Genomic DNA, 57671 nt, shown 5'->3' with positions numbered 1-57671 from the left:
CCGAGCTCGGACCGGCCGGAGTTGCTGGTCGATGTGCGGCTGCCCGAAGGCGCGTCGTTCGATGCAACGCTGCGCCAGGCGCAGCGCCTCGAACAGGTTCTCAAAGGCCGGCCTGAAATCGATCACTCGGTCAGCTTCGTCGGCACCGGCGCGCCGCGCTTCTATCTGCCGCTCGATCAGCAATTGCAGCAGCCGAACTTCGCACAGTTCGTGATCACCGCGAAGTCGGTCAAGGATCGCGAGAAGCTCGCGCAGTGGCTCGAACCGGAGTTGCTCAACAACTTTCCGGCGATCCGCACGCGCCTGTCGCGCCTCGAGAACGGGCCGCCGGTCGGCTATCCGGTGCAGTTCCGCGTGAGCGGCGACGACATCGCGACCGTGCGCTCGATCGCCGAACGCGTCGCCGCGACGATGCGCGCCAATCGCGGCACGCGCAACGTGCAGTTCGACTGGGACGAACCCGCCGAGCGCTCGGTGCGCTTCGAGATCGACCAGAAACGCGCGCGCGAGCTCGGCGTGACGTCCGAAGACATCGCCAGCTTCCTCGCGATGACGATGTCCGGCTACACGGTCACGCAGTATCGCGAGCGCGACAAGCTGATCAGCGTCGATCTGCGCGCGCCGCGCGCCGAACGCGTCGACCCGTCGCGGCTGACCGCGCTCGCGATGCCGACGCCCAACGGCCCGGTGCCGCTCGGCACGCTCGGACATCTGCGCAACGACCTCGAATTCGGCGTGATCTGGGAACGCAACCGTCAGCCGACCATCACCGTGCAGTCGGACGTGTCGGCCGGCGCGCAAGGCATCGACGTCACGCACGCGGTGGACCGCGCGCTCGCGCCGATCCGCGCGACGCTGCCGGTCGGCTACCGGATCGAGATCGGTGGCTCCGTCGAGGAAAGCGCCAAGGGTCAAACCTCGATCAACGCGCAGATTCCGATCATGGTGATCGCGGTGCTCACGCTGCTGATGATCCAGCTGCAAAGCCTCGCGCGCGTGCTGATGGTCCTGCTGACCGCGCCGCTCGGCCTGATCGGCGTCGTGCTCACCTTGCTGCTGTTCGGCCAGCCGTTCGGCTTCGTCGCGATGCTCGGCGTGATCGCGATGTTCGGCATCATCATGCGCAACTCGGTGATTCTCGTCGATCAGATCGAGCAGGACATTGCGTCGGGGCACAAGCGCTTCGATGCGATTGTCGGCGCGACCGTGCGGCGGTTCCGGCCGATCACGCTGACCGCCGCGGCCGCCGTGCTCGCGCTGATCCCGCTGCTGCGCTCGAACTTCTTCGGGCCGATGGCGACCGCGCTGATGGGCGGCATCACGAGCGCGACGATCCTCACGCTGTTCTATCTGCCCGCGTTGTACGCCGCGTCGTTCCGCGTACGCGCCGACGAGCGCGAGCCGCAGACGCCGTCCGGTGCCGGCGCCACGCACACGGGTAACTGAGCATGAGCACGATGAGCATGAGCACGAGCACGACTATTCCTGCCCTCTCCCGCCACCGCCGCGCGCGCTTCGACGCGCTGGCCCGTACCACGCTTGCCGCGAGCATCACCAGCATCACCTGCATGCTCGGCGCCTGCTCGTTCGGACCGAACGGCGACGCGCCCGCGATGCCGCAGCCCGCGCACTACGGTGCCGAGCCGCTACCGACGCAAACCGTGCCCGCGCAGGGCGTCACGCAGCAGTTCGTGACCGGCGCGCAGCCGGTGCCCGAATGGTGGAAGCTGTACCGCTCGGATGCGCTGAACGCGCTCGTCGACGAAGGCCTGCGCAATAGTCCGACGCTCGACGCGACCGACCGCAGCCTCGCCGCCGCGCGCGAGCAATTGCGCGCGCAGGTCGGCAGCTCGCTGCTGCCGACCATCGACGCCGGCGGCCAGGTCACCCGCAATCGCGCGCTCGCGATCCCCGAGATCGGACCGAACACGTTTCTGTACAACGTGTTCGTCGGTCAGTTGCAGGCGCACTACACGTTCGATCTGTTCGGCGCCGCGCGTCTCGCGAACGCGGCGCTCGCCGCGCGCGTGAACGTGCAGGTCTTCCAGCTCGAGGCGGCGCGGCGCGCGCTCGCCGCGAACATCGTGACCGCGACGATCACGAGCGCCGCGCTGCATGCTCAGATCGATACGACCGAGCGGCTCGTGGTCCTCGCCAACGATCAGGCACGCGATACCGAGCGGCGCTTCGCGCTCGGTGCGGTATCGCATGCCGATCTGCTGAACGCGCAGCAGAGCGCGGCGAGCGTGTCGGCAAGTCTGCCGGCGCTGAAGCAGCAGTGGCTCACCACACGTCACGCGCTCGCGGTGCTGCTCGGCCGCACGCCCGATGCCGCGCCGGACGACATCGATCTCGCGCAGTTGCATGTGCCGGAGAAGGTCCCGGTCGTCGTGCCGTCGGAATTGCTGCGCACGCGGCCTGACATCGAGGCCGCCGACGCCGCGCTGAAGGCCGCTGCGACCGATGTCGGCGTCGCCACCGCGCAGATGTTCCCGAGTCTGTCGCTGTCGGCATCGATGGGACAAGGCGGGTTTAGCTGGCCGGTCGCGATGTCCGGTGCGGGGGCCATCTGGAGCATCGGCGCGTCGCTGTCGCAACCGCTGTTTCATGGCGGCGCGCTGCTCGCGCAGCGCCGCGCGGCGCAGCACACGTACGAAGCGAGCGTGTCGCAGTACAAACAGACTGTGCTGGCCGCGTTTCAGAACGTCGCCGACACGCTCGCCTCACTCGAGCACGACGCGCAGTCGCTCGACGCCGCGAACGTCGCCGCGCGTTCGGCACAGGGTGTGTTCAACGAGACCTCGGCGCGCTATCGGCTCGGCGCGCTGCCCGTCGCCGCGACGCGTTCGAGCGAGCAGCAATGGCGCAACGCGCAGCTCGATGAGATCCGCTATATGAGCGCGCGGCTGACGGATACGGCCGCGCTGTTTCAGGCGATGGGGAATCCGCCGGTTGATCAGGCAGGCGCATCATCGGCTGCGGCGACTTCGGCTTTTGCGCCTGCATCGGTTGGGACGACGAACACGGTGACATCCAACTAAATCTCGGATTCCGTACGGATCGCGGCGCACTTATCCCCAGTTCGTGTTGATGAGCCTGTTGAAAACTGTCTGAACAACGGGCTAACGCATTGAACCTAATACGATTTGTTTGTACGGTGCGAAACGAATCAGAAGCAAGCCGCAGTACACGTGCTCTGCAGCGCCTCAACGGTGTTTATCGATCACTGAATCGTGCTATCAGATCGATGCAGCCTGGCATGATCTGACCATGAAGTTATCGGAACATCTTGCCGGCGCGAAACGCTACGACGAGTGGGCACTTCAGTCCGCTTTTTCCGACGATGTGCCTCGCGTCGAGGTGTTTCGCCGCTGACATGACGGTATGCGGCGAGAGCGGGCCGGTGCCCGTATCGCTTAAGAATCCGTGGCCCCCCGCGCACCCGCCATCCGAGACATCAAGGCTTGTTCGACTCGAACAGATCCATGATCTGCTTCTTCTCGGTCGTCGACACGCTCGGCGGCGGCACCACCGGCGGCGTCATGCCCGCCGGGCCGACCCCGCCCACCGCATCGGTCGCGCCGGCCATCGGATTGCCCGAATCGAGACCGATGCTCGCGACGAAGCCTTGCCCCGGCAACTTGTCGGTAAAGAACAGCTCGCCGTTCATCACCGTCACACCGTCGGGTTGCTGCGGCTCGGCCTGTGGCACACCGCGCAGCGCGCGCTGCATGTACTCGACCCAGATCGGTAGCGCGAGCTGCGCGCCGAATTCGCGGCTGCCGAGACTCTTCGGCTGGTCGTAGCCCATCCACGCGACCGCCACCAGCGACTGCTGATAGCCGGCGAACCAGCCGTCCTTCGCGTCGTTGGTCGTGCCGGTCTTGCCCTGCAGGTCCGAGCGCTTCAACACGTTGGTGCCCGCGCCCGTACCCGCGGTCGCGACCGAGTGCAACAGGCTGTTCATGATGTATGCGTTACGCGGCTCGAGCGTGCGCGGCGCGTCGTGCCCAGCGACGAGCGGCTGCGCGCGCGAGATCGCCACGCCACGCGCGTCGGTCACTTCGTTGATCAGATACGGATTGATCCGGTAGCCGCCGTTCGCGAACACCGAGTACGCGCCCGCCGACTGCAGCGGCGTGACGAGGCCCGCGCCCAGCGCCATCGGCAGATACGGCGGGGTCTTGTCGGCGTCGAAGCCGAAGCGCTGCGTGACGAAGTCCTGCGCGTACCTGGTGCCGATGAACGACAGGATGCGGATCGACACGAGGTTCTTCGACTTCTGCAGCGCGAGGCGCATCGACATCGGACCATCAGGCTGGTCGTCGTCCTTCGGCTCCCACGCGTCGCCGCCCGGCGTGCTCGGCGGGAAGTACAGCGGCGCGTCGTTGATGATCGTCGCCGGTGCGAGCCCCTTGTCGAGCGCCGCCGAATAGATGAACGGCTTGAAGCTCGAACCCGGCTGCCGCCACGCTTGCGTTACATGGTTGAACTTGTTCTTGTTGAAGTCGAAACCACCGATCAGCGCGCGGATCGCGCCGTCCTGCGGCGTCAGCGACACGAGCGCGCCCTCGACCTGCGGCAACTGCGTGATCTGCCAGTTGCCCTTGTCGTCGGCGACGAGGCGCACGATCGAACCCGGCTTGATGCGCAGCGTCGCGTTCGCGCGCGGGCTCAGCGCCGCGGCGACGAAGCGCAGGCCGTCGCCCGACACCGTCACCTGGGTGCCGTCGACCAGTTGCGCGGCCACCTGCTTCGCGCTCGCGTCCGTCACCACGCCGGCGATGATCTCGCCGTTGTCCGGGTGATCGGTCAGCGCGTCGTCGATCGTCTGGTCGCGGTCGTCGCCCGCCTCGGGCAACTGCACGAAGCCTTCCGGTCCGCGATAGCCGTGGCGCCGCTCGTAGTCCATCACGCCCTTGCGCACCGCGCGATACGCGGCGTCCTGATCGGCGGAATCGATCGTGGTGGTCACGTTCAGGCCGCGCGTATAGGTTTCGTCCTTGTACTGCGCGTACATCATCTGCCGCACCATTTCGGCGACGTACTCGGCGTGCACGCTGTACTCGTTGCCCGGATTCTTCGTGTGAATCTCTTCCTTCACGGCCTGGTCGTACTGCTGCTGCGTGATGTAGTTCAGCTCGAGCATGCGTCGCAGGATGTACTCCTGACGGATCTTCGCGCGCTTCGGATTGACGACCGGGTTATACGCGGACGGCGCCTTCGGCAGGCCCGCGAGCATCGCGGCCTGGGCCAGCGTGAGGTCCTTCAGGTCCTTGCCGAAGTACACGCGCGCGGCCGCGGCGAAGCCGTACGCGCGCTCGCCCAGATAGATCTGGTTCATGTACAGCTCGAGGATCTGGTCTTTGGTCAGCGCGCGCTCGATCTTGTACGCGAGCAGCATCTCGTAGATCTTGCGCGTGTACGTCTTCTCACTGGAGAGGAAGAAGTTGCGCGCGACCTGCATCGTGATCGTGCTCGCGCCCTGCGACGCGCCGCCATGCGCAAGGTCGGCGAAACCGGCGCGCAGGATGCCGACGAAGTCGACGCCGCCGTGTTCGTAAAAGCGGTAGTCCTCGATCGCGAGCACCGCTTTTTTCATCTGGTCGGGGATGTCCTGGAAGCGCACGAGGCTGCGCCGCTCCTCGCCGAATTCGCCGATCAGCACGTGATCGGCGGTGTAGACGCGCAGCGGAACTTTCGGGCGATAGTCGGTCAGCGCGTCGAGCGACGGCAATTGCGGCCCCATCACGACGAGCGCATAGCCGACAATCAGCGCCCCGACCACGGCGACGGTCGCGATCAGGCCGAAGCACCACAGCACGAGCGACGCGCCGATCGAACGACGGCCGCGCTCGGGCTCGCGCGAGGCGGCATTGCGTCCAGGGGTGCGTTGGTGGGAGTCCCGGTCTTCACCGGCCGGAGAGTTCGAGGAATGCGGTCGTTTGATGATTGGCATGACTGGAATAATGGGCCCGCAACTGCGCGCCTGTCTGCACGCGCTCGCGGCGCGCGCATGGGTCGTGTTCGACATCCTGGCCGGGACGTACGCCGCCCTGCGGACCTTGCCCCCGGCCGGCCGCACGGCACGCCTCGGACCATGTCCGGCGCAACGTAACAGCGCATTTTAAAGAAATCGGCGGCGGTCCAACGCAGTTTTTTTGTAAGAATTCCCTTTGCCGGCCGCCTTTTCCTGGTAAGGGTCTGTAATTTCGCGCAGCGCGCATTGCAGCGTGCGCGCGACGCGCAGCTTATGCGGGGTTATCAACATTTTCTGTTGAAAGGGCTGTGGACAAACCGGCCGCAAACACTACAACTCATTGATGCCACGGGATTTTCGCACCGCGCTTGTTCCGTGGCGGCGCAACTCGTCATATGATGAACCCCGCGCGCGTCCCTCGATGCGCGTGACGGGGACCCCAGCGGCGGGATCCAACGGCAGTTCCGATGACGGGTTCCGACACCGTATCCGAAGGCACGCGCCGATCCGCCCATGCTAACAAGACTGCGAGTCGATCATGTCCAAGCCCAGTGAGCGCATCGTCGTATTCGTCACGACCGCGCAGAAACGTGCGATCACCGCGACTGCCGAGGATCTGGGCATCAGCGTGAGTGAACTGATGCGGCGCGCGGTGCTGAGCTTCGGCGCGACCAGCGAACAGGTCAAGGCCGCGAGCATCGTCGACCGGCTGCGCGCGCCGCGCGCGCCCGATCCGCTGAACGCGGCGCTGCAGCGCGTCGCGCGCGGTACGCGCTATGCGCGCGCCGCGCTGCCGGTAGCGCTGCAAGCGGATGAGAAAGACGCGGCGGCTCCGGCGGCTGCCGGCGCGGCCGAGGCCGTGGATTCGCCCTCGATGCAGCAAGCCGGTCGCCCCGCTCCCGTGACCGACGCTGTGGATGCCCCCGCCCCGCTGCTTCCCGCGGGCGTCGCCGCCGCGCTCGCCGCCGAGCAGGACGAACAGGCCGCGGCCACCGCCGAAGCCGTCGCGCGTCTGACGGCAGCACGAGCCGCCGAAAACGCGGAAAACGCCGAAGCGGACGCAATCGACAACGCCGCGTCGAAACGGCTGCCCGGCCCGTCGGCGCGTCTGCGCAACTCACTCAAGCGCCGCCCCAACGACCAGGACTCCGACGACGACGAACCGCACAGCGACCCGAGCGCCGAAGGCGGCCGTTTCGCGTGACGCAAAGCGTGACGGAAAATTACTGCGCATCGAGCCGCAATCACTGCATCCGAGCGAGCAGGCGAGCGTACGCAACGAGTCCCCGTTGCATATCGTTACATCAGTGACACCTGCGTGAAACGCCGCTCGGTAACGCCCGCCCACACCCGCAAACAGCGGCTTTTCGCGCATCCTTCGAGCCTTCGGGAAGCCGCATCGATTAAGCCATCTTTAAGACAGCCGGTGGTGTAATATCCGCCGTCAAGTCCATGATCCGCCGTCAAGTCCATGCCCATCGCGGCTTTCCATCATCGAGGCAATCCTCAACCGGCATTGCGCCTCAACAAAAACGGACCGCGCCATTGCAATTGGCAAGTGCGCCCCGAACTCCGGTCCGAACGTTGCGCAGCATGGCGCACGGCGGCGTAAAGTAGCAGTAGTTCAAGGCAGTCAGGCGCGCACGCATCGTCGGCGCCGCTCACATTCTCTGGAGGTTTTCATGTCGCTTTTTGACAGCATTTCGCGCACGCTCAAAGGTCTTTTGAACGATGCGGCCGATTCGGTGCAGGATCCGTCGCGCGACTCGCGCCAGATCGTGCGCGAACTCGACGACAGCATCGGCAAGGCCGAAAACTCGCTGATCGAGATTCAGGCGCAGGTCGCCACCCAGCAAAGCAAGCGCGATGTTGCCGCGGACAAGGCGAAGAAGTATGAAGACGGTGCTCGCCGTGCGCTGCAGTCCGGCGACGAAGCGCTCGCGCGTGAAGCGCTCGGCGCGCAGGCCACGGCCGAAGCCGAACGCGATGCGCTGACCAAAGAACTGACTTCGCTGGAGCCGTCGGTCGCGCAACTGAAGAGCCAGATCGAGGACATGCGCACGCGCCGCAACGACCTGAACGCGCGCTCGAACATCCTGCAAGCCAAGCAGCAGATCGCGCAGGCGAAAGATACCGCGGCCACCGCACTCGGCGGCATCGGCGGCACGAACCTGTCCGAGGATTTCCAGAAGCTCGAAGATAAAGTCGCGCTGTCGAACGCGCGTTCCGACGCACGTCTGAACTCCGCCGACGAGAAAAGCGGCAAGGCGCTCGACGACAAGCTCGCGGATCTGAACCGCGGCCCGTCCGTCGATGATCGGCTCGAAGCGCTGAAGAAGCAGCTCAATACGCCGGCGCAGTAAATGCCGGATGCGTGTACTTCCTCGCAGCAAGTACACGCAGCAATAACAGCAGTAGCAGTACATGCCGGTGCGCTCGCTTCTGAACGCACCGGCATACCGGCCGCCACAGGCGGCCACCGCAATCGACTGATGGAGACGGGCGCGCCCCGCCCGGTCCGCAAATGAAAAAACTTTTCGCAACCGCCTTCGCTTCGCTGCTGCTCGTGTCGGCCGCGGCGTTCGCGGTGCCGACCGCCCAGCAAATCGAATCGGCGATGTCGCAGGGCAACTGGCAGCAGGCCGACGCCGGCCTCACCGAAGTGTTGCAAGCGCATCCGAACAACGCACACGCGCACTATCTGTACGCCCAGGTGCTCGATCGCGAAGGCCGTTCCGCCGAGGCGCTCGCGCAGCTCCAACAGGCAAAGACGCTCGATCCGCAGATCCGCTTCACCGACCCGAGCCGCTTCGCGCAAACCGAAGCGCGCCTGCGCCGCGACGCGGAACGCGCGGGCGGCAACGTCACCCGTCACGCCGCGAATCCGTTCGCGCAGCAGAATGCGCCTGCTGTGCAGCAACAGTCGGCGATGATGTCGCAAGCGCAACAACGGCATGGTCCGGGGGTGGGTATGTGGATCGGTATCATTGTTCTGATCGCGGTGATCGCGCTCGTGCTGCGCTGGACCTTGCGCCGCGCGCGCAGCCAGGAAGACACGCGCGCCGACGAGGACCGCCGCGCGCAATTGAAGCGCGCCACCGACATGCTCAACGCGGTGCGTTCGATCAAGCTCGACGTGAAGCTATCCACCGCGCCGGGTCACGAGTTGCTCGAGAAAGACGTCGAAGCGACCGAAGAGCAGTTGCGCGGCGCCGTCGAAACGCTGTCGAACGGCAAGAATCCGCTGCCGCCCTATGCACTCGACGAGTTCGAGCAGCGCATCGCGAGCCTGCGCGCGCGCGCCGACGGCCGGCCCGATCCGACCGCCGCGTCCGTGGGCAGCGCTCAGCAATCGACGTACGCGCAGGAGGCCGAGCGCTTCGGCAACCCGCAACCGCCTTATCCGCAACAGGGTCCCTATCAGCAGCAGCCGCAGGTCATCGTGCAGCAAGGCGGTGGCATGGGTGGCGGCATGGGCGGCCTGCTGACCGGCGTGCTGCTTGGCGAGGCGCTCAGTCATGGGCGTGACCGCGTAGTCGAGCGCGACGTGATCGTCGACCCCGACGAACTGCGCCGGGGCGGCAACGACGGCGGAAACGGCGGCGGCCTCGACTTGGGTCAGGGTTCGAACGACTGGAACGATGACGGCAGCGGCGGCGGCATCGACACGGGCAGCAACGACGATTCCGGCGGCTGGACCGATACCTGATCGAACCCGATCGATCCGCGTCGAATGAAAAGACAGGCTCCTTCGCGGAGCCTGTTTTTTGCCTGCCGGATTTGTGTACCGCCTTCGTTCAAGTCAGGCCCGCGCCGACTCCGCGTGGCTACCCTCGTGCTGCGCGAGCACGACCGCCCCCGCAAACAGCCGCACGATGAAACGTTCCGCGTAATCGATCAATGCGTCGCGGCGCGCGGCGTTCGCATCGATGTATTCAGCGGATAGATGAAACAGTTGCAGCACGATCTGCGTGCAGACTTCGTCGACGGTCTCGCGCGCGAGTCGCGGCATCAATTCGAGCTGCACGACGTCGTCCGCCATCTCCGCCGACACCTCGTGCAGGTTCGCGCGCACCGCTTCGCGCAAAGCCGGCGACGTGCCGTGGTATTCGGCCAGCGCGCTCAGGAACGCCTCGCGGTTCGCGAGCGCGAACGCGAAAAACGCGACGCACGCGCGCCGCGGCACGCTGTGCGGTTCGTCGTGCGCGGCGAGCCAGCGCTCGCGCCGCAGCATCGGCCGAAGCCGTCGGCTCACCGAGGCGACGGCTTCATGCGCAAGCTCGTCGAGCGCGCTGAAATGGCGGTAGAACGTGTTCGGATTGAGCCCCGCCTCGCGTGCGAGCTCGCGCAAGCCGAGGCTCGCGAAACTGCGGCCGCCGGCGGTCAACCGCAGCGCGGCCTCGATCAGCTTGCGCTTGCCGGGCGGCAACTGCGGGCCGGCGACGGACGCTGCTTCGGGGACGGTCGTCATCGTGACGTTCAATCGTCGCGCGGTATGCGCGTTTAATAGCTGCACTCTAAACGATCTTGACGCGATGTGTACAGTTGTCTACCCTGCGCGTTAAGCCGTGTGTAGACAGCTGTAGACGCGCGATTTCGCCCCTGCCCGTCGCGCCGCGCGAGTCCAGCGCGCCGTAGCCGCTATCGTTTCACCCGCCGCTTTCGCCCCGTGCCGGAGACCGCCGTGACGCCCGCCCCTTCCGCTTCATCCACCGCGCTGCGCATTGCGATCGTCGGCAGTGGCTTTGCCGGCATCGGCATGGCCATCCGTCTGCAGCAAATGGGCATCACGTCGTTTACGGTCTATGAGGCCGCGAGCGGCATCGGCGGCACGTGGCGTGACAATACCTACCCCGGCGCGGCCTGCGATGTCCCCTCGCATCTCTATTCGTTCTCGTTCGAGGCGAATCCGGCGTGGTCGCGCTCGTTCAGCAGCCAGGCCGAAATTCTCGCGTATCTGCAGCACTGCGCGCACAAGTACGGCGTCGATCGCTACGTGCGTTGCAATGCGAAAGTGAGCGCCGCGCGCTTCGACGAAGCGCGGCAGATCTGGCTCGTCGAACTTGACACGAACGGCGCGCGCGAAATCGTCGAGGCCGACGTGCTGATCGCCGCGAACGGTCCGCTGTCGCGTCCCGCGCTGCCGCGCATCGCCGGCATCGAACGTTTCGAGGGCAAGCTGTTCCATTCGGCGCGCTGGGATCATGCCTATCCGCTCGACGGCAAACGCGTCGCGGTAATCGGCACCGGAGCGAGCGCGATCCAGTTCGTGCCGAAAATCCAGCCGCGCGTCGCGCATCTTGCTCTGTTCCAGCGCACCGCGCCGTGGGTGATGCCGAAGCGCGACAAGCCGATCGGCCTGCGCGCGCAATGGCTGTTCCGTACGCTGCCGTTCACGCAGCGCTTCGTTCGCAGCGCGATCTATTGGCAGCTCGAGTCGCGTGGGATCGCGTTCGTCGTCAATCCGAAGCTGATGAAGATGCCGATGAAGTTCGGTCTCAGCTATCTGCAGCGACGCGTCAAGGACCCGGCGCTGCGCGCGAAGCTCACGCCGAACTACCGGCTCGGCTGCAAGCGCGTGCTGCTGTCGAGCGACTATTACCCGGCCGTCTGTCAGCCGAACGTCGACGTCGTGACGAGCGGTATCCGCGAGATCGTCGCGGATGGCATCGTGACCGACGACGGCGTGCACCACCACGCGGACGCGATCATCTGCGGCACCGGCTTCCAGGTCAACGACGTGCCCGCGCCGTTCGAAGTGACCGGCCTCGACGGCACCGACCTCAGCACGCTATGGCTGCGCGATGGCCCCGAGGCCTATCTCGGCACGAGCATCGCGAACTTCCCGAACTTCTTCATGATCGTCGGCCCGAACACGGGGCTCGGCCATAACTCGATGATCTACATGATCGAGTCGCAACTGCGGTATATCGGCGATTGCCTGCGCGTGCTGCGCAAACAGAATGCGCGCACGATGACCTTGCGCGCCGACGTGCAGCGCGATTTCAACACGCGTTTGCAACAGGAGATGCGGCACGCGGTGTGGACGAGCGGCTGCCACAGCTGGTATCAGACGCAGAGCGGCAAAGTCACCGCGATCTGGCCCGGCTTCACGTTCAGCTTTCGCAAGCGTACGCGCCGCGTGCGGCCGCAGGATTACCGCTTCGCGCGTTGAGTCCGCACAATGGCAATCCGGCGCCGCGGGCATGGGCCGGCGCATTCGTTACCCGCCGCCGCTCAGCAACTGCAACAGCTCCCACAGAAACTTCACGATGATCACGATCAGTTCCCACAGCCGATAGAGCGGCTGCCAGTCCAGCACGCGCAGAAGGGACTCGATCATCGCTATCGTCAGAAGAAGTGAGGGCCGCGATTTCCAGTTCGATCACGCGTGGCGCGCGATGCCCGCGCGTCGCGCAAGCTCAAACCGCCATCACGGCCCGCCTGCGCTCCGCGCGCTGCATGAAGAAGTTCGCCGCGACGACGCCGACCGTGACGACCGCGATGAACAGCGTCGCGAGCGCATTCATCTCCGGGTTCAGACCAAGTCGCACGCGCGAGAACACGACGAGCGGCAAGGTCGTCGAGCCGGGACCCGACAGGAACGCGGACAGCACCACGTCGTCGATCGACAGCGTGAACGACAGCAGCCAGCCCGCCACCAGCGCCTGTGAAATCAGCGGCAGCGTGACGAAGAAGAACACGCGCAGCGGTGTCGCGCCGAGGTCGAGCGCGGCTTCCTCGAGCGACGGATGCAGTTCGCGCACGCGCGATTGCACGATGATCGCGACGTACGAAATACACAGCATCACGTGACCGATCCAGATCGTGAAGATGCCGCGTTCGGCCGGCCAGCCGATCCAGCGCGCCATTTCGATGAACAGCAGCAACAGCGAGATGCCCTGAATCACTTCGGGGATCACCAGCGGCGCGTTGATCATGCCGGTGTACAGCGTGAAGCCGCGAAAGCGCCCCATGCGCGCGAGCACGAAGCCGGCCCACGTGCCGATGATCACCGACGCGAACGCCGTGAGCAGGCCGATACGCAGCGACAGCCACGCCGCCGTGATCAGCTCGCCGTCCTGCAACAGCGCCGCGTACCAGCGCGTCGAGAAGCGCGTCCACACCGTCACCAGTTGCGATTCGTTGAACGAATACACGACGAGGCTGACGATCGGGATATACAGAAACAGAAAGCCGATGCCCAGAGCGATCAGCTGCAGCATGCGATTCGGCTTCATTGGCGGCCCTCCTCCAATGCCTTCGCCTGGGCATGCTGGAACAGCGCCATCGGCACCAGCAGCAGCAACACCATCGCGCATGTGACGGCGGACGCCATCGGCCAGTCGGCGTTGTCGAAGAACTCATTCCACATCACGCGGCCGATCATCAGCGTGTTCGCGCCGCCGAGCAACTCGGGAATCACGTACTCGCCGACCGCCGGAATGAACACCAGCAGACAGCCCGCGATGATGCCGTTCTTCGACAGCGGCAGCGTGATCTGCCAGAACGCCTTCCACGGCTTCGCCCCGAGGTCGTAGGCGGCTTCGAGCAAGGTCAGGTCCATTTTCACGAGATGCGCGTACAGCGGCATCACGAGAAACGGCAGGTACGAATAGACCATGCCGATATAGACCGCCGTGTTCGTGTGATACAGCTCGATCGGCGAATGGATCAGGCCGACCGACATCAGGAAGTTATTCAGCAGCCCGTTGTTCTTCAGAATGCCGATCCATGCGTACACGCGGATCAGGAACGAGGTCCAGAATGGCAGCATCACGGCCATCATCAGCAGATTGCGGGTGGCCGGATTGGAGCGCGCGATGTAGTACGCCATCGGATAGCCGATCAGCAGACACAGCACGGTCGAAATCGCCGCGACCACGACCGAATTCACATAGGTCGCGAAGTACAGGCTGTCGGTCAACAGAAACGCGTAGTGCGACAGATCCAGCGTGATGTGCAGCGCGCCTTCCGCGAAGGTGACGAGCTGCGTGTACGGCGGAATGCCGAGCTGCGAATCGGCGAAGCTGATCTTCACGACCAGCAGGAACGGCACGAGGAAAAACAGCAGCAGCCAGATGAACGGCCCCGCCACCACCGCGGTGCGTCCCCTGAACTTCAGACGCCGCACGGGCCACGCGAAAAACGACGAAAGCGCCTCTTTCATGACGTCAGCACCACGCCGGCCGATGCGCTCCAGCGCACGTAGACTTCGTCGCCCCAGGATGGCGGATCGATTTCGGTGAGCGCCAGGCTCGTCACGTTCGCGATCACGGTCTTGCCGCCGTCGAGCTTCACGTGATACAGCGAATAGCCGCCCATGTACGCGATATTCGTGACGACGCCCCTGCCCCAGTTGTAGGCGCCCTCCGGCGGCTTACGCGTGAGGGCGATGCGTTCGGGGCGCACCGAGATCGTCACCGGCATGCCGAGCGGACCGGTGATGCCGTGATTGACGTGCAAATGGCACGTCAGATCCGGCGTTTCGATGAACACGTGATCGGGCTCGTCCTCGACCGTGCGGCCTTCGAACAGATTGGTCGAGCCGATGAATTCCGCCGAGAAACGGCTGTTCGGGTACTCGTAGACTTCATGCGGCGTGCCGAGCTGCACGATCTGGCCTTCGCTCATCACGGCGAGGCGGTTGGCCATCGTCATCGCTTCCTCCTGATCGTGCGTGACCATCATGCAGGTGACGCCGACCTGGTCGAGAATGTTGACGAGCTCGATCTGCGTGCGTTGGCGGATCTGCTTGTCGAGCGCCGACATCGGCTCGTCGAGCAGCAGCAGCTTCGGCCGCTTGACGAGCGAGCGCGCGAGCGCAACGCGCTGCTGCTGCCCGCCCGACAGCTGATGCGGCTTGCGCTTCGCGAAGCGGCCCATCTGCACGAGTTCGAGCGCGTTGTGCAGGCGGTCTTTCAGCTCGGCCTTCGGCACGCCTTCCTGCTTGAGGCCGAACGCCACGTTCGCCTCGACCGTCATGTGCGGAAAGAGCGCGTACGACTGGAACATCATGTTGACCGGCCGGCGATACGGCGGCAGTTGCGCGAGATCTTCGCCATCGATCAGGATCTTGCCCGACGTCACGGTTTCGAGCCCGGCCATCATGCGCAGGAGGGTCGACTTGCCGCAGCCCGAGCTGCCGAGCAGCGCGAACAGCTCGCCCTTCTTCACCGTCAGATTGACCCCTTTGACCGCGACGGTCTCGCCGAACTTCTTCACGACATCGACGATCTGGATGAACTGCTCCGCTGCGTCGCCCGTCACGGCGTTCGAGCCCGTCGACGGCACGGCCGTCCCGGCCAGCGCGCCCGGCTGGTCACTACTCATCATAATGCTGCTTCACTCCGGCGTTTGACGAACAAAGCCCCCGGTGAACACCGAGGGCTTCATAGGCTGCTTATCTGTTTGTTGTCGCGCTTAGCGGCCGGACTTGAACTCGGTCCACAGCCGCGTTTGCAGCCGCTGGATTTCCTGCGGCAGCGGTTTCAACAGGAACAGCGTCTTGATGGTTTCCGGCGACGGGTACACGGCCGGATCGTTCGCGACGTCCTTGTCCACGTACTTGCGCGCTTCCATATTGACGCTCGGGTAGTACACGGCGTTGGTGATCGCGGCGTGCACCTGCGGCGTCTCGATGTAGTTGATCCACTCGAGCGCGGCTTCCTTGTGCTTCGCATCCTTCGGAATCGCCATCACGTCGAACCACACCGGCGCGCCGCCCTTCGGCACGAAGTACTCGATCTTGTACGGCTTGTTCGCCTCGATCGCGCGATGCTTGGCGATCACGACGTCGCCCGACCAGCCGTACGCGAAGCAGATGTCGCCGCCGACGAGGTCGTTGATGTAGCCCGACGAGTTGAACTGCGTGATGTACGGGCGGATCTTTTTCAGCATCGCGAGCGCGGCGCGGTAGTCGGCCGGGTTCGTGCTCATCGGGTCTTTGCCTATGTAGTGCAGCGCGGCTGCGAACATCTGGTCCGGCGCGTCGAGCACCGACACGCCGCAGGCCTTGAGCTTCGAGATGTTTTCCGGCTTGAACAGGATGTCCCAGCTATCGAGCGGCGCGTCCTTGCCGAGGATCTGCTGGACCTTCGTCACGTTGTAGCCGAGGCCGGTCGTGCCGTACGCCCAGGGCACCACGTACTTGTTGCCCGGATCGGCGCCGGCGACGAGCGCCATCAGCGACGGGTCGAGGTACTTCAGGTTCGGCAGCTTCGATTTGTCGAGCGGCTCGAAGATGCCCGCGGCGATCTGCTTGCCCGCGTAGTTGCTGGTCGGCACGACGATGTCGTAGCCCGAGTGACCGGTGAGCAGCTTCGCCTGCAGCGTGTCGTCGCTGTCGTAGTTGTCGTACTTGACCTGGATGCCGGTCTGTTTGGTGAAGTTCGGTATCGTGTCCTTCGCGATGTAGTCGGACCAGTTATACACGTTGAGCTGCGTATCCTTCGCAGCGGCCGTCAACCACGGCGCCGCGCACAAGATCAGCGCCGCCATATGCCCCACTATCCGCTTGTTCATCCCGTTCTCCGATCTCTCGTCACTCAAGCCGCGCCGTCGCCCGCACGGTCCCCTGAAAACCCCGAAAACTACCACCAATTATTGCCCGCACAAAAAAAAACCCGGAGCTGTCGCGCAAACGGTACAGGCTCTGGCCGCACCCTTGCAAAATGGCCGAAATTTTAACGGGTTATCGGCCCGTGTCTACCGAAAAATACGCGGTCGTCGGCCGCGCTTTATCCGCGCTGGGCACAGGCTGCGAGAGTTTCATCGCGTCGCTGTTATCTGGTTGTCAGCTCGGCGTTGGCTCGCACCTGGGCGGTGCGCCGCTCCGGCGCGCGCGAGTGCCGGACGGTGCTTGCCGGTGCAGAGCCGCGTCGGCGTCCAGCGCGCCTTTCATGCGCCGCGGCGCCGCCACGAATGCTCCTATCATGATCTTTTGATGCGTATTGCGCGACGTCGTCGCGCGACGGCCGGCCAGCCGCTGCGCGCGTGCGATGGGCATGTGACTTGCAACAGGATGCGTTTCCCGGAAGCTCTGGCACGATGAACACCAATCCTTTCGCGATGCGTCCCGACCGGCGCCGGCGCCTGCCGGAGCAGAAAGGCGGCCGCAGGCTGGAGGCGGTGATCGCCTCGCTGATCGGCTTCGTCGGCCTGTGCTTCGTCGTGCAGCTCGCGCGGCCCGACTGGCACGCGGCGCTGGCCGGCACCGCGCCGAGCCTGGAGCTGATCAGAAGCGCGGGCATGCTGTGGCTAGCGGCCGGCATCGTCGGCGCGACGGTCATGCCGCACAACCTGTATCTGCATTCGGCGCTGGTCAAGCATCACGCGCCCGACAGCAGCGACGCGCAGATCAAAGCCGCGCTGCACGTCGTCAATCTCGATACTTTCGGCTCGCTTGCGTTCGCGTTCGTGATCAACGCGGCGCTGCTGATCGTCGCGGCGGCCGTGTTCTATGCGAGCGGTCATCGCGACGTGACCGATCTGGCCGATGCGCATCGGCTGATCGCGCCGCTCGTCGGCAGCCGCTGGGCCGGCATCCTGTTCGCGACGGCGCTGCTCGCGTGCGGACTCAGCGCGACCGTCACGGGCACGCTGGCCGGTCAGACGGTGATGGAGGGCTTCCTGCGGCTGCGGTTACCGCGCTGGAAACGCGCGCTGCTCACGCGTGCGCTCGCGATCGGGCCGGCCCTGCTCGCGGTGGGCGTGTTCGGCCAGCATGGCTCGAATCAGTTGCTGGTCGCGAGCCAGGTCGTGCTGAGCTTGCAATTGCCGCTTGCGGTCGTGCCGCTGATCCGCTGCGCGTCCGATGCGGCGCTGATGCGCGGCTGGCGCGTGCACGGCGTGCCGCTCGTGCTGTCATGGCTGTCGGCGGCGTTCATCATTGCGCTCAATGGCGCGCTGATGTGGCAACTGGCGACTTCGGCGTGATCGCAGACGCAAAGGTCAGCGCAATTGACATGAAGTTCGCACGACGCTGAGCGACGCATGCAAGGCGCGCGGCGCGCATCGGTTAACATAGCGGGACTTCGCCTCCCCGCCTCAAGGTTTCCGATGACTTCGAATCTCCACGATCTTCCCGACAGCCCGTGCATCGGCGTCTGCTCCACGCTCTTCGACGAGGTCTGTAAAGGCTGCGGCCGCACCGCCACCGAAGTGTCGAACTGGGTGTTTCTGAGCGACGAGGAAAAGCGCGCGATCTGGACTCGGATCGAACGGGAAGGCACGGCGATGCGGTTTCAGAACGACAAGGTGTGAGGGTGTTCGTTGCGCGCATCGCACGTTGACGCGACCATAAAAAAGCCCGCTTCGACGAAGCGGGCTTTTTGCTGTGACGCGATTCGATCAGCGTGAACCGAAGCGCTTATTGCACGCCCTGACTCGTCAGGAAGTCCTCATAGTTGCCACCGAAGTCGTTCAGCGTGCCATTGGTCTTCACTTCGATGATCCGGTTCGCGAGGCCGCTCACGAACTCGCGGTCGTGGGACACGAAAATCAGCGTGCCGTCGAACTTGTCGAGCGCGATCTGCAGCGACTCGATCGACTCCATATCCATGTGGTTGGTCGGCTCGTCCATCAGCAGCACGTTGTGGCGGCCCAGCATCAGCTTGCCCCAGATCATGCGGCCCTTCTCGCCGCCCGACAGCACCTTGACCGACTTGCGGATGTCGTCCGCATTGAACAGCAGCCGGCCGAGCGTGCCGCGCACCATCTGCTCGTCGTCGCCTTCCTTGCGGTACTGGTCGATCCAGTCCATCAGCGTGACGTCGCCCGGAAACTCTTCGTACGTGTCTTGCGGCATGTAGCCGACGTTGGCGTTTTCCGCCCACTTCACCGTGCCGTGGTCGAGTTGCAGATTGCCGAGCAACGAGCGCAGCAGCGTGGTCTTGCCCGCGCCGTTCTCGCCGATGATCGCGATGCGCTCGCCCGGCTGCACGCTGATGCTGAAGTTATTGAAGATCGAGCGCTCGTATTTCTTGGAGATGCTGTCGGCGACCACCGCGATGTTGTGCAGCTTCTTCTCGAACTCGAAGCGGATGAACGGGTTCTGCCGCGACGACGGCTTGAATTCCTCGATCTTGATCTTGTCGATCATCTTCAGACGGCTGGTGGCCTGGCGCGCCTTCGACTTGTTCGCCGAGAAGCGGCGCACGAAGTCCTGCAGATCGGCCACGCGCTCCTTCGCCTTCGCGTTGGCGGCCTGCTGACGCTCGCGCGCCTGCGTGCTGGCGAGCATGTAGTCGTCGTAGTTGCCCGGATAGACCTTCAGCGTGCCGTAGTCCATGTCGGCCATGTGGGTGCAGACCTGGTTCAGGAAGTGCCGGTCGTGCGAGATGATGATCATCGTCGAGTTGTACTGGTTGAGAACATCTTCCAGCCAACGGATCGAGTTGATATCGAGGTTGTTGGTCGGCTCATCCAGCAGCAGCACGTCCGGCTTCGAGAACAGCGCCTGCGCGAGCAGCACGCGCAGCTTCCAGCCGGGCGCCACGTTGCTCATCGGGCCGTTGTGGTCTTCGATCGCAATGCCGATGCCGAGCAGCAGCTCGCCCGCGCGCGCTTCGGCCGTGTAGCCGTCGTACTCGGCGAACTTCGCTTCGAGCTCGGCCGCGTGCATGTAGTCGTCGTCGGTCGCGTCGGGGTTCGCGTAGATCGCGTCGCGCTCGGTCATCGCGGCCCACATTTCGGCGTGGCCCATCATCACGACGTCGAGCACGCGCACGTCTTCGTACGCGAACTGGTCCTGGCGCAGCTTGCCCAGACGCACGTTCGGCTCGAGCATCACGTTGCCCGAGCTGGGCTCGAGATCCGAACCGAGAATCTTCATGAAGGTGGATTTACCGCAGCCGTTCGCACCGATCAGGCCATAGCGATTCCCTCCCCCAAATTTGACCGAAATGTTCTCGAAGAGGGGCTTCGGCCCGAATTGCATGGTGATATTGGCAGTAGACAGCACAGCGCGTCCCTTTGAATGTGATATCGGCGAAAAACCCAATATTTTAGCAGGTTTGGAGTTTTCAACCGGACAGTTGTTCCGGCGCGGCCCGCGTCACCCGCTCGAGCCGCCGCGCGGCGTCTGCAGAATGTCGATGAAGGCCGAGAAATCCGCGTCGGCGAGCCCCATTGCCGCACCCAGTCGCAGCAATTGCTGGACCGTCGACGCGACCGGCATCGGCGTGCCGGTCTCGTAGGCGCTCCCCCGCCGGGCCGAACACGATCTGCTCGACCGCGCGCGTGCGGTTCCACACATGCACGCTATGACCCGCGCGCAGCAGGTGCCGGATCATCGGCGCGCCCATCAGGCCGGGGCCGCAAAAACCAGTTTCCACGTTCGAACCTCGTCGGTTATCAGATTGAATGGCTTATGTTGCGTACGGATGATAGCGACCGCGCCAGGCGCTTAAGTCGCGCGATACCGGGCATGCGATGTGCGGTATCGATGGTTCGAGCGGCGACGTCTGGTCCGCCGCGCAGGCGATTGCGCTGGCGAGGACGCATATGTCCGTCGGACTGCGCGAACCGTTGCCTATACTTTTTTCCATGCACGTTTCCGAGCAGCGTTTTACTGACCAGCGGCGCACACCAAGGAGGAACTCATGTCAGAACACGTTTACAAGAAGATCGAACTGACCGGTTCGTCGAAGAAATCGATCGACGACGCGATCACCACCGCGATTGCCAAAGCGTCGGAAACGCTGCGCAATCTGCACTGGTTCGAGGTCACGGAAACGCGCGGCCAGATCGAGAACGGCAAGGTCGCGTACTGGCAGGTAACGCTGAAGGTCGGCCTGCGCATCGAGGACTGAGCGGCGACCGCACGACACGCTTGCCCGCTGCCACGCGCAAGCCGCAAACAGAAAAGCTGCGTCCAGGCGGGGCTGGACGCAGCTTTTTTTCAACAACGGACCGCCCGATTTACTTCGGCAGCGACCCGTCGACACCCTCCACGTACCAGTTCAGGCGCTGCAGTTCCGCATCGGTCAGCGTCTTGCCTTCAGGCACCTTCACCGTGCCCGACTGATCCTTGATCGGGCCCGTGAACACGTCGCGCTTGCCGCTCGCGAGTTCGTCGCGCTTCGCGGCAACCTGCTTCTGCCCATCGGCCGGAATCGCCGAGGTGTTCAGGTCCTCGAGGTTGACAGCCTTCTGCGGAATGCCCCACCACACCGGATCGTTCTTCCACTTGCCGTCGAGCACCTGCTGGATCACCGCGCTGTAGTACACGCCCCAGTGCGCGACGACCGAGCCGAGATGCGCATCGGGACCGAACTTCTTCATGTCCGAATCCCAGCCGAACGCGTGCACGTGCTTCTCCGACGCGGTCGCGAGCGTCGCGCTCGAATCGGTGTTCTGCAGCAGCACGTCGGCGCCCTGGCCGATCAGCGTTTCGGCGGCCTGCTTTTCCTTGCCCGGATCGAACCAGCTGTTGATCCAGATCACCTTCGTATGCACCTTCGGATTCACCGAGCGCGCGCCGAGCGTGAACGCGTTGATGTTGCGCACCACTTCCGGAATCGGCACCGACGCGACGAAGCCGAGCGTGTTGCTCTTCGTCACGTAGCCCGCGGCGACGCCGGCCAGATACGCGCCCTGATACATGCGCACGTCGTAGGTGCCGAAGTTCGGCGCCTTCTTGTAGCCGGTCGCGTGCAGGAAGATGGTGTCCGGGAAGTCCTTCGCGACCTTCAGCTCGAAGTCCTGGTAGCCAAAGCTCGTGCCGAAGATGATCTTGTTGCCCTTGTTCGCGAGATCGCGGAACACGCGCTCGGAGTCGGCCGATTCCGGCACGTTCTCGACGCGCGTGATCTTGATCCTGTTGCCGAACTTCGCTTCGGCTTCCCGCGAGCCCTGATCGTGCGCGTAGGTCCAGCCGGCATCGCCCGGATTGCCGAGATAGACGAACGCGACGCCCGGCACGTCAGCGGCCTGCGCGGTTTGCGCGAGCGGCGCCGCAAGTGCCAGCGACGCCGCACCCCAAGCGAAAGCGGTCAGCAGATTTCTTCTCTTCATGTTTTTTTCCTGTCGTAATGAGCGAATAGTTTGAGCGGAGCGATCAAGAACCTGTGTCGCCGTCAGCCCGCCGAGAAAAACGGCTTGCCGAGCGACGCGGGTGCATTCAGGCGAATCGTGTTCGGATTGCGCGAGATCAGCGCGAGCACGACGATCGTCGCAACGTACGGCAGCATCGCGAGAAACTGCGTCGGCACCGGCACACCGATCGCCTGCGCATAGAACTGCAGCCCCGTCACCGCGCCGAACAGCAGCGAGCCGATCAGCAGTCGCCCAGGGCGCCACGTCGCGAACACCACGAGCGCGAGCGCGATCCAGCCGCGGCCCGAGGTCAGGTTCTCCTGCCACAGGTGCAGATTGACGATCGAATAGTAGCCGCCCGCGAGCCCCGCCATGCCGCCGCCGAACGCGACCGCCCCATAGCGCACGCCGACCACCGGAAAGCCGACCGAATGCGCGACCTGCGGCGATTCGCCGACCGAGCGCAGCACGAGTCCCGCGCGCGTGCGATAGAGGAACCAGCCGATCGCGGCGAACATCAGGAACGCGAGGTAATCGAGCGGCGTGAGGGTAAACAGCGCCGGGCCGAGCACCGGGATGTTCGACAGGCCGGGGATCGTCCACGTATCGATCGTCGCGCGCACCGCCGCCGACGTGTACGGCTTGCCGACGTACGCGGACAGCCCGATGCCGAAGATCGTCAGCGACAGGCCGGTCGCGACCTGGTTGGCGAGCATCGTCAGCGTGAGGAACGCGAACAGCAGCGACATCGCGAGACCGGCGCCGATCGCGGCGAGCACGCCGAGCCACGGGCTGCCCGTGATCGACGTGACCGCGTAGCCGCTGACGGCGCCCATCAGCATCATCCCTTCCACGCCAAGATTGAGTACGCCCGATTTTTCGGCGACGAGTTCGCCGGCGCCCGCGAACATCAACGGGATCGACGCGGTGATCGCGCTCGACGTGAGCGCGCTGGCTTGCTGGATATCCATATCGAGTCTGAAAGCGGATTAGCGAGCTGATTGGCAAACTTAACGAGCCACTGCTGCGGCCGAGCGGCGCCGCACGCGGTAGTTCACGAACAGGTCGGCGCCGAGCAGGCAGAACAGCAGCAGCCCCTGGAACACGCCCGAGAGCGCCTGCGGCAATTGCATCGAGGTCTGCACCGCTTCGCCGCCGAGATACAGCAACGCCATCAGCAGACTGGCGAGCACGATGCCGAGCGGATGCAGCCTGCCGACGAACACGACGATGATCGCGGTGAAGCCGTAGCCCGGCGACCACGTCGCCTGCAACTGGCCGATCGGACCGGCAATTTCGCCCATACCGGCGAGGCCCGCGAGGCCGCCGCTAATCAGCAGCGACGTCCAGATCGTCTTCTTGTCGGAGAAACCGGCGTAACGCGCGGCGAGCGGCGCAAGTCCGCCGACGTTCATCCGGTAGCCCGCGAAGCTCTTGCGCATGAACAGCCAGACGAGCGGAATCGCGATCAGCGTGAGGAACACGGACGCGTTCAGGCGCGTGCCACGCAGAAATTTCCAGTGCCAGTCGCCATACAGCGTCGGAAACAGCGCGTCGCCGCTGAACATCTCCGACAGCGGGAAGTTCATGCCCTGCGGATCGCGCCACGGGCCGCTCACGAGATAGATCAGCAGTTGCGTCGCGACGTACGTGAGCATCAGGCTCACGAGAATCTCGTTGGTATTGAAGCGGCTCTTCAGAAACGCGGGAATCGCGGCCCACGCCATGCCGCCGAGGATGCCGGCCGCCATCATGGTCGGCAGGATCCACCAGCCGCTCGCCTGATCGAAATAGATCGCGACGCCGCTCGCCGCGATGCCGCCGAGCAGCATCTGCCCTTCGGCGCCGATGTTCCACACGTTCGCGCGATAGCCGATCGCGAGACCGAGGCCGATCAGGCACAACGGCGACGCCTTCAGCAGCAGCTCCGACCAGCCGTTGATGCTCGACAGCGGCTCGATGAAAAACCCGTGCATCGCCTGCAACGGGTCGCGGCCGACGAGGCCGAAGATCAGGAAGCCGATCGCGAGCGTCAGCAACGCGGCGATCAGCGGCACGGCGAGCTGCATCGTGCGCGACGGCGACGTGCGGGCTTCGAGTCGATAGGGAAGCATCATGGGTAGCGTGTATTTGTTCGGGTTCTGTTCTTCAGGGTCCGCATTCGCGTGCGTGGTTAGCGTGTTGGCGTGGCCGGCGGGCAACGCCTCGCCTCATGCATGCGCCGGCTGATCCGCCGCGGGCGCCGCGCCCTCGCGGTCGCCGAACAGCCCCGCCATCCAGCGGCCGATTTCCTCGGCGTTGGTCGCACCGGTCGCACGCACCGGCGAAAGCCGCCCACCCGCGAGCACCGCGATGCGATCGCAGATATCGAACAGCTCTTCCAGTTCCTCCGAGATCACCAGAATCGCAACGCCGCGCGCCGACAGATCGAGCAGTTGCTGACGGATGAACGCCGACGCGCCGACATCGACGCCCCACGTCGGCTGCGCGACCACGAGCACCTTCGGCGCCTGCAAAATTTCGCGGCCCATGATGTATTTCTGCAGATTGCCGCCCGAGAGACTTTGCGCGAGCGCGTCGGGGCCGCCGCAGCGCACGTCGAACGCGTCGATGCAGCGCTTCGCGAATGCGCGCATCACACCCGTTTTGATCCAGCCCGAGTTGACCATGCTCTGCCGATGCGCGGTGAGCAGCGCGTTGTCGGCGAGGCTCATCGCCGGCACCGCGCCGCGGCCGAGCCGCTCTTCGGGCACGAAGCCGAAGCCGAGCGCGCGCCGCCCGCCCGCGCCGAGGCGCGCGGCCGGTTTGCCGCAGATCGTGATCGCGTCGGCCGGCAGGCTGCGTTTTTCAGCGCGCTTCTCTCCGGACAACGCCGCGAGCAGTTCCGCCTGCCCGTTGCCCGACACACCGGCAATGCCGAAGATCTCGCCCGCATGCACGCTGAACGACACGTCGCGCAACGAGGTGCCGAACGGATCGTCGCTCGCGACCGACAACTGCCTGACATCGAGCAGCACCGCGCCCGGCTTGTGCTCGCGCCGCGTGTAGTCCGGCAGCGAGTGGCCGACCATCAACTGCGCGAGCGACGCATGCGTCTCGTTCTTCGGCGTCACATGGCCGGTCACGCGACCGCCGCGCATCACCGTCGCGGTGTCGCACAACTCCTGGATTTCGTCGAGCTTGTGGCTGATGTAGAGGATGCTGCAGCCCTCGGCCGCGAGCCGGCGCAGCGTCGTGAAGAGCTTGCGGACCGCCTGCGGCGTCAGTACCGAGGTCGGTTCGTCCATGATCAACAGACGCGGATTCTGCAGCAGGCAGCGCACGATTTCGACACGCTGCCGCTCGCCGACGGTGAGGCTGTGGACATGCCGCTGCGGATCGATGTCGAGCCCGTAGTCGGCCGACACCTCGCGAATGCGTTTGGCCAACGTCTTCAGATCGAACGGTTCGTCGAGCGCGAGCGCGATGTTTTCGCCGACCGTCAGCGTCTCGAACAGCGAGAAGTGCTGGAACACCATGCCGACGCCGAGCTTGCGGGCGGCCGCCGGACTCGCGATGTCGACCGTCTCGCCTTCCCAACGGATCTCGCCGGCGTCGGGTCGCACGGCGCCGTAGATGATCTTCATCAGCGTGCTCTTGCCCGCGCCGTTCTCGCCGAGCACCGCGTGGATTTCGCCGGGCGCGACGACGAGCGTGACGTCGTCGTTGGCGCGCACGGCCGGGTACTGCTTCGTGATGCCCGTCATTGCGAGCCGAGGCACCGCCTGGCCGGTGAGTTGCGCGCCGTCGCTAAGTGGAGTGTCGCTCATGAGATTCCGTAGTGCGTTCGTGACGCTGCTTGCCGCCTGCATGCCGCCTGCATGCCGCCGGCGGGCGATCCGTCACCACAACCGGATGACAATACCTAATTCGCCCCACTCAGTCGAGTTGACAAAATTCCCGCAAACCCCCGCCGCTACAAGCTCTGCGGGTATGTCGCCCTTGACGCCGTTTTTCGTCCATATTAAAACGCATATACCCCCACGTTCGTTCGATCAGCCAGCACATATATTCGGAGAATCCATGAGCCAGCAACGCGAGGCGATCGACACGTACCTGCTGCGCGTGTTGCACACGCTGCTGATGGAGCGCAGCGTCACCCGCGCCGCCGTCAAACTGAACCAGTCCCAACCCGCCATCAGCGCGGCGCTGCGCCGTCTGCGCGACATCACCGGCGACCCGCTGCTGGTGCGCGGCAAGTCCGGCATGGTGCCGACCGAGTACGGTCTGCGCCTGCTCGAACCGGTGCAGAACGCGCTGCGCGAAATCGAGCGCATCAAGTTCCAGCAGCACAACTTCGATCCGGCCACGTCGATCCGCTGCTACCGGATCGGCTGTCCCGACTACCTGAACGTGCTGTTCGTGCCGACGGTCGTCGAACGTTTCCGCAAGGCCGCGCCGAACGCGACGCTCGAATTCCATTCGCTCGGCCCCGCGTTCGACTACGAACTCGCGCTCGAGGACGGCAAGCTCGACATCGTGGTCGGCAACTGGCCGGAGCCGCCCGAGCAGTTGCATCTGTCGAACCTGTTCGTCGATCAGATCGTGTGCCTGATGAGCAACACGCATCCGTTCGCCAAACGCGGCGGGCTCACGCTCGACCAGTACCTGAACGCGCCACATCTCGCGCCGACGCCGTATTCGGTCGGCCAGCGCGGCGCGATCGACGTGCATCTCGCGCGCGAGCGGCTCAAGCGCCATGTGGTCGTCACGTTGCCCTACTTCAATCTCGCGCCGTACGTGCTGATCAAATCCGATCTGATCTTCACGACGACGCGCCTCTTTGCCGACTACTACGCGAAGTTCCTGCCGCTGACCGTGGTGGCCGCGCCACTCGACTTTCCGCCGATGCAGTACTACCAGCTGTGGCACGAGCGCGTGCATTACTCCGACGAAGTGCGCTGGCTGCGCGGCGTGGTTGGCGAGGCGACCCGGACGTTGATCGACAAGCCCTGACGCCGCATGCGGCGCCGATCGCACTGGCGCCGCTGCTCACGGATCAGCGACTCGCGGCTTGCGCGCGGCGCGGCGCGAGTGCCGCCCGTTCCGCTCGAGCTCAAGCGGCCGCCTCGTAAAGCTGCCGCGCGAGCGCGTTATGCCGCTCGATCACCGGCCCGAGTTCGAGCGTCGCCAACTGCCCATTGTTCACCACCACCTTGCCGTCGATCACGCTATAGCTGACCTGCGACGGCGCGCAGAATACCAGAGCCGCCACCGGATCGTGCAGCGCGCCGGCGAAGTGCGGCTGACGCAGATCGAACGCGACGAAATCCGCGGCCATGCCGGGCGCGAGCGCGCCGATGTCGTCGCGATTGAGCACGCGCGCACCACCCAGGGTCGCGATTTCGAGCGCCTCGCGCGCGGTCATTGCATCGGGCCCAAAACCGACACGCTGCAGCAGCAGCGCCTGGCGCACTTCGGCGACCATCTGCGCACCGTCGTTCGACGCCGAGCCGTCGACGCCGAGCCCGACCGGCACGCCCGCGAGCCGCATGCGCTTGACCGGCGCGATGCCCGACGCGAGCCGCATGTTCGAGCACGGACAGTGCGCGACGCCGGTGCCGGTGCGCGCGAACAGCGCGATGCCCGCGTCGTCGAGTTGCACGCAGTGCGCATGCCATACGTCATGGCCGACCCAGCCGAGATCGTGCGCATACTCGGCCGGCGTCATGCCGAACTTCTCGCGGCTGTACTCGACGTCGTTGAGGTTCTCCGCCAGATGCGTATGCAGCGACACGCCGTACTGGCGCGCGAGCGCCGCCGATTCGCGCATCAGGTCGCGGCTCACCGAAAACGGCGAGCACGGCGCCACGACGACGCGCAGCATGGAGTAGCGCCCATCGTCGTGATACGTCTCGATCAGACGCTGCGTGTCCTTCATGATGTCCGCTTCGCGCTCGACCACCGAATCGGGCGGCAGGCCGCCGTCCTTGCGTCCCACGCTCATGCTGCCGCGCGCCGCATGAAAGCGCATGCCGATTCGGCGCGCGGCCGCGATGCTGTCGTCGAGACGGCTGCCGTTCGGATAGATATACAAATGGTCGCTCGACGTCGTGCAGCCCGACAGCAGCAGCTCGGCCATAGCGGTCAGCGTCGATACTTCGATCATGTCAGGCGTGAGGTTCGCCCACACCTTGTACAGGTTCGTGAGCCAGCCGAACAACTCGGCGTTCTGCGCGGCGGGAATCGCGCGCGTGAGGCTCTGGTACATGTGGTGATGCGTGTTGACGAGGCCCGGAATCACGAGATGGCCGTGCAGGTCGAGTACCTGGTCGGCCGATTGCGGCAGTTGCGCGGTCGGTCCGACCGCGACGATCCGGTTGTCCTCGATATACAGCCCGGCGTCGCGCAGTTCGCGCCGCTCGTCATCCATCGTGACCAGCACGTCCGCGTGCTTCACGAGCATCGTTTTACCGGGTTGTTTCAGTGCTTCATTCATCGTCATTCGTCTGTCCGCCTGATTGCCTGCATGCAAAGCCATTCGAACGCGATGCGGCGGCACGCCACCGTGCCGTCGCGTTCCGTTGAACGCCGTTGGCCCGGCTACCCAGCGTGAGTCGCCGTCTTCGGGGTTGTCCGTGCCAAAGGCCTGCCTTTGCACGGGTGTGTCGCGCCGCACAGCGCTTACCTTCGGTAGCCAAAATCCCGCTGACAACCCGCGCGGTTGCGATACCCAACTTCACACCGCCAATATAGTGGTGCATTTTTGGCGCCGGTACGATCGGCCGATGAGCCGGCGCGGCTTTCGTCTGGCTGTCCATCATGCGCGAACTATTATCTTTCCTATCGCTCGCGCTCGGGACAGAGCATCCTTTCTACAATGGCTGCCACGGCGCTTGCTTCGATTCGCCGACGGGTATGTAGCCACTGACGTGGAGCCTCGATCCGCCGCAAACGTAATGGATCGGGCCGCCGCCGACACCTCGCATTCACACAAGGACAATTGCGAATGGGCAAGCTCACTACCCACGTGCTCGACACCGCGAACGGCCGTCCCGGCGCAGGCATCAAGGTCGAACTCTTCGCGCTCGCGGGCGACTCGCGCCGCGCGCTCAAAACCACTGTCACCAATCACGACGGCCGCTGCGACGAGCCGCTGCTCGAAGGCGACGCGCTCGTCGCGGGCGAGTACGAACTCGTGTTCGGCGCGGGCGACTACTTCGCGTCGCTCGGCACGAAGGTGCCGGAACCACGCTTCGTCGATCGCGTCGTGCTGCGCTTCGGCGTCGCCGATGCCGACGCGCACTATCACGTGCCGCTGCTGGTGTCGCCATTTTCGTACAGCACGTATCGGGGCAGCTAGCCCTGCTGGATACGAGCCGCGTCCGAACCGGCACGAACAGACCTGGACAGGCACAACGCCCCGCGATACCCATAACAACCCGCGCTGCGTCTTCTATCCGCAGTCGGCGCGATGACCGACGACGTCGAACGTCATCGCGCACGCAACGAATCAGAAGTGGAGGAGTTTCATGGAAGGCTTTATCACCGACTGGTTGAACCTCGCGATTCGCTGGTTCCACGTCGTCGCCGCCATTGCATGGATCGGCGAATCGTTTTATTTCGTCGCGCTCGACAATAGCCTGAAGCCGCCGACCGATCCGAACCAGCGCCGTCGCGGCGTGTTCGGCGAGCTGTGGCATGTGCACGGCGGCGGCTTCTACAACATGCAGAAGTACACGGTCGCGCCGCCCGAAATGCCCGAAGACCTGCACTGGTCGAAATGGCCGTCGTACACGACGTGGCTGTCGGGCTTCGGTCTCTTTACCGTGCTGTATCTGTTCTCGCCGAGCACCTACCTGATCGACAGGAACGTGCTCGACATGGGGCCGGTGGTCGCCGTCGCCTCGGCGATCGGCTTCCTCGCGGCCGGCTGGATCGTCTACGACTCGCTGTGCCGCATTCTCGGCACACGCGACAAACTTCTCGGCATCTGCGTCGGCGTTTATGTGCTGATCGCGGCGTATCTCGCCTGCCATATCTTCGCGGGCCGCGCAGCGTATCTGATCGTGGGCGCGATGCTCGCGACGATCATGTCGGCCAACGTGTTCTTCGTGATCATTCCGGGCCAGCGCAAGATGGTCGACGCGATGCTGAAGGGCGACACGCCGAACCCGATCTACGGTAAGCGCGGCAAGCAGCGCTCGGTGCACAACACGTATTTCACGCTGCCGGTCGTGTTCGCGATGCTGTCGAACCACTACGCGATGACCTACACGCATCCGTACAACTGGGCGGTGCTCGTCGTCATCATGCTGGCCGGCGCGCTGATCCGTCAGTTCTTCGTGATGCGCCATCGCGGCCAGGTGTTGTGGTATCTGCCGCTCGTCGGCGTCGCGCTGATGTGCACGGCACTCGTGTGGACCATGCCGCGTCCGGTGGTGCCGCAGGCGCAGGCCGCCAACGCGCCGACGCTGAAGGTCGCCGACATCGCGCCGGTGCTGCAGCAGCGCTGCGTGGCCTGCCACTCCGCGCATCCGACGATGATGGGCAGCGCGCCCGCCGGCGTGCTGATGGATACGCCCGACGAAATTTCGCAGAACGCGCAGCGCATTTACCAGCAGGCGGTCACGTTGAAGGCGATGCCGCTCGGCAACGTCACGCATATGACCGACGACGAGCGGATGAAGATCGCCGCGTGGTTCGAAGGCGGCGCGGCGAAGTAAGGACGTCTGTCCGGATCACGGAGCCGGTGCCGAGGCAGAGGCTGGCGTGCGAAGCGGGCTTGTCGCGAGAGCGGCAAGCCCGTTGTTGTTTGTGAGGGTGACGTGCGCGGTCAGCGAGATCGATAATCGGATTTTGTCGCCCCTGGGCTACAAAAATCGGCAAAGATAGATAAAATGTAGCCCTAGAGACACAAATGCGAATAACCTTGTTGTGTCTCTTGGGCTACAATAAACGTCAAATACGTTGAATTTGACGCCCTGAGGCTACAAATGACCAACCTCGCCGATGTCTCGGACATGCTGAAAGCCGTGCGACGGGACAGCAAACTATCGCAGGAAGAACTTGGGCGCCGCGCGGGCGTGGCCCGCACGACCGTCGCGCGGATGGAAACGCTCGCCAGGAACGATATGAGCGTGTCCGTGCTCGTGCGCCTGCTTGAGGCTGCCGGTTACGACCTCAAGTTCGTCGCGCATGGACATGGCCGCACGCTGGAAGACATCCTCGCTGAACAGCGCAGCCCGGACGCGCAGCCATGAAGCTCGACGTTCAGGTGCTAGGCAAGAACGTTGCCACGCTGTTTCGCGAGCGCGACGACTATGTCCTCAAATATAACGGCGATGCGAGCGCGGCCGACTTCGTCAGCCTGACGATGCCGGTGCGCGAAGAGCCTTGGCGCTGGCCACGCGACCTGCATCCGTTTTTCCGGCAGAACCTGCCCGAAGGCTATCTGCTGAATCTGATCCGCGAGCAATTCGGGCCCTTGCTCGACGGAACCGATCTGTCACTGCTCGCCGTCGTCGGCTCGATGGGGATCGGCCGGGTCACCGTGACGCCCGAAGGCGTGGCACCGGGCACCGAACTCCAGGCGCTCGACGTCCAGCACATCCTGCACGGCGACAACACCGCCGAACATTTCGCGCAACTCGTACGTGAATACGCGCGAGCGGCCATTTCGGGCGTCGTGCCGAAGTTCATCGCGCCGGAAGCGCAGTCTGCCGCATCGACACCGTTGCAGCTCGGTAAGCCGACGATTCGAACGAGCCGTCACATCGTCAAAGGTTCGGACGACAACACGCCCTTTCTCGGTTTCAACGAGTTCCATTCGATGCGGGTGCTGGAGCGGCTGGGGGTGGCGCACGTTGCGCGCACGCGGATGTCGGACGATGGCAGGGCGCTCGTCGTCGAGCGCTTCGATGTCGACGCGCAGGGACTGCCGGCGTATGGCGTCGAAGACTTGTGCGGTCTGCTCGGCTTGCCACCGCACGAAAAATACAATTCGACGAGCGAGAAAATGCTCAACGCGGCAAGAGCGTATCTGCTCGATCGCGACACCATGCGGATGCAACTCCAGCAGCTCGGCTGGCATTTGCTGACGAACTACGTCGTGCGCAATGCGGACTGCCACACCAAGAACGTCGCACTGTTCTATACCTCGGTCGACGATGTCGCGTTCACGCCCGTCTACGATGTCGTGACGACCCAGGCTTATCCGCGCTTCGCAGCCAATCCGCCCGGGCTGCCTGTCGACGGCCGCAAAACCTGGGCAGCCGGTAAAACGCTGGAACGATTTTTCAACACGCGCATGGGCATCGCCCCGCGGCAATATGCGCAGATGGTTGAAGCGCTGTGCGACTCCGCTGTCGACGTCGGCCACGAGTTGATCGAAGCAGCGCGCAACGAACCGCAGTGGCGTGCGGTCGCCAAGCAGATGCTGCATGCATGGGACGACGGCATGACATCGCTGCGCTCGCCGAAGAAAAGCCTGCAATTCAGGGGGCTCAAGCCGGCCATCGAAGCAGCGGGATTTTCGGCGCCGGAGCCGCCCGAACGGTCAAGGGAAGTCATCGGGCATTCGCCGCTGCTTGGCAGGCGCAAGTGACGCCATCCATGCAAAAAAGCCCACGACGTAACGCACGTCGCGGGCCTGTTCTTCGAACCGCAACGCTGCCGGCGACCCGGCAGCTGCATCGCCATCAAACCGCCACCGCGCTCAGCGCATCTTCCGTGAGCCACAGCGACTCCGCCAGATCCTGCTCGTTCAGATTGAGCCCCTCGCCGCCACGATCGACGACGATAAAGTCGCTCGTCTCGCCCAATGCGATCAGCGGATGGTGCCACACGCCTTTCGCGTAGTTGACGCCCTGCCAACCAGTGGTGACGAACGCGCGGATCTTCGTCGCGTCGAGTTCGCCCGCGGGCGCGACGACGACCAGATACGGCTTGTCGTTGAGCGGCACGAACGCCTGGCTGCCGAGCGGATGACGCTCGAGCATCTTCACTTCGAACGGCAACGTGCGCGGCTGGCCACGAAACAGATTGACGAGCGTGCGGCCGTGCTCGTCGGTCACGTCGACCTTCGCGAGGTCGTGATAGCGGATCGTCGTGCCGAGGTTGATCGGAATCTGCTTCGCGCCTTCGAGTTCGATCACGTCGCCGAAGGCGGCGAACGCCGCTTTCGTCAGCGGTTCGATGGCGAGCGTTTTCATTCGAGCGTACCCCACAGACGCAGACGCGACACGCCGCCGTCCGGATAGATGTTGAAGCGCACATGCGTAACGGGACCGAGCGCCGCGATCTCGCTCTCGAAGAAATGCTGCTTGTCCATCTGCAGTTTCTGTTCGCCGAGCAGCACCGGCCAGAACATCGCCTGCGTGACGAGCGAGCTGTCGGTCCCGCCCTTCACGTACGCGGCCTGGATCGAGCAGCGATCGGGATAATTGCCCTTGAAGTGCGCGGTGTCGACTTCGATCTTGCGGATCACGCCCGGCTGCGCGAGCGCGATGATCGCCCAGTCGTTGCCCGGCTCGCGACGACGACGCGTTTCCCAGCCGTCGCCCATATTCACGCCGCGACCCGGCATCAGCAGCGTCGAGGCCGCGCCGAAGTGCTGGTTGTTCGCGCCGACCAGATACGCGCCGTTTTCCATCGCGGCGAGATCGAACTGCTCGGTGCGGCTCGCGCCGGCCCAGTCGACCTGCGGCTGACCGTAAACACGCAGACGCGCGATGCCGCCGTCCGGATAGATGTTCACGCGCAGATGCGTGTACGCGCTCGCGTCGCCGACTTCGAGGTAGTGGTGGCTATTGCCCTGCAACGTGGTCGACGGCACGATCTCGGTCCATTGCGTCGCCTGATTCGGCTCGCCATCCGCAACGCGCGCCGCTTCCACCGACGCCGCCGGCGGGAAATTGCCGGTGAAGTGGCTCGTGTCGAGGTCGAGTCCCTTGATCACGCCGGGCCGCGCGAGCTTGACGATGCACCAGTCGTAGCCGGTCGTGCGCTTGCGGCGCGTTTCCCAGCCGTCCATCCACTTGCCGTTGTCGTCGTACTTGCCCGGAATGAAGACGGCCGGTTCCGGATTCAGCATGCGGTCCTTCGGCGCGAAGAATTCGTCGCTGGCCTCGAGCGCCTGCGCGCCCAGACGCGGGTCCGCCAGGTTCACGTAACGGCGCGTGAATTCCGGTGCGTTGGGGTCGAGAATCGGAAGTGCCATCTTTGTCGTCCTTGAGATCGATTGGTGCGGGAAAAACGTTACGGCTCGCTGCGTGACGCAGTGCGCGTCACGCGCCGATCAGGTCGTCGAGCCGCAAACGTGCAATGCGATAGATCTGATCGAGGCTCGCGCGCAGTTCGTCGGCGCGGCTGTTGTTCACGCGCGATTCGAAGTCCGCGATGATGCCGTGGCGGTCGTAGCCGCGTACCGCGAGAACGAACGGAAAGCCGAATTTCTCGCGATACGCTTGATTGAGCGCATGCAGCTTGTCGAACTCTTCCTGCGTGCATTGCGCGAGACCCGCGCCGCTTTGCTCGCGCGTCGACTCGGCGGTCAGCTCGCCGCGCACCGCGGCCTTGCCGGCCAGTTCCGGGTGCGCGTTGATCAGCGCGAGCTGCTTGTCCTCGCCAGACGTTTCGACGATCTGCGACATCCTGCGATGCAGCTCGTCGATGCTCGCGAACGGCCGCTCCCGCGCCGCAATCTCCGCGACCCACGGCGAGTGCTCGAAGATGCCCGACAGCGCCGCGACGAACGCGTCGGTCGAGATCCTGTTGAGTTGGTCCAGGGTGTATTGCATCGCCTTCATGCCGCAGCCTCGCGGCTGTCTTGCTGGTAAGGATGAGTTTCATGCCAGTGCCGCGCGATATCGACGCGCCGCGACACCCATACGCGATCGTGTTGTTCGATGTGATCGAGAAAGCGCTGCAGCGCCCGGAAACGCCCCGGCCGCCCGAGCAACCGGCAATGCATGCCGACCGACAGCATCTTCGGCACTTCGTCGCCCTCTTCGTACAGCACGTCGAATGCGTCGCGCAGGTAGGTGAAGAAGTGGTCCGCGGTGTTGAAGCCTTGCGGGGTGGCGAAGCGCATGTCGTTAGTGTCGAGCGTGTACGGCACGATCAGTTGCGGCACGGTCTTGCCGCCCGCCACCTCGACGTCCATCCAGAACGGCAGGTCGTCGCCGTAGTAATCGGAGTCGTACAGGAAGCCGCCGTATTCGGCGACCAGCCGATGGGTATTCGGACTGTCGCGGCCGGTGTACCAGCCGAGCGGCCGCACGCCGGTCACGCGCTCGATCGCCTCCATGCCGAGGCGCATGTGCTGCGCTTCCTGCTCCGGCGACATGTCCTGATAGTGAATCCAGCGATAGCCGTGGCACGCGATCTCATGTCCGAGTTCGACGAACGCCCGCGCAACTTCTGGATGCCGTTCGATCGCCATGCCGACGCCGAACACCGTCAGCGGCAGGTCGCGCCTTTCGAATTCGCGCAGAATGCGCCACACGCCCGCGCGCGAGCCGTATTCGTAGATCGACTCCATGCTCATGTGCCGCGCCGGATATGCCGCCGCGCCCACGATCTCCGACAGGAACTGCTCGGAACCGGGATCGCCGTGCAGCACGCAGTTTTCGCCGCCCTCTTCGTAATTGAGGACGAATTGCACCGCAACGCGCGCTCGCCCCGGCCAGTTCGGATGCACCGGGTGGCGGCCGTAGCCGATCAGATCGCGCGGGTAGTTCGGGTCGAATGGCATGGTTTGACGGATGCGTAGTGACGGGACCAGGAATGCGCGTGAACGCGGTTCGAAACCCCTCGGCAAGGATGCGGGGTTCACACGTGTAGCCACGCAACAGGCGGCTTCAGCGGCTGCGGAAACCGCAGCGCCGAGTTGACCCAGTGTAGCGAAAACACCCCGGTGCGCCCATACAGCCGGGCAGATAGTGCGTGTTACAGCGAGTGTATGTGCGAGTCCGCCGACTCGGCGTTTACCCGCAGCGGACCGGGGCTGAACGACGCGAGCGCGCCGTCGTAGCGCTTCGCGAGCGGCCGCGCGTAGTCGCCGCGCTTGGCCGTCGCGAGACGCAGCGTCACCAGCGCCTCGGTCCATTTGACGGCCGCCGTCACGCCTTCGATCACCGGCGCGCCAAGCGCATCCTCGATCTCCGCGCACAGTTCGGCCATGCCCGCGCAGCCGAGCACGATCGCGTCCGAGCCGTCCTCGGCGAGCGCGCGCCGGCATTCGTCGAGGATGATGCGGCGCGCCGCCGAGCCCGGCTTGTCGAGATCGAGCACGGCGACGTCGGTCGCACGCACGTTGCGGCAGAAGCGCTTCATGCCGTAGCGCTCGGCCAGATGCCAGGCCATGCCGCAGGTGCGCGCGAGCGTCGTCACGACCGAAAAGCCCGGCGCGAGCACGCTCGCCGCGTGCATCGCCGCCTCGGCGATGCCGATTACCGGGCCGCGCGCCAACTCGCGGGCCGCATAGAGACCGGGGTCGCCGAAGCACGCGATCACGTAGCCGTCGCAGCCGTCCCGTTCGCCTGCCGCGACTTCGGCGAGCAGACCGGGCGTGGCGAGCGCTTCGTCGTAATAGCCCTCGATCGACGGCGGCCCCATCGTCGGATTGACGGCGATCACTTCGGTGCCGGGCGCGGCGACGTCGCGCGCGCAGCGCCCCATCGCCTCGGTCATGCGGCGCGTCGTGTTCGGATTGATCAGTTTGATACGCATGGCGACTCCTGTTCGACTCGTTATTGCAGCGACGAAAGCCCGTGAAACTCAGCGTGCGAGCATCCGGTAAAACAGCGCGCCGAGTCCCGCGCCGATGAACCACGAGAAATTCGCGCAGCCGTCCAGCCCCGGCACCATCACGCAGATCACCGCGATCAGCGCGGCCGGCAGCAACGCGGCCACCGCGCGATAGTTGACGCCGTTGCGATACCAGTACGAGCCGCTCGGCGCGACCGTGTACAGATCGTGGAGCACGATCTTCTGACGTTTCACGAGGTAGAAGTCGACGATCAGGACGCCGTACAAAGGTCCGATGAAGCTGCCGAGCACGTCGAGCGTGTAGTGGATCACGGCCGGATTGTTGAACAGGTTCCACGGCGTGATGAACACCGACGCGACCGCCGCGAGCATGCCGCCCGCGCGCCAGCTGATCAGACGCGGTGCAACGTTCGAGAAGTCGAAGGCCGGCGACACGAAGTTCGCGACGATGTTGATGCCGATCGTCGCGATCGTGAAGGTCAGCGCGCCGAGAATCACGGCCATCGGATAGTCGATGCGGCCCACCGTCTCGACCGGGTCCGTGATCAGTTCGCCGAACACCGGCAGCGTGGCCGCGGTCGTGATCACCGTGACGAGCGAGAACGCGAGGAAGTTGACCGGCAGGCCCCAGAAGTTGCCGCGCTTGACGCTGCGAAAGCTCCTGCCGTAGCGCGAGAAGTCACCGAAATTGAGCATCGGTCCGGAGAAGTACGACACCACCAGCGAGATCGCCGTGATCATCACCGGTACCACTTCCATGCCGTGATATTTGACGCCGCCGAGGTTGATGCCGATGTTGCGCCAACCCGCGCGATACACCATGTAGCCGGCGAGAATGAACATCACGACGTAGACGGCTGGCCCGGCGAAGTCGATGAACTTCTTGATGGTCTCCATGCCGTGCCAGAACACCAGCGCCTGCAGTACCCACAGCAGCATGAAGCCCGCCCAGCCGAGCGTCGACAGACCGAGCAGACCATGCCGATGCACATCCGCATACGGCAGCAGTTGCGGCACGAACTTCAGCACGACGATCACGAGCGCGCTCGACGCGAGATAGGTCTGGATGCCGTACCACGCGACCGCGATCAGGCCGCGGATCACTGCGGGGACATTCGCGCCGAGCACGCCGAAGGTCGCGCGGCACGCGACCGGATACGGCACGCCGTTCAGCTGGCTCGGCTTCGCGATCAGGTTGCACAGCACGTTCACGAGCGTGATGCCGATCAGCAGCGACACCAGCACCTGCCAGCTCGTCAGGCCGAGCGCGAACAGACTCCCCGCGAATACATAGCCACCCACGCTATGCACGTCCGACATCCAGAACGCGAAGATGTTGTACGCGCTCCAGTTCTGCGCGCGCAGCGGCGCGAGGTCCTCGTTGTAGAGCCGCTCGCTGTAGCCGGCCGGCATCGACGGCTCGGTTTGAGCCGTGCCGTCCGGATAGTTGGAGATGGGGTGACTGCCTGGCGCTGCACTGAACTGAGCCATGATTCCTCCTTTGGATAGGGACCGTCGAAAGAGCATCGACGGACATTGCATCGGCCATGCCAGTTGCTCGCTTCTCGTCCCGCGTGGGTCGAAGAAGTCGGCGTCGTGGTTCCGGACCGTGCCGCGCGTGTCTCCGTACTGACGTACTTGTGGTTGTCGCATCGCCAGCCGCCGCGGCTTTCCGGCGATGCGTCGCTACCCGAGCTCCGTCGTCTCGCGACGGACGTGCGTGTTCAGGCCGGCGGCGCTCACGCGAGGCCGCCTGGCCGTGCATCTATCGGTTCAGTTCAATTCAGTGCGGCGCGCACCACGAACGGGCGCTCGCCTGCTGCTTGCCTCAGCCTGGGGTGGAGTCGGCTTCGGCTGTCTAGGTGGATGCTTCTTTCGACGCAAGCGCGCCGAATACTTCATGCAGATCCGCTGCCCCGCGCGCGGGGCGATCCAGCATCTTCAACTCGACGCTTTGCAGATGGCGCGACATCAGCGCGGCCGCCTGCTTCGCATCGCCGGCGTCGAGCGCGGCGAGAATCGCTTCGTGGTCCTCGAACGAGCACGGGCTGCGTCCGAGCGATTCGTACAGCGCGGAAATCAGCGTGGAACGCGCGACCAGCCCGTTCAGGCAATCGCACAGCACTGAGTTGCCGGTCAGGTTCGCGAGCTCCGTATGAAACTCGCCCGACAAGCGGATCCATGCCGGAAAATCCCGCGTTTCGAATGCCTTGCGTTCCCGGCCGATCATGCCGCCGATGTTCTTCAGACGCCGCATGCCGTGTCCGCTACAGATCTTTTCGACGACGGCCAGCTCGATGATGCGGCGCATTTCGAACACCTCGTGCACCTCCTGCAACGACGGACTCGCGACGAACGCGCCACGATTCGGCTCGAGATCGACGAGGCGCTCACTCGCCAGCTGCGACAGCGCCTGGCGGATGGGGCCGCGCTTCACACCGAATACTTCGCATAGCTGAGCTTCGGTGAGTTTCGCGCCGGGTGCCAGCCGGTGCTCGAGGATCGCCGCGCGGATGCGCTCGGCGATTGCTTCGGGCTTCGAACTGTTCGCGACGGATTCGGTGTCGGACATGATTGGCGTCTCGGTATGTTGGTCATCATAGGACGGACACAAATATTGTCAACAATTTTTGCGTCGATTTTCGACAGTTTTTGTGCTGCGTTGCGTCAACATAAGCCCTGTGACCCAAGCTGCGCGGCTGTATGGCGGGAATCTTACCCGGTTTTGACGATGCCAAGACGAGTACTGGCAGCCAGTTTTTGTCAACAAAAACTGCCAACATTGGCGATGGGTGTGGGAGGTGGTGAGTGTGGAAATACTGACAGTTAGTTGCGTTACTGATGCAATAAAAAGCGGGCGATCCGCCCGCCTCCGCCCCGCCCACGACGGCTTCAGCCAATGCTCGGATAGCCCGACGCCGTCAGCCTGAAGCCATGCGCATTGGCGACCAGATGCGCGGCCGCGCCGACCGGCAGCGTCACCATGTTATGAACGTGCCCGAACTGCAGCCCTGTCACGACAGGAATGCCGATCAGCGAGCGCACTTGCTCGATCATCGCGTGCAGGTCGTAGCCGTTGTCGTAGTCGTACGGCTTGCCGCCCGAGAAATCACCGAGCACGAGCGCCTTCTGCTGCGCGAGGATGCCGGCCAGATGCAGTTGATAGATCATCCGCTCGATGCGGAACGGCTGCTCGTTGACGTCCTCGACGAACAGGATGCCGCCCTGCACCGGCGGCATGTACGGCGTGCCGACAAGCGACGCCACCACCGCCAGATTGCCGCCCCACAGCGTGCCCGTTACGTCGACGCTCTGCGCTTGCGGCGTGTCGCTCGCGACCGTGATGGTCGGCTGCGTCAACGCCGACCAGAAATGCCGCATCGTGAATTCGCTGAGCTGCTCGGCGCCGAAATCACTCATCAGCATCGGGCCGCCGAAGGTCTTCAAGCCGGCGCGCGCGAGCAGCGCCAGTTGGATCGCGGTGAAGTCGCTGTGACCGACCAGCGCTATCGGCTGATCGGCGAGCCGCCGCTGCAGCCCCTCGTAGTCGAGACCGTGCAGAATCCGCACCGCGCCGTAGCCGCCGCGCACGGCCAACACGACATCGGGCAGCTCACGCGATGGATCGGCGAGCCGGTTCAGATCGGCCGCGCGCTCGCCGTCGGTGCCCGCGAAGCGCTGGTAGCGGCGCTTCGCGGCCTCCTCGCCGTCGACTCGATGCCCCTGCGCACGCAGCCGATGCAGCGCGCGATGCAGCACCTCCGGATCATGCGGATAGCCGGATGGCGCAATCAGTTCGATGGTGCGAGATGCGGTCATGGCGAGACCCGTTGGGCGTTGTTGTTTTAGAGCGGCGTGGTTGGGGGCGGTTCGCTGCTGGAGGGTGTGGCGGTGTCAACGGCCGCTTCGGCCGCTTCAGCCGTTTCGCCGCGCGCCGCCGCGCGGGCTGCGCGACTCGTCCGACGCCGCTCGGCAAAAAACGACCTGAGCGCGGCACCGCATTCGGCTTCGAGGACGCCGCCGCTGACCGTCGTGTGATGGTTCAGTTGAGGATTCGCGAACGCATCGACCACGCTGCCGCACGCGCCGGTTTTCGGATCGCGCGCGCCGAACACGACACGGGCGATGCGCGCGTGCATGATCGCGCCGGCGCACATCAGGCAAGGCTCGAGCGTCACATAGAGTTCGCAACCCGGCAGACGGTAGTTTTGGAGCGACTGCGCGGCTGCGCGCAGCGCGACCATTTCGGCGTGCGCGGACGGGTCATGCGCGCCGATCGGATGATTGAAGCCCGTGGCGATGACTTCGTCGCCGCGCACGAGCACCGCGCCGACCGGTACTTCGCCGGCTGCGCGCGCTTCTTCGGCGGCGGCCTGAGCGAGCGCCATGAAGCGCAGGTCGCGTTCGGAGATGATGGGAGCGTCGGAATTTCCGGGAGGGATGGCGGCAGCGGCCATCGGGTGATCAGCCGCCGGTGCGAAGACCGCGCCGATGCAAGCGCCAACGGATTTCTCACCGGCCTCGGCTTGCGCAGAAGAGCCGATCGAGGCGGCACACGGGAGCGGCTCGTTCACTGCGAACCCGCGGCGGCTACATCGACATTGCCCACGCGCTCAGAGAGACGCTCCGCGATGCGGCGGCAATATTCGCGCGGCAGGATCATCGGGCCGCCGCGCAGCGATTCGAGCGCCATATCGAGCGCGAGCATGCGCGCCTGGAGACGGCAACGGGTCGGCTGATCGCTCACGGCATTCAGCTCCGTTTGCAGATCGCGCAACGCGCGAAGCTGCTCGACGGCGGGCGGCACGAAGCCCGCATTTTTCAGAATCCGGTTGGCGACGCGCACCTCTTCCGGCACCAAAGCATCGTCGTCGAGGGCCAGCGGCGCGCCCGCACCCGGCAAGTCGTCGAACTCTCCGCGCGCGGCGGCGGCGGCAATACGCTGTTCGACAAGCGCATCAAGCAATTTCATCTGCAATCCACAACGTTGCGGCCCGAGCATTCTATCAGGGAGCGCACGGGCGCTCCGTGCTCACTTGACGGCATAAAGGCGCCGATTTGCCGGCAACCCGGCATTTGACGGTGCTTCAGCGTGGACTTGGAGTAAGTCATCAAGTCGCACAACGCGCGCGGCGCTTAACCGGCGCGGCACGCAGAGGTTCCCTCTCGTCGAATTTGACGCCGCCATGCCATTCAAACCGATCGGCCGTCCCAGTGCTCTTCCCGTCGCGGAACCGCATCCGATCTGCGCCGCGCAGCCAGTGCGAGGGGGCCAGCAAGCGTCTCGGCGAATCGGCGTGCGTAGCGCGCTGGCGGCGATTACCGCGGCCGTGCTGCTTTCCGGCTGCGGCGTTTTTTGCGGTGGCGCCGCGGCGAGCGGCGGCGCCTATGCCGGGGGCTGCGGGACGAGCGTGCGGTTCTAGCCGGCGCCTCGCGAAACAGCCGCGAATTCGTTACCGAGGTGGCCTACGCCTCCTCCCTCAGCTCGGCCCCACCAACGGCCAACGCCCGAGGACCATATGTCTGGTCCGTCCCAGCAGGCTGTGCATCAGCGCAAACTCGCGCACATTCCAGCACGCCGCCTCGGCCGTATGGCGCTCGATCCACTGCATCCCGTACGCCAGCGTCACGTGCGGCGTAAAACGTGCGTCGGGCTCGATGCCGTCGTCGCGCAAGCCCGCTTCGAGCGCATCGTGAAGCGCCTGCAGTCCGTGCACACCGTGCTCGCCCACCAGCACCGCCGGCCCGAGCCGCGGCCTTTTCGCGAAGCTGGCGACCGCGTCGAATTCGACCGTAAACGGCGCCATGCTGACCGCCGCGGCCGCCCGTTTCGCCGCCTCGAGCACATCCGCCGGCAAGCCGCCCGCGAAATTGCCGAGATGCCTGAGCGTGACGTGCAAGCGGTTCGCCGCGAGCGGTTTGCCGCGCACGCCGCTGCGCACGCGTGCCTCCACACAAAGCTGCTGCGCGAACTTAGCGATACCGGCCGCGGTATTGGCATCGGGATAGACCGCGAAAAAGAGCCCGTCGGTGGGCGGGGGCGGCGCCTCGAGCCCGGGCAACCACAGTTGTTCAGCCATCGCGCCTCGTTCCTTCGCTGATTCTTTCCGTCGATCCGCACACCGCCGCACAAGCGGCCCATTGCAGCGATGATACTGTATATTCATACAGTATGACAGGCCGTGTGCAACTGCGACGCGCTACAGATCGGCCGGCTTGCCGATGCGTTTGTACCAAAGCTCGATAAACGACTCGGCCGCCGGCGACAGCGAATGCTCGGCGCGTCGGATCAGATTCACGTCGCGTGTGACGAGCGGCGCTTCGAGCCTGCGCGCGACCAGATCGCGATGTGGAAACGACCCGAGCAGAATGCCCGGAAAAATCGCGATGCCGAGACCGGCCTGCACCATCGAAAGCCCGGTCGTCATATAGGACACTTCGTACTCGACCGCCTTGCGCATGCCGAGCGTGAACAACGTTTCGTCGATCAACTTGCGGATGCCGCTCGTCGACTTGATGCCGAGCCACGGATACTGCAGCGCATCCTTCCAGCTCACACGCCGCTTTTTCGCGAGTGCCGAATCCTTGCGGCAGATCGCGCACAAGTTGTCGCGCGCGAGGCATTGCAGCGTGATGCCCTCGGGGCGCTCGCTGATCGTGCCGATGCCGAACTCGACGTCGCCCATCAGCGTCGACGCGGTCAGGCGATCGGGCGCGGCGTCGTCGACCGAGACCTCGATATTCGGGTACAGCGCGCGATATTCGGCGAGCAGTTTCGGCACGATCGCCGCCGCGATCGACGGCGTCGCCGCGAAGCGCAGCCGACCGCGCTCGCGCCCGGCCAGCTCCTTCACGCTCGACTGGATCGACTCGAGATCACGCAGCATCCGCTCGACGGTCGGCAGGATTTCATGCGCGGCCGCGGTCGGCCGCAACGAGCGCGACGTGCGGTCGAACAGCCGCAGGCCGAGCGCCTCCTCCATTTGCCGGATCAATACGCTGACCGCGGGCTGGGTGATGAACATCTCGTCGGCCGCGCGCGTCAGCACGCCGAAACGGCAGACGAGCGCGAATGCGCGCAACTGTTTGATGGTTGGGGTCATGGAAGCGCAATCATAAAGTTACTTTATGGGACCATGGATTTTGTTCGATTGTTTTCATTCGGACAGTACCCTACATTGCTCTCCTACGCAGCGCGCAGCCGTTCAAAAAACGACAGGAGACAGTCGTGACAGCAATCGATTCGCGCAAACGCTTGATCGGCGCAATGGCGTCGACGCTCGGCAATGTGCTCGAGTGGTACGACTTCGTCGTGTTCGGGTTTCTGTCGATCATCATCGCGAAGCAGTTCTTCCCCAGCCACAGCGAGTACGCCGCGCTGATGCTCACCACGGCGACGTTCGGCGCGGGCTTCGTCGTGCGGCCGCTCGGCGGGATTCTGCTGGGCATGTACGCGGACCGCAAAGGCCGCAAGGCAGGCCTCACGCTCGTCATCGCGATGATGACGGTGGCCGCCGCGATGATCGCGCTCACCCCCGGCTTCCAGCAGATCGGCCTGATCGCGCCGGCGATCGTGCTGTGCGCGCGTCTGTTGCAGGGCATTTCGGCCGGCGGCGAATTCGGCACCGCGACCGCGATGTTGATCGAATATGCACCGACAGCGCGCCGCAATCTGTATGGCAGCTGGCAGATGTTCGCGCAGGCCCTGGGCGCGTTGCTCGCGGTCGCGATGGGCAGCGCGCTCACGCATCTGTTCACGCATGAGGCGCTCGAGTCGTGGGCATGGCGCATTCCGTTCCTGCTTGGTCTGCTGATCGGCCCGGTCGGCTTCCATATCCGCCGCAACCTGCCCGAAACCGAGGCGTTCCAGAAGCTCGGCGCGCGCGTGAAGGTGCCGTTCTCGCGCGTCGTGATGCACTATCCGCGCGAGTTGTTCGTCGCGACCGCGCTGTCGGCCGCGCTCAACGTGATGGCCTACGTGATCATCACGTATCTGCCGATTTACGCGGTGCAGAACCTGCATATGCCGGTGACGCTGCCGTTTTCCGTGCTGCTCGCGAGCGTGCTGCTGCGCGTGGTGACGATTCCTCTATTCGGTCATCTCGCGGATCGCATCGGCGGCGAACGCATGATTCGCGTCGCGCTCACACTGTTTCTCGTCGTGCTGTACCCCGCTTACTACTGGATCGCCAACGCGCCGTCGTTCGCGTCGATCATGTCCGTCGAACTCGGCTTCGCGCTGCTGATCAGCGCCTCGAACGCGCCGATTCCGACCGCGCTCGCCGGCCTGTTCCCGACCGAAGTCCGCTCGACCGGCCTCGCGATCTCGTACAACATCGGCGCGGCCGTTTTCGGCGGCTTCTCGCCGATGGTGCTGACGTGGCTGCTGCACGTGACTGGCAACAACATGATGCCTGCGCATTTCTGCGCGGCGTTCTTCGCGCTCGGCCTGATCGGCGCGTTCATGCTGAAACGCCGCGCCGCGCCGGTGAACGAGTTCGCCACCCAGTAGCCCGCTCATCCCCGTTTTCCTCTCACCCGCACTTTCTCCGGGAGATCCCGCATGCCTGTCATTGACGTTCATACGCATATCTTCACGCACAAATGGCTCGAACTGCTGCGGCAGCGCGGCGGTGCGTACAACATTCAGACGCGCCCCGACGGTCAGCAGGAAGTGTTTCGCGGCAACACGCCGGTCGTGATTCCGCAAAAAGGCCACTTCGATTTCGACATGCGGATCCGCCAGATGGATGAATCGGGCATCGATATTTCGGTCGTGTCGCTGACCTGCCCGAACGTGTACTGGGGCGATCAGGCAACCAGTTGCCTCGTCGCGCGCGAATCGAACGACACGATCGCCGAAGCACAGGCCAAATATCCCGGCCGCATCCGCTGGTTCACGTCGCTGCCGTGGGAATATCCGGAAGCGGCACTCGAAGAACTGCGCCGCACCTGCGAGAACGGCGCGAGCGGCGTGATGGTGCTCGCGAACATCGCGGGACGCAGCCTCACCGATCCGATGTTCGCGCCGATCTGGGCCGAGATCGACCGTCGCGCGTTGCCGGTGCTCGTGCATCCGACCGATCCGCCCGGCGTCGATCTGATGGACATGACGAAGTTCGATCTGAGCTGGGCGGTCGGTTTCATGTTCGACACGACGCTCGCCATCACGCGGATGATCTTCGAAGGCTTCTTCGATCAGTATCCGGATCTGAAGCTCATCGCGTCACATGCGGGCGGCGCGTTGCCTTATCTGGCGGGCCGCTTCGAGAAAGGCAACGAGGTCGAGATCCCGCAACGTCGCAAGATGAAGCGCAAGCCGATCGATTATCTGCGCCATATCTACTACGACTGCATCGCGTATAGCCCGGCGTCGTTCGAATTTCTCGTCTCGGTGGTCGGCGCGGATCGCGTGATGTTCGGGACCGACTGGCCGCATCAGGTGTACGACATTCGCGGCGCGTTCGCCAACACCGCGCGTCTGCCGAAGGAGCAATGCGACGCGATCCGCGGCAACAACGCGCTGCGGGTCTTCGGGTTCTGACGCGAGTCGCGGCGGCAGCGAGGACCTGATGCGCCGGGATACGCTGGCAGTTCTGTTCTCGCAACGACACCTCGCCCTTGCGCCGCGCGCGACGACTACCGCGGCGCTCGCGCGATCAGATCGTCGAGCAGCGCCGCGTAGGTGGCCACCAGCTGACGGTTATCCGGCAGATAGCGGGCGATCTCTGTGCGCTGCTTCTCGCGATACCACGACGTATGCGCGTCGTGGCAATCTGTCGCTTCGATAGCCCTACGCGCCCCCTCTTCAACGTCGTTGTCCCGATAGTAGTAACCGAGGTCCGCGCACAGATGCGCGTTGTGCACCAGCGGATAGCCCTGCCAGCGCACTTCCAGGTAGAAGTAATTGAGCGGTTTTCCAGTTGATGCGAAATCACGATGTCCGTGTTCTGAGCCAGAAACACGGGCGTTTCGTGTCGTCCGAGAACCGGATGCTCGGTCTTGCTGGCTTTTTAAACGGGCGCCCACGTACACCGCCAGAAACACCGTGAGATTCATTCCAGAGCGGAGCCTTGCAAAATTGGGATGACAATCGGAGTAGGATACTGGCCTTTTGAGCCAAAGATCGGCGATCTCCTCAGGGGTGCCGAACCCGTCATCTCGCACCGATGCCCCTCGACTACCCTACCCTCGATGCGCTGCGCACGCGCCATCCCGCTTGGCGCCTGTTACGCTCCGACCACGCGCCGCTCGCTGTCAGCTTCCTGCACCGCGTGTTCGTCGCGCCAAACGTGCGCGTGGTGGCGGCTCCGCTTCTTGCCGAAGCACTCGAAGATGAGCTTTACGCGTTGCGCGAACAACTCGGCGATGACGCCTTCCCGAAGCCGGCGCTCGAGTATCTGAACGACTGGGCCAGCCCTGAAAAGGGATGGTTGCGCAAGTACTATCGCCAAGGATCCGATGAACCGCAGTTCGACCTGACACCCGCCACGGAGAAAGCGATCGCGTGGCTCGGCACGCTGACGGAACGCAGCTTTGTCGGCACGGAATCGAGGCTCTTGACACTTTTCGAGCTGCTGCGGCAGATGGGCGAAGGCAGCGAGGCGGACCCCGAAAAGCGTCTTGCCGAGCTCCACACGCGGCGCGGCCAGATCGACGAAGAAATCGCCCGCGTGGAGGCCGGTGACGTTCGGCTGCTCGACGATGCCGCGCTCAAGGACCGTTTTCAGCAATTCATGCAGATGGCGCGCGACCTGCTCACGGATTTCCGTGAAGTCGAACAAAACTTTCGGCTGCTGGACCGACATGTGCGCGAGCGAATCGCGCTCTGGGAAGGATCGAAGGGTGCGCTCATCGAGCAAATCATGGGCGAGCGCGACGCGATCGCCGATTCGGACCAAGGCAGCAGCTTCCGGGCGTTTTGGGACTTCCTGATGTCGAGCCGCCGTCAAGAGGAACTCTCGAAACGGCTCGAGCGTGTGCTGGCGCTGCCGGCGGTCATGGAAATGAGGCCCGACGCGCGCACGCGGCGCGTCCACCATGACTGGCTGGAAGCCGGCGAGCATACGCAGCGCACGGTAGCTCAGCTCTCGCAGCAGCTTCGACGCTTCCTCGACGATCAAGCGTGGCTCGAAAACCGCCGCATCATGGACATTCTGCGCGGTATCGAAACGAAAGCGCTTGCGCTGCGCGAAGCGCCCCCACCAGGCTCCGTCATGGAGATCGAGACCGCATCCACTGACATCGAGCTGCCGATGGAACGCCCGCTTTACGCGCCGGCGCTGCGCCCTATCATTGCCAACGTCTCTATCGAAACCGGTGAGGCGAACCTCGATGCCTCGGCACTCTACACGCAGATCGTCGTCGATCGCGCGCGCCTCGCAGGCCATATCCGCCGATGCCTGCAAGATCGGTCGCAAGTGACGCTTGCCGAACTGACCGCTTCGCAGCCTCTCGAGCATGGGCTCGCCGAGCTCGTCGCCTATTTGCAACTGAGCGCCGAAGCTGGATCATTTCGCGCGACCGTCGATGAGACCATTTCCGATACGATCGAGTGGCAGGCGAACGACGCCAACGGAACACCAATCATTAAGCGCACGACGATGCCGCGTGTGATTTTCACAAGGTAGAGATGACGGAAGAACAGCAAGCCTCGTCGCCTGGTCGAGGTGATTTGTCGACAGTTGCCATCGCGCTGCTCAAGGGCGTGGTTTATCGTGATGGAAACGAGCGCCTCTGGGCCGCACTGCTCGAATTGCAGACGCACGCGCGCGACTACGTCGCCGTGCTTGGCCTCGAACTCGTCGTGGACGAGGCGGAAGGCTACGCCTTCGTAAAAAGCCGCGCCGCGCATGACGCTGAAGTCGATGGGGAACAGGCCAAGCTACCCCGGCTCGTTGCCCGGCGTCCACTCTCGTTCCCCGTGAGCCTGCTGCTCGCGTTGCTGCGAAAGAAGCTGGCGGAATGGGATGCTGGCGGCGGCGACACGCGGCTCGTCCTTGCGCGCGAGGACATCGTCGAGCTCGTACGCGTATTCCTTCCCGCGAGCACCAACGAGGCGCGCCTGGTCGATCAGATCGATACACACGTGAACAAGATCGTCGAGCTCGGCTTCCTACGCCGGATGAAGACCACGAGCGGACCGCCCACATTCGAGGTGCGGCGCATTCTCAAGGCGTTCGTCGATGCGCAATGGCTGCTCGATTTCGACGCGCGGCTCGCGAGCTATAGGGCGCACCACCTTCAAGATTCGACGGTTTCTGACCAACAGGAGAGTCGCGATGAATGAGCCGCGCACGCTCGGCCTCGATTTTGCCGTCGACGACGCCCTGACGGGCTTTCGCCTCGAGCGGCTCGAGGTTTTCAATTGGGGAACCTTCGACCAACGAGTCTGGGTGCTGCGGGTCGATGGCCGCAACGGCCTGCTGACAGGAGACATCGGCTCCGGCAAGTCGACGCTCGTCGACGCCATCACCACCCTCCTCGTGCCCGCGCAGCGCATCGCCTACAACAAGGCGGCAGGCGCGGACAGCAAGGAACGTACGTTACGCTCGTATGTGCTTGGCTACTACAAGTCGGAGCGCAACGAGGTCACGGGGACGGCCAAGCCCGTGAGCCTGCGCGACCATAACAGCTATTCGGTGGTTTTGGGCGTGTTTCGTAACGCCGGGTACGATGCCACAGTCACACTCGCGCAGGTGTTCTGGATGAAAGACGCACACGCTCAACCCGCGCGATTCTTCGTCTGTGCCGAACGCGATCTCTCGATCGCCGCTGACTTCTCGCGCTTCGGCACCGAGATCGCACAGCTGCGCAAAAAGCTGCGCGGGCTGGGTGCCGAAATCGAGGACACATTTCCGAAATACAGCGCCTGGTTCCGGCGGCGCTTCGGAATCGAAAACGAGCAAGCGCTCGAGCTCTTCCATCAAACGGTATCGATGAAATCGGTGGGCAATCTCACCGACTTCGTACGCAGCCACATGCTTGAGCCGTTCGACGTTGCACCGCGCGTCGACGCACTGATCACTCACTTCGACGATCTGAATCGCGCGCACGAGGCGGTACTGAAAGCCAAGCGCCAGGTGGAACTGCTGACACCGCTCGTCGACGACTGCGATCGCCACAGCGAGCAAGGACACGTTCTCGACGGCTGGCGAGCGTGCCGTGAAGCACTGAAACCCTACTTCGCCGGGCTCAAGCTCGGCCTCATCGAGCGCCGCCTCCAATTGCTCGACGAGGATCACGCGCGGGCAATATCACGCAAGGCGCGGCACGAAGAAGCGCGCGACCAGGCGCGCCAGCGCGTGGACGATTTGCGCCGCGCCGTGGCCGAACAAGGCGGCGATCGCATCGCGCAGCTCGAGGTCGAAATCCGCCAGCACGAGCGAGAAAGCGCGCGTCGCCGCGAACGCGCGCAACGCTATGCCACCATCGTTACGCTGCTCGGCGAAACCGAGGCCACGGATGAGGCCGCATTCGCTTCCCAACGCCAACGTCTGGCCGAGCGGCGCAGCTCGCTCGTCGACGACGAAGCGCAAGAGCAAAATGCGATTACCGAATGGAGCGTGGCCTTTCGCGAAGGGAAAGCGCAGCGTGATCTGCTAGAGGACGAAATCGCGAGCCTGAAAGCTCGACGTAACAACATCCCGAAGGAACAAGTCGCGATGCGGGCGAGCCTATGCTCGGCGCTCGGTCTGGAGGAAGACGCCCTGCCGTTCGCCGGCGAACTCATTCAGGTGCAAGAGGATGCGCGCGATTGGGAGGGCGCCGCCGAGCGCGTCCTGCGCAACTTCGGCCTGTCGCTGCTCGTGCCCGACGAGCACTATGCGAACGTCGCGGCGTGGGTCGATCGCACTCATCTCCGGGGGCGGCTCGTCTACTTTCGCGTGCGCTCTGAACGCGCCGCGCGTGCAGCCGAGGCCATCGAGCTACACCGCCACTCGCTCGCGCACAAGCTCGCGATCAAGCCCGATTCGCTGTTCTATGGCTGGCTCGAGCGCGAAATCGGCCGCCGGTTCGACTATGCATGCTGCGATACGCAGGAGCAGTTTCGGCGCGAGACGCGCGCGATCACGCGTGCGGGCCAGGCGAAAGCGCTTGGCGAGCGCCACGAAAAAGACGACCGTCGCGCGCTTGACGATCGCAGCCGCTACGTGCTGGGTTGGAGCAACACGGCCAAAATTGCCGCCCTCGAAGCACAACGGCGAGCGCTCGAGGTTCGGCTTGGCGAGATCGGACAGAAGCTTGGAGAAGCTCAAAGCGAGCACGCGAAGGTGCGCGAGCAGCTCGAAGCGCTTGCGCGCATCGGCGAGTTCGTCGACTTCCGCGACATCGACTGGGCAAGCTGCGCGACCGCGATCGCACGTCTGGCAGACGAAAAAGCCCGCCTCGAAGCGGCAAGCGACGCCCTCGCGGAGCTAACGGCCCAATTGGACTCGGCGCAAGCGTCGTTGACAGAGAGTGAAGCGGCGATCTCGGAAACCGACTCGGAACTGGGCGGTATCCTGGCCAGGCGGGAGGCAGCGCAAACGTTGCGCGACGAGACGCACGCGCTCGTTGCGGAAGTGAATGCCGAACTTGCCGAGCGAATCGAGGCGCTGCGAGCGGAGATTCTCGGCGAACACCAGCTTTCCGTCGAGTCATGCGACAACCGCGAGCGGGACGTGCGAGAGGCGTTGACAACCCGTATCGACAACGAAACGAAGTCGCTCGGCCGCCTTGCCGAAAAAATCGTCAAGGCCATGGCGGCCTTCAAGGATGCCTACAAGCTCGAAACGGCCGACTTCGATGCGAGCCTCGACGCGACCTCAGAGTACCGTGACATGCTCGCGCAGCTGCAAGCGGACGATCTGCCGCGCTTCGAAGCGCGTTTCAAAGAGCTGCTCAACGTCAATACGATCAACGAGATCGCCAACTTCCACGCCCAGCTCGCCCGCGAACGGCAAACGATCAAGGAACGTATCGAACGCATCAACGAATCGTTGCGACAAATCGACTACAACGCGGGCCGATACATCGTCCTCGAGAGTCAGTCCAGCCCCGACGCGGAGATCCGCGAATTCCAGAGCGACCTGCGTGCTTGCACCGAGGGCGAACTCACCGGCTCGGACGATAGCCAATACTCGGAGACCAAGTTCCTGCAAGTCAAACGGATCATTGACCGCTTCCGCGGCCGCGAAGGGTTGACCGAGCAGGACCGGCGCTGGCGCGCCAAAGTGACCGACGTGCGCAACTGGTTTCTGTTCGCCGCCAGCGAGCGTTGGCGTGAGGACGACAGCGAATACGAGCACTATTCGGACTCGGGCGGTAAATCGGGCGGCCAGAAGGAAAAGCTCGCCTATACGATCCTTGCCGCGAGTCTCGCCTATCAGTTCGGCCTCGAATGGGGCGCCGTGCGTTCTCGATCGTTCCGCTTCGTCGTCATCGACGAGGCGTTTGGACGAGGCTCCGACGAATCGGCGCAATACGGTCTCACATTGTTTCAAAAACTGAACCTGCAACTGCTGATCGTCACGCCGCTGCAGAAGATTCACATCATCGAGCCGTTCGTTTCGAGCGTCGGATTCGTTCAGAACGAGGGCGGACGCGCCTCGAAGCTGCGCAACCTGTCGATCGAGGAGTACCGCGCGCGCAAGGCGGAGTTCGAGCAATGAATTGGACGACGACCGCCGAACTGCGCGTTCGCCTCCAGCGCCTATGGGAGCGTGGCGAATGGCTGCGGAGCCTCGTAGACGGCACCGACGGGCTGTTCCCGCTACGTCTGACGATAAAAGGCCCGAGCTCGTCCGAATTGGCCGAACGCTTCGACGCGGTACGCGCATGGATCGCGGAGATTGCCGCGACACCGCGCGTACGCATCGAATGGCGAGAAATCAATCATCGAATTCTCGGCCTGCAGCGTTTGCCACAAGCAGCTTGGGTGGACAGTCTGGACGATGCGCTCGCGGTCGCCGGCAAGCGCCGCGACGCAGCCCAGTTCGAGCGGCTGCTCGAAATCACACGCTCCCGCCAGCCGAAGCTCACCACGTGGCTTGCGCAGCGCCCGTTGCAAGCACTCGAATTCGCAGGCGATTGGGAACGACTGCTGGCAGTCGTCGATTGGCTGCAAGCACATCCGCAGCCGGGCGTATATCTTCGCCAAGCCGAAATCGCCAACGTCGACACGAAATTCATCGAGGCGCGGCGCGGCGTCCTCGCCCAATGGCTCGATCTCGTGCTGCCGTCGGAGTCAATCGACAGCAGCCGGACAGCCGCCGCCCAATTCGCTGCTCGCTACGGGTTCCGCGAGAAGCCGCCTCGGATTCGATTTCGCGCGCTCGATGACAGGCTCGCCGTTCTGCCCGGCATGGGCCGGCCCGACATCGCACTCGACGCTGACAGCTTCGCGCGCCTCACACTGCCATGCCGCCACGTGTTCATTACGGAAAACGAGATAAATTTTTTGGCGTTTCCCGACGTTCCGCAGTCGATCGTGCTCTTCGGGGCGGGCTACGGTTGGGAAGCTCTCGAGCCGGCGCGATGGCTCACGGACTGTGCGCTCCACTACTGGGGCGACATCGACACGCACGGCTTCGCCATTCTCGATCAATTGCGCAGTCGGTTCCCGCATGTTGGATCGTTCTTGATGGACCGCGCGACGCTGGTGGCGCATGAAGCGTTCTGGGGAGAAGAAGGCGATCAGGTCACGCGCGATCTGCCGCGGCTCACTGCCAAAGAGCGGGAACTCTTCGATGACCTCCGCGACAACCGGATTCGCCATGGATTGCGGCTCGAGCAAGAGCGCGTGGGATTCGGGTGGGTCAGGGCGGCGCTCGAAGAGCGGGCTTGCGCTTAGAACTTCCCCATCTCACCGCCACGTACAACTCGAATACGACTCGAAGCAGGCCGCCTCGAAGATGCCTGCCCCAACTCCCACGTTCAGCGACTCTAGTTTGCGCTGCCGTTGCGCAGCAGAGCATCCGAGATCGTCGACAGCACCTCAGCCAGTCGTCTTGCCGTCTCGGGAGATGGCAGCGGCAACCTGAGACTTCGCGCGCCCGTCACGGCATCGCGCTCGACCCACGGGTGTGCGGCAACCGCGCCGTCGCCCGGCTCATTCAACGCCGACGCCAGCGCCGCGCCGAACTGCAGCCACCCTGACCACGGTTCGAGGGACGCGCCTCGTGGCGCTGTATCGATGGTCGAAGCTTGAGGCCGCTCTCCGGTACCGGCGAAATCGGTTTCCACGACGCTCGCGTCACGCGCCGCGTCGCCGGACACGACTGCGCCGCTCGCGGCTTCCTCCGCCGCGGCCATGACCTCGCTCTCTCCCATGCGCCCCGCGACGTTTTCGACATCCTTCATGAAGCGGGTCAGGCGCGAACCACCGAGCAGAATTTCGCTGGCGCCGCCATCGAGGATGCCTTCCGCCAGCGAGCGCTTGAAAGCCAGCACCGACAGCATGCCCTCCTCGATCGTTCCCTTCGCGATGTAATTGACGACTCGTACCGGCTTTTTCTGGCCCAACCGATAGATGCGCGCGATGCGCTGTTCCAGCACCGCCGGGTTCCACGGCAGATCCATGTTCACGAGCGTCGACGCGTGCTGGAGGTTGAGCCCCGTGCTACCTGCGTCCGTCGACAGAAATACCCGACAGTCCGAATCGTCCCGAAAGCGCTGCACCAGCGCGGGCCGATTTTCCGACGGCACGCCGCCATGGAAGCTGACGTAGCCGATGCCGAGCTTCTTGAGCCGGCGAATGACTATCTCATGCGTGCGCGTCCATTGACTGAACACCACGACTTTCTCGTCCGGCTGCGTGAAAAGCGACTCGAACAACGTCGCCAACTCGTCGGCCTTCACGCCATGATCGGTTTCCTGGTCCAGCAGATAGGTGCTGTTGCACGACATGCGCATGTTCTGCAAAGCGCAGGTGAGGCGCCGCTGGTCCTGATCCGACAGAAACCTGGTGTTACGCCAGCGCCGGACGATTTTGGCCACGATGTCCGCGTTTTCCGTGTGATACGCCATCTGCAGCTCGGTCATGGGCACCAGCAGATTCTGGTCGGTGCGCCCGGGCAACTGCAGCAGCACCTCGGACTTGCGACGCCGTATCATGATCGGTGCCAGGGTCTGGCTGATCTTCTCGAGGCCCGTGTATCCTGTCACGCGTCCCGCCTCGTCCTTGACCTGATGTTCGTGCAGCAGCTTCCACGTGGGCCCGAGACGGTGCTGGTCGACGAATTGAACGATGGAAACGAGTTCCTCCAGCTTGTTTTCGAGAGGCGTTCCCGTCAGCACGACGGCATAGGGGCTGTCGATTCGCTTGAGAGCCTTCGCCGCAATGGTGTTCCAGTTCTTGATGCGCTGCGCCTCGTCGACGATGACCAGCTCCGGCGCCCACGCGGAAATCACGTCAAGGTCCGATTTCAGCTTCTCATAGTTGGTGATCTTGTAGAGATCCTGGGCCGCATATTCGCCCCGCCTCTGGGCAAGGCCGCCCGCGACTACCCTCGAAGCGTGGCCGGAGAACCGCGTGATCTCGCTCTGCCACTGATACTTGAGCGAAGTCGGGCAAATCACCAGCACTTTCGACACGCCAAAATGCCGGATCAGGATTTCCGCCGCCGCGACGGCCTGCACCGTCTTGCCGAGGCCCATTTCGTCGCCGATCAAGGCGCGCCCGGCACGCACGGCGAACAATGCGCCTTCGGCCTGGTAAGGATAGAGCGGCACCTTGAGCAGCTTCTTCAGCGAGGGCGTCGCCCCTCCTTGCGGAAACTGCCCGTCGAGCATCCCGGCACGGCGCGCCGCATCGTTTCGGCCAGCGATGAAATCGAGCGCGTCGTCATGGGCGCGCAATTCGTGCCCGGCCTTCGCCACCCTGGAGAGAAAGCGCCCGAGATCTTCGAAACGGTCCTCCGGCAGATGCCATCGCCGAGACTCGTCGAACAAAGCGGCGGCCGCTTTGGCTACCTTTGCCGGACAATCCGCGCCGGCGCGAAAATGGACCGCTCGCCCTCCCTCGTTTCGCAAATACAGCTCCGAGAATGCGGGCTGATAACCACGGGCGAAGGCCGCCTTTGCGCCTCGCTTGCGCAGCAGTCGCGACAAGGTAAATTCAATGTGCTTGCAGGTGCCGAGTTCGTTGGTGGCGTAATCGGGACAGTCGCAAAAGTTGTCGCCCGGGCAGGTCCCACGAATCGACACGCGATAGCTGAAGTTCGACTCCGGATTGCCGACGCGGAATTCGGAGAAATACGTCTCCGTCCCGAGATTCTCCAGCGAGAACGCTTGCTCTTGCCCGAATTGCCGACGCAAGGCGCGCTGCCAGTCGGCGGGCGACATGTGATCGGGGGCGTGGATGCGGGAAAGCTTCGAGGATCGACGTGACTTGGTGGAAGAGTGTTTGCTAGTCATGACTTGACGTGATATTTGCGCGACCGACCCGCTCCAACAATGCGAAGTCCAGCGGGTCTCGGATTGCCTCCCACGCGGGCAGATCCAGTCAATCCGCCAACGGCTGAATCCGCCCCCGGATCGAGTCCGTAACGCGTCGTTGATTGCCTACCGGCTCGGTAAAAAAGAGGACACACAGTATATCCCGGGCCTCGTCCTCCATCGCCCGCAGATTCGACACACAAGGTGGCACTCAGCACCGGCACTACCTCATTCTCGGGCAATAGTTTCGGCACGTAGCTCTACCCGTCGATCCAGGCATCGACCATGTTGCCCACTCTTGCAGCATGTGGCGCCGCTGCTCGGCGTACTCTGCCTTGTTGTAGATCGAGCGCGAGGAACGTCCGTCCTCGTGCGCCAGGCACTTCTCGATCCAGTCGCCAGGCTGAAACCTGACTGATTCTGCCACGGCGCGTATTGAGATCAGATATACATCGCTCCATCATACGTATATCTATCGTATATACAGTATGGAGTGCATCATGCGCGACGCACCTATTAATCTTCGCGCCTTGCCAGAGCAACGTGATCTGATCGATTACGCAGCGAGCCTGCTTGGCAAAAACCGCTCTGACTTTATGTTGGAGGCCGCTTGCGAGCGCAATCAGGCCGTCGTCCTGGATCGCACTTTCTTTGGGCTTGATTCGGAAAAATTTAAACAGTTCACCGAATTGCTAGACGCGCCGAAAGTCGCAAACGCGGGTCTTGCACGTCTTATGGACGTGAAAACCCCTTGGAATGAAAACAGCGAATGAATCGAAAGCTTTCTGCTCCGCAGCCGCTGCTGGCCGAGCACGACGTTGCCAGCTTTTCCTGCGGAAGGCTGGAGCTTGGCGACTGGCTGAAGCGGCGCGCCCTGATTAACCACAACAGTGGGACAAGCCGTGTATTTGTAACGACCGATGATACCGGCCGCGTCTACGGCTACTATGCCCTCGCGGCTGGAGCCGTTGCCCATGTCGATGCAACCGGCAACGTTCGTCGAAATATGCCGGATCCGATTCCGGTGGTTGTGCTTGGCCGGCTAGCGCGAGACGTAAATACAGTAAATACAAAAGGCATCCAACTCGGCGCTGCCCTTTTGAAGGACGCCCTCAATCGCGCTAGCTCGATCGCAAAAGATCTTGGCGTACGTGCGATGCTTGTGCATGCGATTGACGCACACGCAGCGGCTTTCTATGAGTCGTACGGGTTCACACCTTCTCCGATTCATCCGCTCACACTCGTGCTCCGACTGGCATGACGAGTGCGCAGAAAAGCCGCAGGGTGCGGCTTTTCTTCACCTGGCCAACTTTCCGCCACTACAGGCGCGTGGTTGGGACGACTTTTTACCCTCATTCTGAGCTTGCCCGTAAAAAATGGATCCCTTGCTGAGTGTGTAAAACTCACGCGAGGAGGAAGGAAAGATGGGTAATCCGAGAGCACGGTACACGCAGGAATTCATGATAGAAGCCGTGCGCATGGT

General features: G+C 64.1%; 47 protein-coding genes and 5 pseudogenes (1 of these 52 running past the window's edge). 22 read left to right on the top strand and 30 right to left on the bottom strand.

What is annotated here, in order from left to right:
* Together F6X40_RS30660 and F6X40_RS30655 are read left to right on the top strand one after the other, a co-directional pair.
* Positions 1–1446, top strand: partial view of an efflux RND transporter permease subunit gene (locus tag F6X40_RS30660; protein WP_187630407.1) — the 3' end only. The gene continues 1683 nt to the left of window position 1, outside the view; the window shows 1446 of its 3129 coding nt (coding positions 1684–3129); its start codon lies beyond the left edge, outside the window; the stop codon is at positions 1444–1446.
* A 17-nt stretch (positions 1447–1463) separates the two neighbouring features.
* Entirely contained in the window at positions 1464–3041 is a 1578-nt protein-coding gene (locus F6X40_RS30655; protein WP_187630416.1) for an efflux transporter outer membrane subunit, read from the top strand.
* Between the two features lie 416 nt (positions 3042–3457).
* Here the strand turns inward: F6X40_RS30655 and F6X40_RS30650 are convergent, their stop codons facing one another.
* Positions 3458–5959 carry a penicillin-binding protein 1A gene (locus F6X40_RS30650; RefSeq protein ID WP_187630406.1) on the bottom strand — a complete coding sequence of 834 codons (2502 nt, stop codon included), beginning with the start codon at positions 5957–5959 and terminating at the stop codon, positions 3458–3460.
* A gap of 559 nt (positions 5960–6518) precedes the next feature.
* Here F6X40_RS30650 and F6X40_RS30645 point away from each other — a divergent pair.
* Entirely contained in the window at positions 6519–7184 is a 666-nt protein-coding gene (locus F6X40_RS30645) for a hypothetical protein (protein ID WP_187630405.1), read from the top strand.
* A 95-nt stretch (positions 7185–7279) separates the two neighbouring features.
* On the opposite strand, the gene F6X40_RS30640 is transcribed toward F6X40_RS30645, so the two are convergent.
* Positions 7280–7459 carry a hypothetical protein gene (locus tag F6X40_RS30640; RefSeq protein WP_187630404.1) on the bottom strand — a complete coding sequence of 60 codons (180 nt, stop codon included), beginning with the start codon at positions 7457–7459 and terminating at the stop codon, positions 7280–7282.
* A 203-nt stretch (positions 7460–7662) separates the two neighbouring features.
* Between F6X40_RS30640 and F6X40_RS30635 the strand changes: the two genes are divergently transcribed.
* Both F6X40_RS30635 and F6X40_RS30630 read left to right on the top strand, forming a co-directional pair.
* The gene (locus F6X40_RS30635) at positions 7663–8343 is read left to right on the top strand and encodes a PspA/IM30 family protein (protein ID WP_187630403.1); all 681 of its coding nucleotides are present in this window, start codon (positions 7663–7665) and stop codon (positions 8341–8343) included.
* Between the two features lie 161 nt (positions 8344–8504).
* Positions 8505–9689 carry a tetratricopeptide repeat protein gene (locus F6X40_RS30630; RefSeq protein WP_187630402.1) on the top strand — a complete coding sequence of 395 codons (1185 nt, stop codon included), beginning with the start codon at positions 8505–8507 and terminating at the stop codon, positions 9687–9689.
* 93 nt (positions 9690–9782) lie between these two features.
* Here F6X40_RS30630 and F6X40_RS30625 read toward each other — a convergent pair whose 3' ends face one another.
* Positions 9783–10451 carry a TetR family transcriptional regulator gene (locus tag F6X40_RS30625; protein WP_187630401.1) on the bottom strand — a complete coding sequence of 223 codons (669 nt, stop codon included), beginning with the start codon at positions 10449–10451 and terminating at the stop codon, positions 9783–9785.
* 213 nt (positions 10452–10664) lie between these two features.
* On the opposite strand from F6X40_RS30625, the gene F6X40_RS30620 reads away from it, so the two are divergent.
* Positions 10665–12155: a flavin-containing monooxygenase gene (locus F6X40_RS30620; protein WP_187630400.1), complete on the top strand. Its 1491-nt coding sequence runs from the start codon at positions 10665–10667 to the stop codon at positions 12153–12155.
* Positions 12156–12402: 247 nt separating this feature from the next.
* Here F6X40_RS30620 and F6X40_RS30615 read toward each other — a convergent pair whose 3' ends face one another.
* The 4 genes from F6X40_RS30615 to F6X40_RS30600 all read right to left on the bottom strand — a co-directional run bounded on the left by F6X40_RS30615 (position 12403) and on the right by F6X40_RS30600 (position 16504).
* Positions 12403–13221: an ABC transporter permease subunit gene (locus F6X40_RS30615; RefSeq protein WP_184066060.1), complete on the bottom strand. Its 819-nt coding sequence runs from the start codon at positions 13219–13221 to the stop codon at positions 12403–12405.
* On the bottom strand, positions 13218–14150 hold the full coding sequence (locus F6X40_RS30610) for an ABC transporter permease subunit (RefSeq protein WP_184056787.1): 933 nt from the start codon (positions 14148–14150) through the stop codon (positions 13218–13220). Before F6X40_RS30610 ends, F6X40_RS30615 begins: the two co-directional genes overlap by 4 nt.
* Positions 14147–15313, bottom strand: a complete 1167-nt coding sequence (locus F6X40_RS30605) for an ABC transporter ATP-binding protein (RefSeq protein WP_184022680.1) — start codon at positions 15311–15313, stop codon at positions 14147–14149. Before F6X40_RS30605 ends, F6X40_RS30610 begins: the two co-directional genes overlap by 4 nt.
* Before the next feature lie 90 nt (positions 15314–15403).
* On the bottom strand, positions 15404–16504 hold the full coding sequence (locus tag F6X40_RS30600) for a polyamine ABC transporter substrate-binding protein (protein ID WP_187630399.1): 1101 nt from the start codon (positions 16502–16504) through the stop codon (positions 15404–15406).
* A 576-nt stretch (positions 16505–17080) separates the two neighbouring features.
* Between F6X40_RS30600 and F6X40_RS30595 the strand changes: the two are divergent.
* Both F6X40_RS30595 and F6X40_RS30590 read left to right on the top strand, forming a co-directional pair.
* Positions 17081–17917: pseudogene (locus F6X40_RS30595) on the top strand (divalent metal cation transporter); the annotation flags it as partial.
* A gap of 123 nt (positions 17918–18040) precedes the next feature.
* Positions 18041–18244 (top strand): DUF1289 domain-containing protein, encoded by a 204-nt coding sequence (locus tag F6X40_RS30590; RefSeq protein WP_090800501.1) that lies wholly within the window; start codon positions 18041–18043, stop codon positions 18242–18244.
* Positions 18245–18350: 106 nt separating this feature from the next.
* Here the strand turns inward: F6X40_RS30590 and F6X40_RS30585 are convergent, their stop codons facing one another.
* From F6X40_RS30585 to F6X40_RS42720, 3 genes and pseudogenes are all read right to left on the bottom strand, one after another.
* Entirely contained in the window at positions 18351–19943 is a 1593-nt protein-coding gene (locus tag F6X40_RS30585; RefSeq protein WP_090800503.1) for an ABC-F family ATPase, read from the bottom strand.
* Between the two features lie 93 nt (positions 19944–20036).
* Positions 20037–20183: pseudogene (locus tag F6X40_RS30580) on the bottom strand (NAD(P)-dependent oxidoreductase); the annotation flags it as partial.
* Positions 20184–20214: 31 nt separating this feature from the next.
* Positions 20215–20316: pseudogene (locus F6X40_RS42720) on the bottom strand (NAD(P)-binding domain-containing protein); the annotation flags it as partial.
* 267 nt (positions 20317–20583) lie between these two features.
* On the opposite strand from F6X40_RS42720, the gene F6X40_RS30570 reads away from it, so the two are divergent.
* Positions 20584–20793 carry a dodecin gene (locus F6X40_RS30570; protein ID WP_018435559.1) on the top strand — a complete coding sequence of 70 codons (210 nt, stop codon included), beginning with the start codon at positions 20584–20586 and terminating at the stop codon, positions 20791–20793.
* 109 nt (positions 20794–20902) lie between these two features.
* Here F6X40_RS30570 and F6X40_RS30565 read toward each other — a convergent pair whose 3' ends face one another.
* The 4 genes from F6X40_RS30565 to F6X40_RS30550 form a co-directional block, all read right to left on the bottom strand.
* Positions 20903–21997, bottom strand: a complete 1095-nt coding sequence (locus F6X40_RS30565) for a BMP family ABC transporter substrate-binding protein (RefSeq protein WP_187630398.1) — start codon at positions 21995–21997, stop codon at positions 20903–20905.
* A gap of 62 nt (positions 21998–22059) precedes the next feature.
* Positions 22060–22989, bottom strand: coding sequence for an ABC transporter permease (locus F6X40_RS30560; protein ID WP_090800507.1), 930 nt, complete (start codon positions 22987–22989; stop codon positions 22060–22062).
* Positions 22990–23028: 39 nt separating this feature from the next.
* Positions 23029–24135, bottom strand: coding sequence for an ABC transporter permease (locus F6X40_RS30555; protein ID WP_090805345.1), 1107 nt, complete (start codon positions 24133–24135; stop codon positions 23029–23031).
* 93 nt (positions 24136–24228) lie between these two features.
* Entirely contained in the window at positions 24229–25827 is a 1599-nt protein-coding gene (locus F6X40_RS30550) for an ABC transporter ATP-binding protein (RefSeq protein ID WP_184066071.1), read from the bottom strand.
* Between the two features lie 253 nt (positions 25828–26080).
* On the opposite strand from F6X40_RS30550, the gene F6X40_RS30545 reads away from it, so the two are divergent.
* The gene (locus F6X40_RS30545) at positions 26081–27013 is read left to right on the top strand and encodes a LysR substrate-binding domain-containing protein (protein WP_187618422.1); all 933 of its coding nucleotides are present in this window, start codon (positions 26081–26083) and stop codon (positions 27011–27013) included.
* A gap of 100 nt (positions 27014–27113) precedes the next feature.
* Here F6X40_RS30545 and F6X40_RS30540 read toward each other — a convergent pair whose 3' ends face one another.
* A complete protein-coding gene (locus tag F6X40_RS30540) occupies positions 27114–28463 on the bottom strand; it encodes an 8-oxoguanine deaminase (RefSeq protein WP_187630415.1) in 1350 nt (449 codons plus the stop codon).
* A 543-nt stretch (positions 28464–29006) separates the two neighbouring features.
* Here F6X40_RS30540 and uraH point away from each other — a divergent pair.
* The 4 genes from uraH (at position 29007) to F6X40_RS30520 (ending at position 32603) form a co-directional block, all read left to right on the top strand.
* The gene (uraH, locus tag F6X40_RS30535) at positions 29007–29360 is read left to right on the top strand and encodes a hydroxyisourate hydrolase (RefSeq protein WP_187618421.1); all 354 of its coding nucleotides are present in this window, start codon (positions 29007–29009) and stop codon (positions 29358–29360) included.
* 169 nt (positions 29361–29529) lie between these two features.
* Positions 29530–30723, top strand: a complete 1194-nt coding sequence (locus tag F6X40_RS30530; protein WP_187630397.1) for a urate hydroxylase PuuD — start codon at positions 29530–29532, stop codon at positions 30721–30723.
* 270 nt (positions 30724–30993) lie between these two features.
* Positions 30994–31260, top strand: a complete 267-nt coding sequence (locus tag F6X40_RS30525; protein WP_187618420.1) for a helix-turn-helix domain-containing protein — start codon at positions 30994–30996, stop codon at positions 31258–31260.
* Positions 31257–32603, top strand: coding sequence for a type II toxin-antitoxin system HipA family toxin (locus F6X40_RS30520; protein WP_187630396.1), 1347 nt, complete (start codon positions 31257–31259; stop codon positions 32601–32603). The genes F6X40_RS30525 and F6X40_RS30520 overlap by 4 nt, the downstream gene beginning before the upstream one ends.
* Before the next feature lie 94 nt (positions 32604–32697).
* Here F6X40_RS30520 and F6X40_RS30515 read toward each other — a convergent pair whose 3' ends face one another.
* The 12 genes from F6X40_RS30515 to F6X40_RS30460 form a co-directional block, all read right to left on the bottom strand.
* The gene (locus F6X40_RS30515; protein WP_187630395.1) at positions 32698–33210 is read right to left on the bottom strand and encodes an ureidoglycolate lyase; all 513 of its coding nucleotides are present in this window, start codon (positions 33208–33210) and stop codon (positions 32698–32700) included.
* Positions 33207–34217 carry an allantoicase gene (gene alc / locus F6X40_RS30510; RefSeq protein ID WP_184056821.1) on the bottom strand — a complete coding sequence of 337 codons (1011 nt, stop codon included), beginning with the start codon at positions 34215–34217 and terminating at the stop codon, positions 33207–33209. Before alc ends, F6X40_RS30515 begins: the two co-directional genes overlap by 4 nt.
* Positions 34218–34284: 67 nt before the next feature.
* Entirely contained in the window at positions 34285–34806 is a 522-nt protein-coding gene (uraD, locus tag F6X40_RS30505; protein WP_187630394.1) for a 2-oxo-4-hydroxy-4-carboxy-5-ureidoimidazoline decarboxylase, read from the bottom strand.
* Positions 34803–35753 (bottom strand): allantoinase PuuE, encoded by a 951-nt coding sequence (puuE, locus tag F6X40_RS30500; RefSeq protein ID WP_187630393.1) that lies wholly within the window; start codon positions 35751–35753, stop codon positions 34803–34805. The genes uraD and puuE overlap by 4 nt, the downstream gene beginning before the upstream one ends.
* 194 nt (positions 35754–35947) lie before the next feature.
* Positions 35948–36730, bottom strand: coding sequence for an aspartate/glutamate racemase family protein (locus F6X40_RS30495; RefSeq protein ID WP_187630392.1), 783 nt, complete (start codon positions 36728–36730; stop codon positions 35948–35950).
* Positions 36731–36778: 48 nt separating this feature from the next.
* Positions 36779–38260 carry an NCS1 family nucleobase:cation symporter-1 gene (locus F6X40_RS30490; protein WP_187630391.1) on the bottom strand — a complete coding sequence of 494 codons (1482 nt, stop codon included), beginning with the start codon at positions 38258–38260 and terminating at the stop codon, positions 36779–36781.
* Between the two features lie 367 nt (positions 38261–38627).
* A complete protein-coding gene (locus F6X40_RS30485) occupies positions 38628–39341 on the bottom strand; it encodes a GntR family transcriptional regulator (RefSeq protein ID WP_184049203.1) in 714 nt (237 codons plus the stop codon).
* Between the two features lie 320 nt (positions 39342–39661).
* Positions 39662–40588: a muramoyltetrapeptide carboxypeptidase gene (gene ldcA / locus F6X40_RS30480; RefSeq protein WP_187630390.1), complete on the bottom strand. Its 927-nt coding sequence runs from the start codon at positions 40586–40588 to the stop codon at positions 39662–39664.
* A gap of 26 nt (positions 40589–40614) precedes the next feature.
* Positions 40615–41343: a tRNA adenosine(34) deaminase TadA gene (gene tadA / locus F6X40_RS30475; RefSeq protein ID WP_187618411.1), complete on the bottom strand. Its 729-nt coding sequence runs from the start codon at positions 41341–41343 to the stop codon at positions 40615–40617.
* Entirely contained in the window at positions 41340–41741 is a 402-nt protein-coding gene (locus tag F6X40_RS30470) for a DnaJ family domain-containing protein (protein WP_187630389.1), read from the bottom strand. Before F6X40_RS30470 ends, tadA begins: the two co-directional genes overlap by 4 nt.
* A gap of 508 nt (positions 41742–42249) precedes the next feature.
* Positions 42250–42849: a 2'-5' RNA ligase family protein gene (locus tag F6X40_RS30465; RefSeq protein WP_187630388.1), complete on the bottom strand. Its 600-nt coding sequence runs from the start codon at positions 42847–42849 to the stop codon at positions 42250–42252.
* Positions 42850–42969: 120 nt separating this feature from the next.
* Positions 42970–43872: a LysR family transcriptional regulator gene (locus F6X40_RS30460; protein ID WP_187630387.1), complete on the bottom strand. Its 903-nt coding sequence runs from the start codon at positions 43870–43872 to the stop codon at positions 42970–42972.
* 125 nt (positions 43873–43997) lie between these two features.
* Between F6X40_RS30460 and F6X40_RS30455 the strand changes: the two genes are divergently transcribed.
* Both F6X40_RS30455 and F6X40_RS30450 read left to right on the top strand, forming a co-directional pair.
* On the top strand, positions 43998–45281 hold the full coding sequence (locus F6X40_RS30455; protein ID WP_187630386.1) for an MFS transporter: 1284 nt from the start codon (positions 43998–44000) through the stop codon (positions 45279–45281).
* A 51-nt stretch (positions 45282–45332) separates the two neighbouring features.
* Complete coding sequence (locus F6X40_RS30450; RefSeq protein WP_187630385.1) at positions 45333–46313, top strand: amidohydrolase family protein; 981 nt, start codon at positions 45333–45335, stop codon at positions 46311–46313.
* A 95-nt stretch (positions 46314–46408) separates the two neighbouring features.
* On the opposite strand, the pseudogene F6X40_RS30445 reads toward F6X40_RS30450, so the two are convergent.
* Positions 46409–46755, bottom strand: a pseudogene (locus F6X40_RS30445) (DUF2827 family protein); the annotation flags it as partial.
* 183 nt (positions 46756–46938) lie between these two features.
* Between F6X40_RS30445 and F6X40_RS30440 the strand changes: the two are divergent.
* Genes F6X40_RS30440 through F6X40_RS30425 form a run of 4 tightly spaced genes read left to right on the top strand, consistent with a single transcriptional unit; the run spans position 46939 to position 53603 of the window.
* Entirely contained in the window at positions 46939–48399 is a 1461-nt protein-coding gene (locus F6X40_RS30440) for a DUF3375 domain-containing protein (protein ID WP_187630384.1), read from the top strand.
* Between the two features lie 2 nt (positions 48400–48401).
* Positions 48402–49058, top strand: a complete 657-nt coding sequence (locus F6X40_RS30435) for a DUF4194 domain-containing protein (protein ID WP_090800540.1) — start codon at positions 48402–48404, stop codon at positions 49056–49058.
* On the top strand, positions 49051–52422 hold the full coding sequence (locus tag F6X40_RS30430) for an ATP-binding protein (RefSeq protein ID WP_187630383.1): 3372 nt from the start codon (positions 49051–49053) through the stop codon (positions 52420–52422). The genes F6X40_RS30435 and F6X40_RS30430 overlap by 8 nt, the downstream gene beginning before the upstream one ends.
* On the top strand, positions 52419–53603 hold the full coding sequence (locus F6X40_RS30425; RefSeq protein ID WP_187630382.1) for a Wadjet anti-phage system protein JetD domain-containing protein: 1185 nt from the start codon (positions 52419–52421) through the stop codon (positions 53601–53603). The genes F6X40_RS30430 and F6X40_RS30425 overlap by 4 nt, the downstream gene beginning before the upstream one ends.
* 92 nt (positions 53604–53695) lie before the next feature.
* On the opposite strand, the gene F6X40_RS30420 is transcribed toward F6X40_RS30425, so the two are convergent.
* Positions 53696–56167, bottom strand: a complete 2472-nt coding sequence (locus tag F6X40_RS30420; protein ID WP_262421599.1) for a DEAD/DEAH box helicase — start codon at positions 56165–56167, stop codon at positions 53696–53698.
* A gap of 284 nt (positions 56168–56451) precedes the next feature.
* Positions 56452–56585 (bottom strand): annotated as a pseudogene (locus tag F6X40_RS43640) (integrase); the annotation flags it as partial.
* A gap of 103 nt (positions 56586–56688) precedes the next feature.
* Here F6X40_RS43640 and F6X40_RS30415 point away from each other — a divergent pair.
* A complete protein-coding gene (locus F6X40_RS30415; RefSeq protein ID WP_187630381.1) occupies positions 56689–56961 on the top strand; it encodes a DUF1778 domain-containing protein in 273 nt (90 codons plus the stop codon).
* Positions 56958–57449, top strand: a complete 492-nt coding sequence (locus tag F6X40_RS30410; protein ID WP_187630380.1) for a GNAT family N-acetyltransferase — start codon at positions 56958–56960, stop codon at positions 57447–57449. The genes F6X40_RS30415 and F6X40_RS30410 overlap by 4 nt, the downstream gene beginning before the upstream one ends.
* Positions 57450–57671 lie beyond the last annotated feature (222 nt).

This window comes from Paraburkholderia sp. UCT31 (assembly GCF_014397655.1).
In the GTDB taxonomy this organism is placed as follows: domain Bacteria; phylum Pseudomonadota; class Gammaproteobacteria; order Burkholderiales; family Burkholderiaceae; genus Paraburkholderia; species Paraburkholderia tuberum.
Note: the sequence above shows the minus strand (reverse complement) of the source record. Positions and strands in the feature narration are given on the sequence as shown.

Excerpts from the sequence above, each read along its gene's own strand:
- F6X40_RS30655 (WP_187630416.1), top strand. The coding sequence starts at position 1,464 with ATGAGCACGAGCACGACTATTCCTGCCCTCTCCCGCCACCGCCGCGCG.
- F6X40_RS30650 (WP_187630406.1), bottom strand. The coding sequence starts at position 5,959 with ATGCCAATCATCAAACGACCGCATTCCTCGAACTCTCCGGCCGGTGAA.
- F6X40_RS30645 (WP_187630405.1), top strand. The coding sequence starts at position 6,519 with ATGTCCAAGCCCAGTGAGCGCATCGTCGTATTCGTCACGACCGCGCAG.
- F6X40_RS30640 (WP_187630404.1), bottom strand. The coding sequence starts at position 7,459 with ATGGGCATGGACTTGACGGCGGATCATGGACTTGACGGCGGATATTAC.
- F6X40_RS30635 (WP_187630403.1), top strand. The coding sequence starts at position 7,663 with ATGTCGCTTTTTGACAGCATTTCGCGCACGCTCAAAGGTCTTTTGAAC.
- F6X40_RS30630 (WP_187630402.1), top strand. The coding sequence starts at position 8,505 with ATGAAAAAACTTTTCGCAACCGCCTTCGCTTCGCTGCTGCTCGTGTCG.
- F6X40_RS30625 (WP_187630401.1), bottom strand. The coding sequence starts at position 10,451 with ATGACGACCGTCCCCGAAGCAGCGTCCGTCGCCGGCCCGCAGTTGCCG.
- F6X40_RS30615 (WP_184066060.1), bottom strand. The coding sequence starts at position 13,221 with ATGAAGCCGAATCGCATGCTGCAGCTGATCGCTCTGGGCATCGGCTTT.
- F6X40_RS30610 (WP_184056787.1), bottom strand. The coding sequence starts at position 14,150 with ATGAAAGAGGCGCTTTCGTCGTTTTTCGCGTGGCCCGTGCGGCGTCTG.
- F6X40_RS30605 (WP_184022680.1), bottom strand. The coding sequence starts at position 15,313 with ATGAGTAGTGACCAGCCGGGCGCGCTGGCCGGGACGGCCGTGCCGTCG.
- F6X40_RS30600 (WP_187630399.1), bottom strand. The coding sequence starts at position 16,504 with ATGAACAAGCGGATAGTGGGGCATATGGCGGCGCTGATCTTGTGCGCG.
- F6X40_RS30590 (WP_090800501.1), top strand. The coding sequence starts at position 18,041 with ATGACTTCGAATCTCCACGATCTTCCCGACAGCCCGTGCATCGGCGTC.
- F6X40_RS30570 (WP_018435559.1), top strand. The coding sequence starts at position 20,584 with ATGTCAGAACACGTTTACAAGAAGATCGAACTGACCGGTTCGTCGAAG.
- F6X40_RS30565 (WP_187630398.1), bottom strand. The coding sequence starts at position 21,997 with ATGAAGAGAAGAAATCTGCTGACCGCTTTCGCTTGGGGTGCGGCGTCG.
- F6X40_RS30560 (WP_090800507.1), bottom strand. The coding sequence starts at position 22,989 with ATGGATATCCAGCAAGCCAGCGCGCTCACGTCGAGCGCGATCACCGCG.
- F6X40_RS30555 (WP_090805345.1), bottom strand. The coding sequence starts at position 24,135 with ATGATGCTTCCCTATCGACTCGAAGCCCGCACGTCGCCGTCGCGCACG.
- F6X40_RS30550 (WP_184066071.1), bottom strand. The coding sequence starts at position 25,827 with ATGAGCGACACTCCACTTAGCGACGGCGCGCAACTCACCGGCCAGGCG.
- F6X40_RS30545 (WP_187618422.1), top strand. The coding sequence starts at position 26,081 with ATGAGCCAGCAACGCGAGGCGATCGACACGTACCTGCTGCGCGTGTTG.
- F6X40_RS30540 (WP_187630415.1), bottom strand. The coding sequence starts at position 28,463 with ATGCTCGTGAAGCACGCGGACGTGCTGGTCACGATGGATGACGAGCGG.
- uraH (WP_187618421.1), top strand. The coding sequence starts at position 29,007 with ATGGGCAAGCTCACTACCCACGTGCTCGACACCGCGAACGGCCGTCCC.
- F6X40_RS30530 (WP_187630397.1), top strand. The coding sequence starts at position 29,530 with ATGGAAGGCTTTATCACCGACTGGTTGAACCTCGCGATTCGCTGGTTC.
- F6X40_RS30525 (WP_187618420.1), top strand. The coding sequence starts at position 30,994 with ATGACCAACCTCGCCGATGTCTCGGACATGCTGAAAGCCGTGCGACGG.
- F6X40_RS30520 (WP_187630396.1), top strand. The coding sequence starts at position 31,257 with ATGAAGCTCGACGTTCAGGTGCTAGGCAAGAACGTTGCCACGCTGTTT.
- F6X40_RS30515 (WP_187630395.1), bottom strand. The coding sequence starts at position 33,210 with ATGAAAACGCTCGCCATCGAACCGCTGACGAAAGCGGCGTTCGCCGCC.
- alc (WP_184056821.1), bottom strand. The coding sequence starts at position 34,217 with ATGGCACTTCCGATTCTCGACCCCAACGCACCGGAATTCACGCGCCGT.
- uraD (WP_187630394.1), bottom strand. The coding sequence starts at position 34,806 with ATGAAGGCGATGCAATACACCCTGGACCAACTCAACAGGATCTCGACC.
- puuE (WP_187630393.1), bottom strand. The coding sequence starts at position 35,753 with ATGCCATTCGACCCGAACTACCCGCGCGATCTGATCGGCTACGGCCGC.
- F6X40_RS30495 (WP_187630392.1), bottom strand. The coding sequence starts at position 36,730 with ATGCGTATCAAACTGATCAATCCGAACACGACGCGCCGCATGACCGAG.
- F6X40_RS30490 (WP_187630391.1), bottom strand. The coding sequence starts at position 38,260 with ATGGCTCAGTTCAGTGCAGCGCCAGGCAGTCACCCCATCTCCAACTAT.
- F6X40_RS30485 (WP_184049203.1), bottom strand. The coding sequence starts at position 39,341 with ATGTCCGACACCGAATCCGTCGCGAACAGTTCGAAGCCCGAAGCAATC.
- ldcA (WP_187630390.1), bottom strand. The coding sequence starts at position 40,588 with ATGACCGCATCTCGCACCATCGAACTGATTGCGCCATCCGGCTATCCG.
- F6X40_RS30470 (WP_187630389.1), bottom strand. The coding sequence starts at position 41,741 with ATGAAATTGCTTGATGCGCTTGTCGAACAGCGTATTGCCGCCGCCGCC.
- F6X40_RS30465 (WP_187630388.1), bottom strand. The coding sequence starts at position 42,849 with ATGGCTGAACAACTGTGGTTGCCCGGGCTCGAGGCGCCGCCCCCGCCC.
- F6X40_RS30460 (WP_187630387.1), bottom strand. The coding sequence starts at position 43,872 with ATGACCCCAACCATCAAACAGTTGCGCGCATTCGCGCTCGTCTGCCGT.
- F6X40_RS30450 (WP_187630385.1), top strand. The coding sequence starts at position 45,333 with ATGCCTGTCATTGACGTTCATACGCATATCTTCACGCACAAATGGCTC.
- F6X40_RS30440 (WP_187630384.1), top strand. The coding sequence starts at position 46,939 with ATGCCCCTCGACTACCCTACCCTCGATGCGCTGCGCACGCGCCATCCC.
- F6X40_RS30435 (WP_090800540.1), top strand. The coding sequence starts at position 48,402 with ATGACGGAAGAACAGCAAGCCTCGTCGCCTGGTCGAGGTGATTTGTCG.
- F6X40_RS30430 (WP_187630383.1), top strand. The coding sequence starts at position 49,051 with ATGAATGAGCCGCGCACGCTCGGCCTCGATTTTGCCGTCGACGACGCC.
- F6X40_RS30425 (WP_187630382.1), top strand. The coding sequence starts at position 52,419 with ATGAATTGGACGACGACCGCCGAACTGCGCGTTCGCCTCCAGCGCCTA.
- F6X40_RS30420 (WP_262421599.1), bottom strand. The coding sequence starts at position 56,167 with ATGACTAGCAAACACTCTTCCACCAAGTCACGTCGATCCTCGAAGCTT.
- F6X40_RS30415 (WP_187630381.1), top strand. The coding sequence starts at position 56,689 with ATGCGCGACGCACCTATTAATCTTCGCGCCTTGCCAGAGCAACGTGAT.
- F6X40_RS30410 (WP_187630380.1), top strand. The coding sequence starts at position 56,958 with ATGAATCGAAAGCTTTCTGCTCCGCAGCCGCTGCTGGCCGAGCACGAC.